35 protein-coding genes, 3 tRNA genes and 12 pseudogenes (1 of these 50 only partly in view) are annotated in these 50656 nt (G+C 51.0%); 17 read left to right on the top strand and 33 right to left on the bottom strand.

The genetic code is table 11. The features are described from left to right. From glrR to purL, 4 genes are all read right to left on the bottom strand, one after another. A protein-coding gene (glrR, locus tag CS369_RS00560; protein WP_196905590.1) for a two-component system response regulator GlrR crosses the window boundary here: on the bottom strand, window positions 1–866 show its 5' portion. The gene continues 490 nt to the left of window position 1, outside the view; the window shows 866 of its 1356 coding nt (coding positions 1–866); its start codon is at window positions 864–866; its stop codon lies off the left edge, out of view. 14 nt (window positions 867–880) lie between these two features. Then, window positions 881–1588, bottom strand: coding sequence for a two-component system QseEF-associated lipoprotein QseG (gene qseG / locus CS369_RS00565; protein ID WP_196905591.1), 708 nt, complete (start codon window positions 1586–1588; stop codon window positions 881–883). A 3-nt stretch (window positions 1589–1591) separates the two neighbouring features. Further along, the gene (locus CS369_RS00570; RefSeq protein WP_196905625.1) at window positions 1592–3028 is read right to left on the bottom strand and encodes a HAMP domain-containing sensor histidine kinase; all 1437 of its coding nucleotides are present in this window, start codon (window positions 3026–3028) and stop codon (window positions 1592–1594) included. 749 nt (window positions 3029–3777) lie between these two features. Beyond that, complete coding sequence (gene purL, locus CS369_RS00575; RefSeq protein WP_196905626.1) at window positions 3778–7653, bottom strand: phosphoribosylformylglycinamidine synthase; 3876 nt, start codon at window positions 7651–7653, stop codon at window positions 3778–3780. 296 nt (window positions 7654–7949) lie between these two features. On the opposite strand from purL, the pseudogene mltF reads away from it, so the two are divergent. Next, window positions 7950–9395 (top strand): annotated as a pseudogene (mltF, locus tag CS369_RS00580) (membrane-bound lytic murein transglycosylase MltF). Window positions 9396–9399: 4 nt separating this feature from the next. Here mltF and tadA read toward each other — a convergent pair. The 3 genes and pseudogenes from tadA to murQ form a co-directional block, all read right to left on the bottom strand. Then, on the bottom strand, window positions 9400–9921 hold the full coding sequence (gene tadA / locus CS369_RS00585; protein WP_196905592.1) for a tRNA adenosine(34) deaminase TadA: 522 nt from the start codon (window positions 9919–9921) through the stop codon (window positions 9400–9402). 93 nt (window positions 9922–10014) lie between these two features. Continuing rightward, complete coding sequence (yfhb, locus tag CS369_RS00590; RefSeq protein WP_196905627.1) at window positions 10015–10629, bottom strand: phosphatidylglycerophosphatase C; 615 nt, start codon at window positions 10627–10629, stop codon at window positions 10015–10017. Between the two features lie 115 nt (window positions 10630–10744). Next, window positions 10745–11628 (bottom strand): annotated as a pseudogene (murQ, locus tag CS369_RS00595) (N-acetylmuramic acid 6-phosphate etherase). A gap of 384 nt (window positions 11629–12012) precedes the next feature. On the opposite strand from murQ, the pseudogene lapG reads away from it, so the two are divergent. Continuing rightward, a pseudogene (gene lapG, locus CS369_RS00600) lies at window positions 12013–12692 on the top strand (cysteine protease LapG). A gap of 30 nt (window positions 12693–12722) precedes the next feature. After that, window positions 12723–14679, top strand: a pseudogene (locus CS369_RS00605) (EAL domain-containing protein). Window positions 14680–14762: 83 nt separating this feature from the next. Here the strand turns inward: CS369_RS00605 and CS369_RS00610 are convergent. From CS369_RS00610 to CS369_RS00645, 8 genes are all read right to left on the bottom strand, one after another. After that, on the bottom strand, window positions 14763–15107 hold the full coding sequence (locus tag CS369_RS00610) for a tryptophan synthase subunit beta (RefSeq protein ID WP_196905593.1): 345 nt from the start codon (window positions 15105–15107) through the stop codon (window positions 14763–14765). An 82-nt stretch (window positions 15108–15189) separates the two neighbouring features. Beyond that, window positions 15190–16029, bottom strand: coding sequence for a calcium-binding protein (locus CS369_RS24345; protein ID WP_196905594.1), 840 nt, complete (start codon window positions 16027–16029; stop codon window positions 15190–15192). 270 nt (window positions 16030–16299) lie between these two features. Continuing rightward, a complete protein-coding gene (locus CS369_RS00620) occupies window positions 16300–16767 on the bottom strand; it encodes a vWA domain-containing protein (RefSeq protein ID WP_244664679.1) in 468 nt (155 codons plus the stop codon). Window positions 16768–16827: 60 nt separating this feature from the next. Next, window positions 16828–17826 (bottom strand): hypothetical protein, encoded by a 999-nt coding sequence (locus CS369_RS00625; RefSeq protein WP_196905596.1) that lies wholly within the window; start codon window positions 17824–17826, stop codon window positions 16828–16830. 6 nt (window positions 17827–17832) lie between these two features. After that, window positions 17833–18315 (bottom strand): Ig-like domain-containing protein, encoded by a 483-nt coding sequence (locus tag CS369_RS00630; protein ID WP_196905597.1) that lies wholly within the window; start codon window positions 18313–18315, stop codon window positions 17833–17835. Continuing rightward, the gene (locus CS369_RS00635) at window positions 18316–18888 is read right to left on the bottom strand and encodes an Ig-like domain-containing protein (RefSeq protein WP_196905598.1); all 573 of its coding nucleotides are present in this window, start codon (window positions 18886–18888) and stop codon (window positions 18316–18318) included. A 15-nt stretch (window positions 18889–18903) separates the two neighbouring features. Then, the gene (locus CS369_RS00640; protein WP_196905599.1) at window positions 18904–19857 is read right to left on the bottom strand and encodes an Ig-like domain-containing protein; all 954 of its coding nucleotides are present in this window, start codon (window positions 19855–19857) and stop codon (window positions 18904–18906) included. An 11-nt stretch (window positions 19858–19868) separates the two neighbouring features. Then, window positions 19869–20663: a retention module-containing protein gene (locus CS369_RS00645; RefSeq protein WP_196905600.1), complete on the bottom strand. Its 795-nt coding sequence runs from the start codon at window positions 20661–20663 to the stop codon at window positions 19869–19871. Window positions 20664–21231: 568 nt separating this feature from the next. Here CS369_RS00645 and CS369_RS00650 point away from each other — a divergent pair. The 3 genes and pseudogenes from CS369_RS00650 to CS369_RS00660 all read left to right on the top strand — a co-directional run bounded on the left by CS369_RS00650 (window position 21232) and on the right by CS369_RS00660 (window position 26168). Next, entirely contained in the window at window positions 21232–22539 is a 1308-nt protein-coding gene (locus CS369_RS00650; protein WP_374191013.1) for a TolC family outer membrane protein, read from the top strand. Window positions 22540–22664: 125 nt separating this feature from the next. Then, window positions 22665–24849: pseudogene (locus CS369_RS00655) on the top strand (type I secretion system permease/ATPase). After that, window positions 24836–26168 (top strand): annotated as a pseudogene (locus CS369_RS00660) (HlyD family type I secretion periplasmic adaptor subunit). The pseudogenes CS369_RS00655 and CS369_RS00660 overlap by 14 nt, the downstream one beginning before the upstream one ends. 94 nt (window positions 26169–26262) lie before the next feature. Here CS369_RS00660 and CS369_RS24775 read toward each other — a convergent pair. Both CS369_RS24775 and pdeH read right to left on the bottom strand, forming a co-directional pair. After that, window positions 26263–27779: pseudogene (locus CS369_RS24775) on the bottom strand (diguanylate cyclase domain-containing protein). Between the two features lie 785 nt (window positions 27780–28564). After that, complete coding sequence (gene pdeH, locus CS369_RS00670) at window positions 28565–29314, bottom strand: cyclic-guanylate-specific phosphodiesterase (RefSeq protein ID WP_196905628.1); 750 nt, start codon at window positions 29312–29314, stop codon at window positions 28565–28567. A 225-nt stretch (window positions 29315–29539) separates the two neighbouring features. On the opposite strand from pdeH, the gene CS369_RS00675 reads away from it, so the two are divergent. After that, complete coding sequence (locus CS369_RS00675; protein ID WP_196905602.1) at window positions 29540–29800, top strand: YfhL family 4Fe-4S dicluster ferredoxin; 261 nt, start codon at window positions 29540–29542, stop codon at window positions 29798–29800. On the opposite strand, the gene acpS is transcribed toward CS369_RS00675, so the two are convergent. The 12 genes and pseudogenes from acpS to CS369_RS00735 form a co-directional block, all read right to left on the bottom strand. Beyond that, window positions 29775–30194 (bottom strand): holo-ACP synthase, encoded by a 420-nt coding sequence (gene acpS / locus CS369_RS00680; RefSeq protein WP_196905603.1) that lies wholly within the window; start codon window positions 30192–30194, stop codon window positions 29775–29777. The genes CS369_RS00675 and acpS overlap by 26 nt on opposite strands. Further along, window positions 30194–30925 carry a pyridoxine 5'-phosphate synthase gene (gene pdxJ, locus CS369_RS00685; protein WP_196905604.1) on the bottom strand — a complete coding sequence of 244 codons (732 nt, stop codon included), beginning with the start codon at window positions 30923–30925 and terminating at the stop codon, window positions 30194–30196. Before pdxJ ends, acpS begins: the two co-directional genes overlap by 1 nt. Window positions 30926–31042: 117 nt before the next feature. Beyond that, on the bottom strand, window positions 31043–31777 hold the full coding sequence (recO, locus tag CS369_RS00690; RefSeq protein WP_196905605.1) for a DNA repair protein RecO: 735 nt from the start codon (window positions 31775–31777) through the stop codon (window positions 31043–31045). Between the two features lie 11 nt (window positions 31778–31788). Further along, window positions 31789–32694: a GTPase Era gene (gene era, locus CS369_RS00695; RefSeq protein ID WP_196905606.1), complete on the bottom strand. Its 906-nt coding sequence runs from the start codon at window positions 32692–32694 to the stop codon at window positions 31789–31791. After that, a complete protein-coding gene (gene rnc, locus CS369_RS00700) occupies window positions 32691–33371 on the bottom strand; it encodes a ribonuclease III (protein ID WP_196905607.1) in 681 nt (226 codons plus the stop codon). Before rnc ends, era begins: the two co-directional genes overlap by 4 nt. A gap of 245 nt (window positions 33372–33616) precedes the next feature. Beyond that, entirely contained in the window at window positions 33617–34576 is a 960-nt protein-coding gene (lepB, locus tag CS369_RS00705; protein ID WP_196905608.1) for a signal peptidase I, read from the bottom strand. Window positions 34577–34592: 16 nt separating this feature from the next. Next, the gene (gene lepA / locus CS369_RS00710) at window positions 34593–36392 is read right to left on the bottom strand and encodes a translation elongation factor 4 (protein ID WP_196905609.1); all 1800 of its coding nucleotides are present in this window, start codon (window positions 36390–36392) and stop codon (window positions 34593–34595) included. A gap of 292 nt (window positions 36393–36684) precedes the next feature. Beyond that, window positions 36685–37143, bottom strand: a complete 459-nt coding sequence (gene rseC, locus CS369_RS00715) for a SoxR-reducing system protein RseC (protein ID WP_196905610.1) — start codon at window positions 37141–37143, stop codon at window positions 36685–36687. 24 nt (window positions 37144–37167) lie between these two features. Further along, the gene (rseB, locus tag CS369_RS00720) at window positions 37168–38145 is read right to left on the bottom strand and encodes a sigma-E factor regulatory protein RseB (RefSeq protein WP_196905611.1); all 978 of its coding nucleotides are present in this window, start codon (window positions 38143–38145) and stop codon (window positions 37168–37170) included. After that, window positions 38145–38801 (bottom strand): anti-sigma-E factor RseA, encoded by a 657-nt coding sequence (rseA, locus tag CS369_RS00725; RefSeq protein WP_196905612.1) that lies wholly within the window; start codon window positions 38799–38801, stop codon window positions 38145–38147. Before rseA ends, rseB begins: the two co-directional genes overlap by 1 nt. A 50-nt stretch (window positions 38802–38851) precedes the next feature. Then, window positions 38852–39427, bottom strand: a complete 576-nt coding sequence (rpoE, locus tag CS369_RS00730) for an RNA polymerase sigma factor RpoE (protein WP_196905613.1) — start codon at window positions 39425–39427, stop codon at window positions 38852–38854. Window positions 39428–39799: 372 nt separating this feature from the next. Beyond that, a pseudogene (locus CS369_RS00735) lies at window positions 39800–40485 on the bottom strand (tRNA1(Val) (adenine(37)-N6)-methyltransferase). A gap of 154 nt (window positions 40486–40639) precedes the next feature. Here CS369_RS00735 and srmB point away from each other — a divergent pair. Beyond that, a complete protein-coding gene (gene srmB / locus CS369_RS00740) occupies window positions 40640–41977 on the top strand; it encodes an ATP-dependent RNA helicase SrmB (RefSeq protein WP_196905614.1) in 1338 nt (445 codons plus the stop codon). Window positions 41978–42076: 99 nt separating this feature from the next. Here srmB and grcA read toward each other — a convergent pair. Beyond that, window positions 42077–42441 (bottom strand): annotated as a pseudogene (grcA, locus tag CS369_RS00745) (autonomous glycyl radical cofactor GrcA); the annotation flags it as partial. Window positions 42442–42590: 149 nt separating this feature from the next. Then, window positions 42591–42779 carry a hypothetical protein gene (locus CS369_RS00750; RefSeq protein WP_196905615.1) on the bottom strand — a complete coding sequence of 63 codons (189 nt, stop codon included), beginning with the start codon at window positions 42777–42779 and terminating at the stop codon, window positions 42591–42593. Window positions 42780–42800: 21 nt separating this feature from the next. Between CS369_RS00750 and ung the strand changes: the two genes are divergently transcribed. Beyond that, window positions 42801–43493 carry a uracil-DNA glycosylase gene (gene ung, locus CS369_RS00755; RefSeq protein WP_196905616.1) on the top strand — a complete coding sequence of 231 codons (693 nt, stop codon included), beginning with the start codon at window positions 42801–42803 and terminating at the stop codon, window positions 43491–43493. Between the two features lie 125 nt (window positions 43494–43618). Here ung and CS369_RS00760 read toward each other — a convergent pair. Continuing rightward, window positions 43619–43694, bottom strand: a tRNA-Ala gene (locus CS369_RS00760). Window positions 43695–44193: 499 nt separating this feature from the next. On the opposite strand from CS369_RS00760, the gene CS369_RS00765 reads away from it, so the two are divergent. Next, the gene (locus CS369_RS00765; protein WP_244664677.1) at window positions 44194–44952 is read left to right on the top strand and encodes an alpha/beta hydrolase; all 759 of its coding nucleotides are present in this window, start codon (window positions 44194–44196) and stop codon (window positions 44950–44952) included. 101 nt (window positions 44953–45053) lie between these two features. Here the strand turns inward: CS369_RS00765 and gltX are convergent, their stop codons facing one another. Further along, a complete protein-coding gene (gene gltX, locus CS369_RS00770) occupies window positions 45054–46469 on the bottom strand; it encodes a glutamate--tRNA ligase (RefSeq protein WP_196905617.1) in 1416 nt (471 codons plus the stop codon). Between the two features lie 268 nt (window positions 46470–46737). Between gltX and CS369_RS00775 the strand changes: the two genes are divergently transcribed. The 7 genes and pseudogenes from CS369_RS00775 to CS369_RS00800 all read left to right on the top strand — a co-directional run. Next, window positions 46738–46813: transfer RNA gene (locus CS369_RS00775), tRNA-Val, on the top strand. Window positions 46814–46820: 7 nt separating this feature from the next. Continuing rightward, window positions 46821–46896, top strand: a tRNA-Lys gene (locus CS369_RS00780). Window positions 46897–47192: 296 nt separating this feature from the next. After that, window positions 47193–47504, top strand: a pseudogene (locus tag CS369_RS00785) (GtrA family protein); the annotation flags it as partial. Between the two features lie 24 nt (window positions 47505–47528). Next, window positions 47529–48453, top strand: a pseudogene (locus CS369_RS00790) (glycosyltransferase family 2 protein). Window positions 48454–48467: 14 nt separating this feature from the next. Continuing rightward, window positions 48468–48764 (top strand): DUF6056 family protein, encoded by a 297-nt coding sequence (locus CS369_RS24350; RefSeq protein ID WP_280514691.1) that lies wholly within the window; start codon window positions 48468–48470, stop codon window positions 48762–48764. Window positions 48765–48807: 43 nt separating this feature from the next. After that, entirely contained in the window at window positions 48808–49950 is a 1143-nt protein-coding gene (locus CS369_RS00795; RefSeq protein ID WP_280514694.1) for a DUF6056 family protein, read from the top strand. A 434-nt stretch (window positions 49951–50384) separates the two neighbouring features. Further along, window positions 50385–50591 (top strand): annotated as a pseudogene (locus CS369_RS00800) (DoxX family protein); the annotation flags it as partial. Window positions 50592–50656 lie beyond the last annotated feature (65 nt).

Here is a 50656-nt window from a genome sequence, read left to right on the forward strand (position 1 = left end):
ACCGGCAAATCGCGGTGCGTGGCGGAGAGAATGCGCACATTGATATCGATATCCCGATTGCTGCCCAATGGGCGCACCTTGCGTTCCTGCAATACACGCAGCAGTTTGACCTGTAAAGACAGCGGCATATCGCCGATTTCGTCAAGGAACAGCGTACCCCCTTCCGCCGCCTGAAACAGCCCCTCGCGGCTGCTGACCGCACCGGTAAACGCGCCTTTGGCATGACCAAACAGTTCAGACTCCAACAACGGTTCTGGCAGTGCACCGCAGTTGATAGCGATAAAGGCGTTTTTTGCACGCGGACTGGCACTGTGGATTGCCCGCGCCAGCACCTCTTTCCCGGTTCCGCTCTGGCCATTAATCAGCACGCTCACGTCAGATTGCGCCACCAGTTTAGCTTGTTCCAGCAGTTTAGCTTGTTCCAGCAGACGCAGTATCACCGGGCTGCGCGTCACGATGGTTTCTCGCCAGTGAGATTCTCCGGCTGGGGCGCTGAGCGCCAGCGCATCATCGATCGCCTTATAGAGCGCATCGCGATCCACCGGTTTGGTCAAAAAGCCAAACACCCCTTGCTGCGTCGCGGCCACAGCGTCTGGAATCGATCCGTGGGCGGTAAGAATAATCACCGGCAGCCCTGGCTGCTGCTTCTGTATTTCAGAAAACAGCGCCAGGCCATCCATTTCATCCATGCGCAAATCGCTGATGACCAAATCAATGCTATCGCGTGCCAGCACGCGCAGCGCTTCCGCGCCGCTTTCAGCCGTCACGACATGAAACCCTTCGCTGGTCAAACGCATACCCAGCAGTTTTAGCAAACTGGGATCGTCATCGACCAGCAGCAAATCAGCCGTTTTTCGAATTGTCATGGGCGTCTAGGCTCCTATTTTGACGCCGCAGGCGCACCGTGGCGTTCCGCCGCGCCAGACTCATGCGAAGCCGCGGGCTCCGGAAGTTCACTGCTCATCGGCTTGCGGGTGGAAAGCTGACGCTCAATATCCGTCAGGTTTTCCAGCTTGCGCGTTGTCACATCCAGTTGATATTGCAAATTGTTCTGTTGAACCCGCATCGCTTCGAGCTGTTTGTCGTTGGCCTCCTGCAAACGCTGAGTGCGTATGCGCTCATCCGTCAACGCCAGCCAGAACGTTTGCTTGTCCTGCCAGGTTTGCAGCAGCGGACGCAGCGCCGCGGGAAAGTCCGTTTGAAAACCATTCAGCCGATCGAGCGCCTGACGCCGTTCTGCCGGGGTGATTTTGACTTGATCGAGTAAAATGCTCTGCTTGAATGCCTGATCCCAGGTCGTGCTCCCCAGCGTTTGCGCCGCCTCACGCGCCTGTTGCGGGGTTAATCGCTCAGCACAATCCATCGCGCGCAACCAATAAAGGGCGTTATTCACCGCGTCACGATCGTCAATGTGCCACAGGCTATCGCACTGCGTCAGACGGTAATCGCTCACTTGTTCCCTCGGCGTGACATTTTCAACATCACGTATCGCAATACGGTGATGGGTGGTGTCAACGCAGCCCGCGAGCAGCGCCAGGAGCGCCAACACCGAACCGCGAACCCTGCCGTCAGAGCACCTTGCTTTCATTTGTTATTCATTCTCAACGGTTAAGGGCAATTCAATACTAAAACAGACGTCAGCATAATCCACCGGAATCAGACTCAGTTCCCCCCGCATGCGACGAATACAATCGCGCGCAATGCTCAGCCCAAGACCGCTGCCTTTCACCGCGCCTTTGCGTTGGTGACTTCCCTGATAAAAGGGTTCAAAAATCATGCCTTGTTCTGCTTCAGGGATCGGCGCGCTATCGTTGGCAACGTCAATCTGAACCCGGTGTCCGTGCTGGCGACTCCGAATCCAAATGTTACCGGATTCCTTGCCATAGTGCACCGCATTGGAATAGAGATTATCGATAACGCGCATCAGTAATGTGGTCTCGGCCCAGCACTGTGTAATATCAAGTCGCGTTTCGGTGTGGATCGCCTTGGTACGCGCAGGCAAACTGTGCGAAGACATCACGATATCCACCACCTCATCAATGTCGAAAGGCTCCATCTCCGTTGGGGTATCCGCCAGCTTGCGGTTGTAATCCAGCAACTGATCGATAAGTTCCAACAGGTGCCGACTGCTGTTATCCAGAATAGCCACCACGTCTTTTTGATCCGATGTCAATGGCCCGACAACTTCGTCGGCCAATAGCGAGGTGCCTTCGCGCAGTCTCGCCAGCGGGGTTTTCAGTTCATGGGAGATATGACGCAGAAATTCGTGCCGCTGCGATTCCAACCAGGAAAGTCGCTCACTCAGCCAGATAATACGTTGTGCCAGCGTGCGAATCTCTCTTGGCCCCTTAAAGGTGCTGGTATTACCGAGCGATCGCCCTTCTCCCAGGCGTTTTATCATGCGCTCCACGCCGTTAACCGGTCCGATAATCATACGGGTAAACAGCACCACTAACAGCAAACTGACCATAAACAGTACCAGCGACTGCCAACCGAAAAACTTGCCACGCTCGGCGATGCCCTGTTGCAATTGCTGCCCGCGAGAAAACACCACTTCACGCGTCATTTGCAGCAGTTGCGCATTGGCCTGCGCAAACTGCGTCCGTTGTTCCTGCGCCGCGTTGGTCGGCGTGCTATTGGTACAATCAAGAGTCGCCAGCGCGGCAAGGTGTTGGCTTAGCTGTTGGTAAGTACGCGGGTCAGGCAGGACATTTCTGTGCGCTTCCAGCATCTGCGCATATTGCTTGTGTTGGCTTTGGTAGAGGGTGGCCAGCGTGCTGTCATCCAGCACGCAGTATTGACGATAGCTACGCTCCATCGCCAATGCAGTGCCACTCATGGCTTCACTGCGGCGCGCGTCCACCAGAATGGATTTGTTAATGTCCGCCGCTTGTTCGCTCAGGGTATCCAGGCTGTCATACGCCTGATAGGCCAGCACCAGCAGCGGCAGGAGCACCAGCAGGAACGCCATAATCACTAATTGGCGCAGAGAGTGCGGAAACAGACGCCAGCGTTTCAAGGAAATTATCTCGTTATTTATTCATCCGTCATGATGCTAACGAAGTGGCACAAAAGCGCAATGTTTTTCCCTTGGGCAAGCAGGGTAATGAAATCAATCAAGAGGTGAAGAGCAGAGAGTCAGTCGCTGCCCGGTTGCATCGCTGCTAACTGGGCAACTGAATAGGCGGTGCCTCACTCAACGTGTCGCCCGATGTTTGATAAAGCTGCATGGCAGACTGTTATCGGTGTAGTGGACGATAGGCACCCTTTCTTGTGGCGTCATTCGGAGTGTTATGAGCGCAAAGCGACATCATCAACAGCGCAATCATAACGAGGTGAATTAGCAACGCGGGACATTATCCACTATTCATGCTAGTTTGCAATATCGATTTTAACTAACTGATAAAAATAACTTAAATTTACATCAGTCAGGTAAAGGAGGGGGACATGCCTTTAGTAACGTCATTCTACGCCGCCGATCGCCAAAATCTGTCGTCAAAAAAAGACTATTTATATCAATCAGCGTATCTATTCAATGAAATCAATCAATTAAATGTCTCCAAACAGAGACATCAATAAAGCCAATTGTCGCTGTATCGCGACACACCTACCTAATACTGTCATTCCCGCGAAGGCGGGAATCTCTTGCAGAAGAGACGCGTTTCTCCTTACAGAAATCCCCGGCTTTCTCCGAGGATGACCAGCAGGTAACGTGGCGTTGTCATCAGATGAAAAAGGGGCTATTCGCCCCTTTTATAGTCAATGTCCAGCTAACCCTTAGCCAAGCTGACGACGCGCGTTGCGGAACATGCGCATCCACGGACTGTCTTCACCCCAGGTTTCCGGATGCCAGGAATTGCTCACGGTACGGAAAACGCGTTCCGGGTGCGGCATCATCACTGTAGCGCGACCACTGGCGCTGGTGACTGCCGTGATACCGTTCGGAGAACCGTTCGGGTTCGCCGGATAGTTCTCGGTTACCTGCCCAAAGTTGTTCACGAAGCGCAGTGCGACCAGATGCTCATGCTCCAACGCCGCCAAGTGGGCAGCATCGCGCACTTCAACGTGCCCTTCACCGTGAGAAACAGCGATTGGCATGCGCGATCCCACCATGTCATTCATAAACAATGACGGACTTTTGGTGACTTCAACCAGGCTGAAGCGCGCTTCAAAGCGGTCAGACAGGTTGCGCACAAAGCGCGGCCAGTGGTCTGCGCCCGGGATCAGTTCGCGCAGATTGGACATCATCTGGCAACCGTTGCACACGCCGAGTGCCAGCGTTTGCGGACGTTGAAAGAAAGCTGCAAACTCATCGCGCACCCGCGGGTTAAACAGAATGGATTTTGCCCAGCCCTCACCCGCACCCAATACATCGCCGTAAGAGAAGCCACCGCAAGCGACCAACGCCTGGATGTCTTGCAGGTTGCGACGGCCTGTCAGCAAATCACTCATGTGCACATCAATGGCGTCAAAACCGGCGCGATGGAACACGGCCGCCATTTCAACGTGAGAGTTTACGCCCTGCTCACGCAACACCGCCACTTTAGGACGAACCCCTTTGGCGATAAAGGGGGCAGCAATATCCTGCGCAGAATCGAACGTCAGTGAGACATTCAGGCCCGGATCGGTCTCATCCTGTTTAGCAGCATGTTCCTGATCGGCACAGTGCGGGTTGTCACGCAGGCGCTGCATCTGCCAGGTGGTTTCCGCCCACCAGGTGCGCAGCGTGGTGCGGCTCTCCTGATACAACACATCGTTGCCATGCGTAATCACAAAGCGGTTGCCCTGAGCGGCATGGCCTAAACAGTGAACAATATCAGCCAAACCTTGATCGGCCAGTACCTGTTCAACGTGCGCCAGGCGATCGGCGGACACTTGAATCACCGCACCCAGTTCTTCGGTAAACAGCGAGGCCAGTGGATCGTTACCCAATGCCGCGATATCAACCTCGATACCACAGTGACCGGTAAACGCCATTTCTGCCAGCGTCACTACCAGACCACCGTCAGAACGGTCGTGATAGGCCAGCAACGCATCATCCTCCACTAGCGTTTGGATAGCGTTAAAGAAACCAGCCAACTGTTGCGGATTACGCACATCCGCAGTATGGCAGCCCAACTGACGATAGACCTGTGCCAGCGCTGTCGCACCCAGAGTATGGTGTCCGGCACCCAAGTCGATAAGCAGCAGCACGTTATCACGATCGGCTCGCAGCTGCGGCGTGACAGTTTTACGCACATCTTCCACGCGGGCAAATGCCGTGATCACCAGTGAAAGTGGAGAGGTGACGCTGCGCTCTTGATCGCCGTCTTGCCAGCGGGTTTTCATCGACATGGAGTCTTTACCCACCGGAATGGTCAACCCCAATGCCGGGCAGAGTTCTTCGCCGATGGCTTTTACCGCTTCGTAAAGTCCGGCGTCTTCACCGGGGTGTCCTGCTGCCGACATCCAATTTGCGGAGAGCTTCACGCGCGTTAACGCGCCAATCTGGGTCGCGGCAATGTTGGTTAATGCTTCCCCCACCGCCAGACGCGCGGAGGCACCAAAGTTACGCAACGCCACAGGTGCACGTTCGCCAATCGACATCGCTTCACCGTGGTAGCTGTCGAGGCTTGCAGCAGTGACGGCACAGTTTGCCACCGGGATCTGCCACGGGCCGACCATCTGATCGCGTGCCACCATACCGGTCACGGAACGGTCACCAATGGTGATCAGGAAAGTTTTCTCTGCCACCACCGGCAGGTGCATCACACGCTCTACCGCTTCGGCCAGGAAGATACCTTCGCGGTTCAGCAAGGAGTCCTCGCTAGCCAAGCGTTTAACATCACGCAGCATTTTCGGCGTTTTGCCCAGCAGCACGTCGAGCGGCAGATCGATCGGCTGATTATTGAAGTGGCGATCGTTCAGAGTTAAATGCTGCTCTTCCGTCGCTTCACCAATTACAGCGTAAGGGGCGCGCTCGCGGCGGCACAGCTCATCAAACAGCGCCAGTTTTTCCGGCGCAACCGCCAGTACATAGCGCTCTTGCGATTCGTTACACCACACTTCCAGCGGGCTCATGCCTGGCTCATCGTTGAGAATGTCGCGCAGCTCAAAGCGCCCGCCGCGCCCGCCATCACTCACCAGCTCCGGCATGGCGTTGGACAGACCGCCCGCCCCCACGTCGTGGATAAACAGGATCGGGTTCTCTTCACCCAGTTGCCAGCAGCGGTCGATCACTTCCTGACAACGGCGTTCCATTTCCGGGTTATCGCGCTGTACGGAGGCGAAATCCAGATCGGCGTTCGATTGGCCGGAGGCCATGGAGGAGGCTGCGCCGCCGCCCAGACCGATATTCATGGAGGGGCCACCCAGCACAATCAGCTTGGCGCCTACCGTGATCTCGCCTTTTTTAACGTGATCGTCACGGATGTTACCAATACCGCCCGCCAGCATCACCGGCTTGTGATAACCGCGCAGTTCGCTGCCGTTATGGCTGTCAACCTGCTCTTCATAGGTACGGAAGTAACCGGTCAGCGCAGGGCGACCAAACTCGTTATTAAAGGCCGCGCCGCCCAGCGGGCCATCAATCATAATGTCCAATGCGCTGACGATACGATCCGGCTTACCGAAATCTTCTTCCCACGGCTGTTCAAAGTTAGGAATACGCAGGTTAGAGACCGAGAACCCGACCAGACCCGCTTTGGGTTTGGCACCGCGCCCCGTCGCCCCTTCATCGCGAATTTCGCCACCGGAACCGGTCGCCGCACCCGGCCAGGGAGAAATGGCCGTCGGGTGGTTATGGGTTTCCACTTTCATCAGAATGTGTGTCGGTTCCTGATGGTAGGCATAGTGCCCTTGCGGATCGGCAAAGAAACGCCCTGCTTCGGAGCCTTCCATCACCGCCGCGTTATCTTTATAAGCTGACAACACGTGTTCTGGCGTGTGCTCGAAGGTGTTCTTGATCATTTTGAACAGCGACTTGGGCTGTGCTTCACCGTCAATCACCCAATCGGCGTTAAAAATTTTGTGGCGGCAGTGCTCAGAGTTGGCCTGAGCAAACATATAGAGTTCAATGTCGGTCGGATTGCGGCCCAAACGGGTAAAAGCATCCAACAGGTAGTCGATTTCATCTTCTGCCAGCGCCAGTCCCAGACGCACGTTGGCCTGTTCCAACGCCTTACGCCCTTCCAGCAGAGCGTCTACCCGGGCAGGCTGATGCTGGGCAAACAGCTGTTCCGCCTGCGCCATCTCGGTGAATACCGTTTCCATCATGCGGTCATGCAGCAGCGCGCCCAGTTGCTGCCACTGTTCTTCGCTCAGCGTCGGTGAATGAATATAGAAGGCTAATCCGCGCTCCAGACGAATCACCTTTTCCAGGCCGCAGTTGCGCGCAATATCGGTAGCTTTGGAAGACCAGGGAGAAATGGTGCCGGGACGCGGTGTGACCAACAGTAAGCGCCCACTTGGCTCATGCTCCGCGAGAGAGGGGCCATATTTTAACAGTCGAGTCAGTTTGACCTGCTCATCGCTGTTCAGTGGTGCACGCAAGGCGGCGAAGTGAACGTACTCCGCATAGATGTCACTAATTGGCAAAAAGTGCTCTTTGCAACGCGTCAGCAACTTATTTACACGGAAGGCCGATAGGGCAGGTGAACCACGCAGTATTTCCATCATCTAAAAAATCTCTCGTCTTCGATGTACTGAGTTTCAGTACGTCAGTGGGCGCTACTTTGTCGCGCAGCCAAGGGGGGAAACGCGCGTCATTATAGAGAATTGTGACGCCCGAAGAAACCGTTTGCGCAGAGTTTGTTGCACATCTTATTTTTGTCATGGTCAAACTTTAACCTGATGGATAACTGTTGCACACTGGCGGTTTGTTAAGCAAAATGCCCCCACTCTGGGAGAGTGTAGACAAAAAAACTGCCGTTACAGACAGAAAGGCCACACGGCCACCGAGAGATAACTATTTGAAGCGTTTAACATTAAATTATTTTTTCATCGGGGTTATTACGTTACTGCTGATGTTGGCGCTCTGGCCCAACATCCCCTGGCGCAGCGGCCAGGATACACAGCTTAATTAGATCCTTTCTCGGGGCGAGCTGCGTATCAGTACGCTCAATTCGCCGCTGACCTATACCCTCAGTAACGGAACTCCCTCAGGGCTCGATTATGAACTGGCTAAACGATTCGCCGATTACCTTGGCGTGAAGCTGGTGGTATCGGCACCCCCAAATCTTGACACCTTGTTCTATGATCTAGACAACGATAATGCCGATCTGCTTGCCGCCGGGCTGATCTACAACCATGAGCGATTGGATCGTTTTCGCCCTGGGCCAACCTACTATTCCGTCTCGCAGCAACTGGTTTACCGCATGGGTGCCACGCGCCCTAAAAATCTAGAGAAACTGAGTGGTCGGTTAGCGGTCACATCGGGCTCAGCCCATATCGCCACGTTACGCGATTTGAAAAACAATAAATATCCAGCGTTAAGCTGGGAAACCACTTCAGACCTGAGCACGCAGGATTTGCTCAAACAGGTGGCGCAAGGCGCGTTGGATTACACGCTGGCAGATTCCGTCACCATCGGTTTGATGCAGCGCATTCACCCGCAGCTTTCCGTGGCATTCGATCTGAGCGACGAAGAACCGGTCACCTGGTATATGCGCCGTACCCAGGACGACAGCCTGTACGCCGCCCTGTTGGACTTTTTCAGCCAAACTGTGGAAGACGGCACGTTGGCGCGCCTGGAATAGAAATACCTCGGCCATGTGGGCGAATTTGATTATGTCGATACCCGCACCTTCCTAAGCGCCATCGATAACACCTTGCCCGATCTGCAACCGTTGTTTGCCAAATATGCCAGCGACATTGACTGGAAATTGCTGGCGGCTATTTCTTATCAGGAATCACACTGGAACCCATTGGCGACCTCACCGACCGGCGTGCGCGGGTTGATGATGCTGACGCGCAATACCGCAGAGAGCCTGAATGTGACCGACAGACTCGATCCGGAACAGAGCATTCGCGGTGGTGCACGCTATCTGGCGCACATGATGGAAAAAATGCCGGAAAGCATCCCTGAAGATGAGAAGATTTGGTTTGCACTGGCCTCCTACAATATGGGCTATGCCCATCTGCTGGATGCGCGCAAACTGACGGAAAAATAGAAGGGTAATCCCGATAGCTGGGCGGATGTGAAGGTTCGCCTGCCGATGCTCAGCCAGAAACTCTACTATACCCAGACCACCTACGGCTATGCACGCGGCCACGAAGCTTACAACTACGTTGAAAATATCCGCCGCTATATGCTGAGTCTGGAAGGGTATCTGACCGAGAAAGCCAATAAAATTCAGCAACAGGAACTGTTAGCAAGCGCTTACCCTGCCGTACCGCCAGAAAAATTCGGCAAATAAGGTATCAGGCTACCCCGTCAGCCTTTTCCTGAGCACGTCGTGCTTTATGCTGCGCGCGGCGTATACGGAAAAAATCGCTGAGGGTATGAGCGCATTCGGCAGCCAGCACGCCAGACGTGATCGCTATCTGATGATTCATGCCGGGATGGCGCAGGATGTCGACCAATGATCCTGCTGCCCCGGTTTTTTCATCGTTGGCACCATACACCAGTCGACCAATACGGCTGTGTACCATCGCCCCGGCGCACATCACGCAAGGCTCAAGCGTCACATACAGCGTCGCATTGATTAAGCGGTAGTTCTGCAAGACTTTTCCCCCTTGACGCAGCGCCATGATTTCGGCGTGCGCCGTCGGATCGTGATGGCCGATGGGGAGATTCCAGCCCTCACCAATCACCTGATCATCCAGAACCAGAACGGCACCGACGGGCACCTCACCCGCCTCTTGCGCCCGTTGGGTCAAAGTCAGGGCATGACGCATCCAATATTCATCAGGCGTGTCATGGCCATCAAGGGTGTCATTCATGGTGCCTCCCGGTTATTCATCACGCTTTTTTGGTCGCGCGCATTATACAGGGTGTGAAGAAAAAGCAGAGTGCTTATTGCCTTGCTGACACCATTACTCCAACTGTTGCAACGTGCCTGCTCGCGTCACGCGCCAGCGGTGTTCGCAAAAAAACAGCAGCGGATTATCTTGCTTGCTGTCGCTATACCCGCTGTGCAATTGAAGTGGCACACCAAGCTGTTTTTCCATCTGTACCACCTTCTCCCGCCTCAGACAGCGCAACGGCAACACCCAGCCGCCATAACAGCGAACCATCTGGCTGCCCATCAATTTGACGCTGGGCAGAAATGTGGAATCATGGTAAACCTGCTCAACCAGACGCTGCGGCGAACCGGTTACCAACCACACTTGCGCATCTGAAGCGGCGAGATATTCGGTCAAGCGCTGCTGCACCAAGGGAAATAGCGTCACCCAGCGACGAAAGCGGGCCACAAACCCCTGCTCCAGCGCCTGTAAATGCGCTTCACGGCGACCAAAGGTGATGGCCCAAAGCAGAGCGCTCATTGGCCAGTGCGCAGCCCTGCCGCGCGCCAACAATACCAGCCCGGCCACCGGCAGAACCGGAATAACCAGCAGCAAATTTAACGGGAGGCGTTTTAGCAAGTAACGCAAAAAACAGCCAAACATGTCCTGACGATGTAGCGTACCGTCCAAATCAAAAAACACGATACGTGTCGGTGATGTTCACCCAAACCGTTTTCCCCTTGCCAATGTATTAACCGCTTTTGTGTAAGGTGTTAAGACACGCTCTGCCTCTATTGCCGCGTTATACCCTACAGGTATATCAGGGTAACAGCGCATCGCGTAGATAACCGTGGTGCCTTTCCAACCGCTGCTCGGCCTCTGCGGCACTGATACCGCTGAGGATCATCAGTATAGCGGGTTTGGCCGCATAGCCGGTTTCTTGTAACGCTCGTTGCGCCTCGTCACGTGCGGCCCCAGTGGCTTCCATCACGATGCGACAGGCCCGGTCTACCAGTTTTTCATTGGTGGCTTTTACATCAACCATCAGGTTTTGGTACACCTTTCCCAGCTTAACCATGACACCCGTGGAGAGCATGTTAAGCACCAGCTTTTGTGCCGTACCTGATTTCAGACCCGTCGAACCGGTCAACGCCTCCGGCCCCACGACGGGAGAAATCGCCACCTCAGCCAGCGCGGCAATCGGGGAGGTGGGGTTGCAAGAGATGGCGACCGTACCACAGCCTTGACGCCGGGCATATTTCAGCGCGCCAATGACATAAGGCGTGCGACCCGATGCAACCAGCCCCACCACGGTGTCCTGTGGCGTCAGCGACAGGGCAACCAGATCGGCCTCACCGAGGACAGGATCGTCCTCCGCACCTTCAACAACGCGCCGGGTCCACCGGCTATCAACCCGATAACCAGCCCGTGAGACACACCAAAGGTAGGTGGACATTCAGACGCATCAAGCACTCCTAATCTCCCGCTGGTACTCGCCCCGAGATAGATCAATCGCCCACCCGCTTTCATTCTGGCTGCCGCCATATCCACCGCGCGCGCAATCTCCGGCAACACAAGACCTATCGCCTCGGGCACTTTACGGTCTTCCTGATTGAACAGCGTCATCATCGCAAGCGTTGTTTGACTGTGCAGCTCCATCGTTGCCGGATTGCGGGTTTCTGATACCAAGGTTGCTAAATTCATTTTTCTCTCCCTGACACACGGTGTGCGCTGCTGACCCAGCTCGCTACTATACCCTAAAAAACTCGCGTTGCAGGAAGAGGGCTAAAGAGGTGATTCGAGTGACAGCGCGGCGACGTAAAACATGGCGGGTATAATTACTTTTGGCTGCCATAAAAGTAGGTTATTCTGCCATAATAGTTAACGACAATTCGTCTGTATCGACAGCGTTTCCGCCCTCAGCGCCTATTCTATTCTTCACGCCAGGAAGGTGTGTATGTCTGCCTTGTGTTCAACAGGGCCACATGGCGTATTTTCACGCAATAAGGCCTGCACACCGCAATGAGGATGAGAGGCTTACTCTGGTTCAGTCAATAGCGAAGAGAAACACCAGTGAATGGCCGCTGGATAACGACATGGCGTAATAAAAGGGTTCTGCTTCTGCTGTTCAGCAGTCTGTTGCTGCTGACGGCAACGCTGCGCGCGGATTGGGATTTCGTCACCATTAATCAGTGCACAGAACAACTTTACGGCCCCGCAACACCGGAAGCGCGTAAGCGAATTAATGAGTGGCAGGCATTATTAAGCTCATTGCCCAGCAGCGATGAAAAAAATTATTGGAATCGGTAAACCGTTTTTTTAATGAACGGCTGCTATTTCGCGACGATCATGTCATCTGGCAGCAGGAAGATTATTGGGCAACGCCCATCGAAGCGCTGCGCAAAGGAATGGCTGACTGCGAAGATTATTCTATTGCAAAATATTTTACGCTACGTCGGCTCGGTATTCCGAATGAAAAGTTGCGAATTACTTACGTTAAAGCATTACGCCTCAATCAGGCACATATGATCGTTGCTTATTATCCAACACCAACCTCTATTCCGCTGGTGTTGGATAATCTAACGGATAAAATATTACCCGCGACGCAGCGCACCGACCTCATCCCCGTTTATTCCTTTAACGCAGAGGGATTGTGACTACCCGGCAGTGGCGGCAGCAATAAACGGGTCGGCGACAGTAAACGGCTTTCGCGTTGGCAAGATGTATTGACCAAAATGCGGGCCGAAGGTTTTTCTCTTGAAGAGTAGGATTAGGCTATGTCTCTATACAAATAACTTTTGATAGCCATCTGCTTATTCGTGCTGGTGATTTTTAGCGGCAGTTTTTTTGTCAGTCTGGAAAATTCACGCGAGCAGTCGAATAACCAATTGCAATTCCATGCGCAGGATGCCGCCATAGCACTCGGATTATTGCTAACGCCCAATATCGACGATCCGGCCATGGTGGAATTAATGGTCAGCTTGATTTTTGATAGCGGCTATTTTTCCAGCATTCGGGTGCGTGATATTAAAACCAGCAATATCACGCTGGAACGCATCGCCTCGCCAGAAATTCCTAATGTTCCGGCCTGGTTTGTGCGGCTGGTCAATCTGACGCCGGGCAATGGCGAGGCTATCGTGATGCGCGGGTGGGAGCAGGCAGCAAAAGTAGAAGTGGTCAGCCACCCGATGTTCGCCATTACCCGTCTGTGGCAGAGCACCTCTGCGGGCGCCCTATGGCTGTTGGGCTGCGCAGCGTTCGGCTTACTGATTGGCGCGCTGCTGCTGCGCCGCCAGTTGCCCCCCTTGAACTACATGGTGAAACAGTCGTTGGCGATCACCCGCCGTGAGTACCTCACTCAGCCGGATCTGCCCAGCACGCCCGAATTCCGCTGCGTGGAGCAGGCCATGAACCTGATGGTCAGCAGGCTGAAGATGCTGTTTGAGAAAGAGGCCGAGCGAAGTGAACGCTTACGTCAAGAAGCTTATCAGGATCCACAAACCGGTCTGCCTAACCGTCGTGCCTTTGAGATGCAGTTCAATGACAAAAGCAGCGATGAAGAGACACCGCCAGGTTATCTCATCATGATTCGCATACAGGATCTTGCAGGTCTCAACCAACGGCTCGGTGGCCAACGCACCGATTCTCTGCTGGAAACCATGGCGAAAATGATGCGTACCGCGCAAAAGCTCTATACCGAACAGGAGAGTGTACTGGCACGTTTGCGCGGCGGTGAATTTGCCTTGTTGTGCCCCGGCATGGCAGAAAAAGAAGCGCACACTCTGGTCGTCGCACTCTCACACAACCTGGAGTCACTCGCGTTAACGGGCGAGATCGACAGTTCACCCGTTGCCGCATTGGGCATGGTGCTGTTCAAGCATGGCGATAGCCTGAAATCGCTGTTGATACAGGGTGACCATGCGCTCACGCGGGCAGAAAGCTCCCCGCTGCATCATGCGCCGCTGGCGGAAAATGAAGCCAATTCACCGGCAGAAGCCGATCGCCACCTGTGGTTTAATCGCCTGGATACCCTGCTGAATGAGGAATGCCTGCAACTGTTCTTTCAGCCGGTTTGCCGCTGCGCCCCTCCCGGTGATATTCTTCATCATAAGGTACTGGCGCGTATCAACGATGAGCAGGGAAACAGCATCGCTGCGGGATTTTTCCTCCCCTGGATCCAGCGCTTCGGCTGGAATGCCCGGTTAGATCAGGTGATGGTAAAACACAAGCATTGGATTATCTGTCGCGCAACTCCGGCACGCTGGCGCTGAGTCTGTCGGGCAGTACCGTGCTGGATTTAAACCTGCTGACGCAAATGCTGGCACCGCTTAAGGGCCATCCCGAGCGGGCGCGCAGAGTGATCCTTGAGCTGGATGAAAACCAGTTGCCGGAAACCCATCATCTTGAAGCGCTGATCGCATTACTCGGCGAATACTCGGCGAATACGGTTGCCAACTGGGACTACAGCACTTCGGCGGGCGCTTTAACCTGATAGGTAATCTGGCGCAATGGGGGCTTGCTTACCTGAAAATTGATGACAGCTACATTCGTAATATCGATCGGGAAAACGATAAAAAGGTGTTTATTGAAGCCTTTTATCGCACCGCCAACAGCATCGATTTGCCGCTGATCGCTGAGCGTGTAGAAACCGAGGGTGAACTGGATACGCTGCGCGGCATGGGGTTACAGGGGGCTATGGGGCGCTTGCTAGGAGAACCGTTTCCCGCGCCAGATAACACACTGTTGCTGAAATAGTGTTTAAGGGCGTTAATAGTAATAGTGCGTGCAGACAAGCTTGCCTGCACGCACCTGAGAGAGAAAAGCGCAGCGACTGAGACTTAAAACATCGTCTCATCTTCGTCATTAATCAGCTTGCTGAGCCCGCTGTTGAGCGCTTCACGTGCATGGGCCCGGTTAATCAGCTTCAACTGTGCCGCCGCAGGGAAATCGGTAATATTGATGACACCTTTCTGCGTCAGCACCTGAATTAAATCCTCAAGTACACGCACCATTTCCAAATCGCTTTGGCGTAGCTGTTGCAAGCTATTGAGCATCACTTCCTGATTTTTCCGCCACAGGATCGCTTCCGGAGAATCTTTTGCCAGTTTACCGGTCATCTCGTCGAAGGGCACATACGCCACTCTGAATAAAAACCCTTGGCTATCACGCTGGATATAATACATGCACCACCTCTTCTCTCCGGTACGGTATGGCTGCCTCACCCCGGAGAAGACCGATGCCTTCTCCGGGCGCAAGTAATGCAACTCAGTTTACCGTCTGTTCGGGCTTGCTGACCAGACTTTCCAGCGAAGTCATTGATCCACTGTAATGCTCAAGTGTGATAGACACATTCACCGTCCCGCCTGCGTTGCCCGAGAAGTCACCCTGGGTGCTGACTTCAATGGTGGGAGAACCGTTATGATCGGTAAAGCGGATATAGCGGCTAAAATCGGCACCTTTATCCAGATCGCCGAGCAGATCGTGCTGGTTGATCTTGTCCCCTTCGCCTGGGTTGAAATCTTTAATGACATCAAAGCCAGTATCGCCTTTTTGCCACATAAAGGTATTCGCCCCTGAACCACCAATCAGCGTGTCATTGCCCTTACCACCAATCAAGATATCGTTGCCACTGCCGCCGTACAGGATGTCGTTTCCCTCACCGACGTTAAGTAGGTCATTGCCACCCTGACCAAACAGAATGTCATTGCCCGATCCGCCGTACAGTTTGTCATCACAATCGTTGCTGGAAGAGAGATCAAACGCCTGATGGTGATCGGTAATGTAATGATGCATATCCTGCACCGTAACGCTGGAGACCTTCATCTGCTGCGCGATATAGGTTTGCAGTGCCGACAAGCCGTTAACTTCGATGCCGTCAAAGCGCACCACGTCACCAAACAGGATGTCATTACCAATCCCCTCGTTCAGCGTATCATCACCGCTGGGCAACGGTTTGTTACTGCCCAGGATCGCTTCACTCAGCTTGGTAGGATCGATCTGGCTTTGAACAACACCGTCGGAGTCGTAACGCGTCAGGCTGCTGGCATCGAGCGATTTGCCTACGCCAATCGCTTCAATGGTGTTATGCGATACCGATTGCAACAACTTGAATGCAGCGTCTGCGTTTTGCTGACTGTAGTAACGATTGTAGTAACCGTAGTCACCATCGTTGTTGCCCCAACCGCCTAAGGTAGAGATTTCATAAGTGCCGTCGCCCTGCGCATGTACGTGGCCAACAAGTTAGCGAGAATTGGGGCTGCTGGAGGTGTATTTATAAACATCACCACTGGCACCGATGATTTCACGCGTTTTTCCATAAACACTCATTGAATAGGACTGACCAACCTGAATATTGATATTATCAATATTCAACACTTAGGATGTTCGACCAACTTGTACCTGGTTTGTTTCGTTACTCTGATAGTAGGTCGGTTCGCCGTCGGTAATAAAATAGGTCAGGTTGGTACCAACATTATTTTTCACCGCCGTGCTTTGGAACCAGTTGGCCGTGGTTTTAAACACGTCCTCATAGTTGGCACCGCCACCGTTCTCGCCACCGACCATGGAATTCAGCACGCTGGTGAGCTGAGTCAGCGCCGTTGAATCTTTCAGATCCACTGATACCGTACGACCAACCTGCGTGTCGAAGTCAGCAAGGAACACGTTCACTTTCCCTGCATGCGCACCGTTGGCACTGTTGATCAGGCTGTTAAACACGTTTTTCAGAGAAGCAACCGTGTTGGCGATATCGGTAGTGGTCATACTGCCCGAGCTGTCTACCATAAACGCGATGTTATAGTTGGTGCCTTCTACCAGTTGCAGACCGGAAACATCCGCGATCATCACATCATTACTGTTGGTCCCCTGAACGGTGTCATCACCGGTAGTCCCAATGGCGGCACCCTACTGCTCAACGCCTTCCGTCGAATAACCGGTCGCGGTGTCATGGTTGAGTTTTTCGGTTGACGTTGCCTGAGCAACCACCTCAAACTTGACTGCCGCCACTGGCACGTACAATGTGACCGTTCCCGACAACGCGTTGGCAATGGTGTAAGTGCCATCTTTACCCACGGTATAGGTCGCATCGTTGTTGATATGATCAACCACTTTGGTGCCTTCCGGCAGGCCGGTCAGCGTAATGCCCGGCAGCGTTTCACTGCCGTCGAGATCGGTCAGTGAGGCCGAGACGTCCAGCGTATGTTCCTGCTTACCAGAGTAGGTTTCTTTCGTTACCGTAGCGTTGCTGCCCGGAGCCATAGTGGTGCCATCGCTGTAAATCACCCCACCCAAATTGTTACTTACCTGACTGGTAAACGAATGGGATTGCCCGTTGCTGTCAGTGTAGTTAACTTTGACACCATCAAGGGTATTGACGCTCGTTGGCTGATTATTATTCGTGTTGTAAGTAGAATTGTAGGTATAGCCATCCTCTTTCATCACAAACACATAATCTTTATGAGCGCTAGCGTCATTCGTTTCACGGTTTCCACCGAACGAATCCAAGGACCTTAGTTCTTTCTTATCCGCTGGCCAATCGCTTTGACGATAGAAATATCCACTGTTCGAGTGGACAACAAAAATATCGCTGTAGCCGTCGCTGCCGTTGGTATTGCTCTGCGTATAGTACGAATAGCTGCCGGTACCCACCAATGTTGGGATCGGATCCCCCTCGGTTAACCAGACCCGCACGCCATTGCCGACGGCAACAATTTTCCCATCCTGAATATCAAAGCCACCGTTAGCACTGCCACCATTAATGTGAATCACTTCACCACTCGGCGTACTGTTTCCACAGGTAATATCCAGCATCACCGTCGGTGCATCCGCTACTGGCGTAATATCGATATTGAGCGCCGTTTCTACGCCAACGTTACCGGCTTTATCCACCGGCGTGTAATTCACAATACTTTAAGGAGAGCCGGAAGCATTTGCCGCAGGATCAAAACGCAAATCTGTATTGGCCGAGTTAAACGACTGTCCTTCCGTGACGGGTTTCCAGGTACCATTATCGTTGTAATACAGCGTACCAGGGCTGGCCGGTGGCAATGAGGAAATCACCACGCTGGACGTATCGCCAGAAACGCCCAGACTATCCCTGCCGATGTGTACCGGCGTATCTTCCAGTCCAGTCACCGTCTCGTCGTGCGCGACAGGCGGTTTGGTGTCCAATATGGCTTGATCGTTATCGTGAGCCTGATTACCCGCTGGATCCGTTGCCGTTGCAACCACCTTAATTTTACCTTCTGCCAATGTGCTCAGATCGGCTGAAGTACTCCATTTACCATCAACAACAGGCACATTAGTCAGTGTGACCTCTTTACCCTTACTGTCTGTAAAGACCAATGTCACATGATCTTCTGTGCTGGTGCCCTGAATAAATTTTCCGGCCAACTAGCTCGCATTGAGATAGCCATCATTACCTGCAAAATCGGTGATATCAATTTCAGGTAAGGTTTTATCCATTATGGCATTGGCGCTATCTTGCGCGGTGTTCCCTGCCGCATCCGTTGCCGTCGCCACCACGGTGATTTTACCTTCCGCCAGCGCCCCCAAATTAACCGTGTTATGCCATTTCCCGTCAAAGACCGGCACACTGCTGACAGTGACTGATTTGCCATTGCTATCCGTAAAGGTAAGGTTGACGAAACGCTCGTTGCTCGTCCCCTCAATAAAGGTTCTACCCAACTCTTGCTGATTGATATAGCCGTCGTTACCCGCAAATCCAGTGATATCTATCTCAGGGGCGGTGACATCCAGCGTCGAACTGGCGGTATCGTGTGCCTGGTTGCCCGCCGGGTCAGTGGCGGTGGCCTTGACGTCCACCTTGCCCTCGGCCAGACCGCTCAGGTCCGCGGTGGTACTCCACTTGCCGTCCACCACGGAAACACCCTTCACCTCTACCGTCTTGCCGTTGGCATCGGTAAACAGCTGGTCCACCGTTTTCTCGCTGCTGGTGCCGCTCACCGGCGTGGCTTTGGACTAGGCGGTATTGATATAGCCATCATCACCGGCAAAGTGCTCGATATCCACGCTCGGACCGGTCACGTCCAGCGTCGAGGACGCGGTGTCGTGTGCCTGGTTGCCCTCCGGGTCAGTGGCGGTGGCTTTGACGTCCACCTTGCCTTCCACCAGACCGCTCAGGTCCGCGGTGGTATTCCACTTGCCGTCCACCACCGTGACGTTTTTGACTTCCACGGTTTTGCCATTGGCGTCGGTAAACACCAGATCCAACGTTTTTTCGCTGCTGGTGCCGCTCACCGGCGTGGCTTTCGACTCCGCGGTATTAATATAGCCGTCATCACTGGCAAAGTGCTCGATATCTACCGACGGACCAGTGACATCCAGCGTCGAACTGGCGGTGTCGTGTGCCTGGTTACCCGCCGGGTCAGTGGCGGTGGCCTTGACGTCCACCTTGCCTTCCGCCACGGCGGTGGTGCTCCATTTTCCGTCCACCACGGAAACACCCTTCACTTCCACGGTTTTGCCGTTAGCATCGGTAAAGATCAGATCAACCGTCTTCTCGCTGCTGGTGCCGCTCACCGGCGTGGCTTTCGACTCCGCAGTATTGATATAGCCGTCGTCGTCGGCAAAGTGGGTAATCGCAACGTCAGGCGCAGTAGTATCAACACCGTATGGGCGCGTAGCATTGGCGGTAGTCTGGTTACCCGCCTCATCCGACGTGGTCACAGAGGCGTTGACAACACTGTTGCTTGCCAACACACTACCAGGCACGCCGTCCACACTCCACGTTTTACCGTCCGCATTCACCGTGGTGGTGTAACGTTCATTACCAATCGCCACAGTGACGGTATCACCCGCCTTCACGTCACCCGATACCGTCCCGCTAATGCTATGACTCTGTCCGGCCTCTTCTGCGTTAACAACATCGTCATTGGCAATAAGGTCGATCGTAATGCTTGCATCAGGGGGCAACGTATCTACGGTTACCTAATCCTGCCCCCCGTACCTGGAATGCCGTTTTCATCGCTATATGAACCATCAGGAACGGTGACAGTGACCGTCCCTTCAAAATTGGGATTTGGTGTAAGCGTACCCGTCCAGCGGGTAGGATCGGTAGGATCCTGAACCAAGTTGGTTAACGTACCGTTGCTCACGCTCACATCACTGGCATCAAAACCTACTGGCGGCTTGGTAAACGTGAAGGTCACCGAGCCATCAGGATTGATAACAATGGTCAATGCAGGAGCTGTAGTATCAGGTGTCGTTTCGCTGATTGTTGCGGCGGCGAGAGTTACGGCGTCAGCGCCGGTCAGATCGTCGGTAGATGTCGCTGCAAATGCCAACCCTTGGGTGTCATAACCTGCGGTTGCCTCTACCACTTGCCCCGTCAGGGAAAAGACCATATCAGCGGCACTAACGTGGCTGCCACCACCGTCGCCCGCTTCACCAATGCCAGTATTACCTGCCGCTGACGCTTCCAGCACTTGAGTCGGGTCTGCGCCTTGTGCGATAGCATCCTGTAACGCTGCCACATCCTGAGCGTATTGCGCTGTGGCCTGCGGCACTACGTTGGTGTTGTCACTCCACTGGCTGTTTCTCCCAACATCCAGGGTTTTTCCGTCTGGCAACGTGATAGACACGGAGCCGTCGCCACCCGTGACGATTTCTTTGCCACGATAAATTTTGTCACCTGCTGTTAATAACCACTGTGTGCCATCAAGAGAAATGACGAAGACTTGCTCGATAACGAATTTAATGATACCGATTACGCTATTCACTACGGCTTCTCCTTGATATATATAATTATTTTTATACAGATATTGAGTTGTTGTAAGGGGATATCAACATAATCCTGATGGGTAAATCTGCGATTAGCTCTCCTGGCCTTGAAACTGTGCAGTCATCAATCAGCGCGCGTCGATCGTACACTTGCTTAAGCAAAAAAAAAGCGCTCCAGAAATGTTAACCAATTAGCACGCTAATGAGTTAACCATGATGGAGAAAACCGGTTTACCAGAGCAAAAAATGACGGTATAGGCGTCAATCACTTGACTCGCTAAGCATAATCATAAAAAATTCGGAATATTCTTGCTACAAACTTTAATACAAAAGAGCATCAAATATTTCTCAAACATCGAATCAGAATGAGATAACAACACAATAAACTGATCATAAAGGATTTTAAAAACTCTCACGGCGTTCTATTGAGAAAAAATCGCCGGATGGGAAATTAAGAATAATCACAAAAAAACCAAGCATTCAAATTAATCACAGCGTTTACATGCCATAAAGGAAAACAGCATTATGCTACCTGTATTTCGATACACTTTTTTACCTTTAGGGATTATGGTCGCACAGCCTTCCAGCGCTGCGACTTTACAGGATGTAATCAAACAAACTCTTGCCACGCATCCCGAAGTCAGTGGGTCGGTGAACAGTCGGCTTTCCGCCGATCATGATTTACGCTCTGTCAAGGGCGGGTATTTGCCGTCAATCAACTTGAACGCAGGAACCGGTCGTGAGGAGACAGATACCGTTTCTACACGCGCGAGTGGCGGTAAAACAGAACTGCAACGCAGTGAATCCAGTATCAGCTTACAACAAACGCTGTTTGACGGATTTGCTACGTCGAGCGAAGTCGGTCGGCAGAGAGCAACAGTCAATTCACGAGCCTACAAGGTACTTAATACGTCTGAGAACGTGGCCTTGAATGCGGTTCAGGTGTATCTCGATGTGCTGCAACGGGCAGAATTCGTCAAACTGGCGCAAAATAATCTCGCCAACCACGAGCGTATCTACGATCAAATCCGGCTGCGCAGCCAGCAAGGCGTTGCGCGTCTGGCAGATCTCGAGCAGGCCGAGGCGCGTTTGGCACAGGCAAGGAACAATCTGCTTACCGAGCAGACCAATCTTGATGACGCGAAGACCAACTACTTTAGCGTTACGGGTGTCGAGCCCGACAACCTGATACTACCAGATACCGCATTGTTGACGATTCCCGCCTCGCTGGCCGAAGCCCGGCGCTTCATGCTGGCCAATAGTCCAATACTCAAGTCCTCCGAATCAGACATCACTGCGACACAACAACAATATGAGGCCGCAAAGTCCTCCTATTATCCTCGTGTCAACATCGAACTCGACCCCAATATGAATAACAACGTGGATGGCGTTCGCGGGCAAAGCAACGAGTGGCAGGCAATGGTCAGAATGCGTTACAACCTCTATCAAGGGGAAAGCAACAAGGCCAACGCGGATGCAAAAGCGTATCAAATTAAAGAGGCACAGGATATTCGCAACAACACGCTGCGTCAGTTGAACGAAGAGCTGCGTCTTGCCTGGACCGCGCTGAATAACGCCCGCCAGCAAATCCCCATCGCCGCTGAGTATGCCGATCGCAGTATGAAAGTTCGCACGGCCTACCAAAAGCAATTCAGCATTGGCGAACGCACACTGCTGGATTTGCTGGACAGTGAGAATGAGCTTCTCACCGCACAGCGTCGTCTGGTAGAGATTCAATTCATTGAGAGGTTTACCGAATATCGTATCAAGGCCAGAATGGGAGACCTGCTGCGCAACCTTTCTATTCAGAGCCCAACAGCAGGACAAAGTTTGGATAACGTCACGGCAGATGTGGATTTGCCTTCGTTAAACTAGCGTCTGCGTCGGAAACGACAGTGGGTTGCACGAGGCTGTGACTCGTTTGTCTGCCGTGTTTTACCTCACGTATCACGCGTGTGGTAAGCACGGCAGACTGTGTTATGTAAGGGAAGATCTGTGATATGAAGTTACATTCCGTCGAGGATATCGATACTCCGGAAGCGTCCGTTGTGCATGAACACAACGATCCTCGCACCCGTCATGACGATCCGTTACTGGATGGTTTGTTGATTTTGTGTGCGCTACAGGGCAAGCCTGCGAGTCGCGCTACGCTCACCGCGGGTCTTCCTTTGGCAAAACAGCGCCTGACAGTGTCATTGCTGCCACGCGCAGCCAGCCGCGCAGGGCTGCAAGGTCGAGTACTAAAACGCCCTCTGGATGACATTCCCGGCATGTCACTGCCTGCCATGTTATTGCTGCGAGAAAGCCGTTCAGCGGTGCTGCTTGGCTGGAACGACGATGGTTCAGCGCGCATCATGCCGAGTGAGACGGAAGGTGGCGAGATACACGTTGATCGCAACACACTTCAGCAGAATTATCTTGGTCTGGTGCTGTTCGCGCAGCCGAGACATACCTTTGATATCCAAAACGAATCGCTTATTCCACACACCAAGTCCTGGTTCAAGGACACGCTGAGACTGTCGCGCTTCTTGTATGTCGATGCGGTGCTGGCCAGTTTTATTATCAATATCATCGCACTCGCCACGCCGCTGTTCGTGATGAATGTGTATGACAGGGTGGTACCCAATCAAGCAACGGCAACCCTTTGGGTGCTGGCGATCGGTGTTATTGGTGCGTTTATTTTCGATCTTATCCTGAAAACGCTGCGTGGCATTTGCCTCGATATGGCAGGAAAAAAGACCGATCTGATCATCTCCGCCTCACTGTTTGAACGCATTATTGGGATGTCGATGATTGCGCGACCAGCCCGCGTCGGCAGCTTCGCAAAAAATACTCTTTAATTTCAATAGGTAAAAGATTTTCTCTCATCGCTGACATTAACCACGCTGATCGATTTCCCGTTCACACTGCTGCTGTTGCTGGTGATTGGCCTGATTGGCGGTCCTCTGGTGTGGGTGCCGATACTCACCTACCCTATTGCCTTAGCCGTAAGCTGGGCGCTGCAAAAACCGCTGGTTGCAACCATCAGTAAAACGATGGAGCTGGCCAGCAAGCGTCAAGCCACCCTGATAGAAACGCTTAGCAGTCTGGATGCGCTGAAAGTGAATAATGCTCAGAGTAAGCGCCAGCACAGTTGGCAACAAACGCTGGGCAGTCTCAGTCGATTGTAAATGCGCGCCAAAGCGCTCTCTTCGCTGGCGGTCAACCTGACGCTCGGGTTCCAGCAAATCGCTGGTATGGTGATGATTATCGCGGGTGTCTATCTGTTGATTGATGGCAAACTCAGTATGGGGGGATTGATTGCCAGCTATATGCTCAGTGGCCGCGCACTGATGCCTCTTGGTCAGCTATCGGGCCTGGTCACGCGTTATCAGCAGGCCAAGATAGCCATGAAGACCACCGAAGAGATGATGCAATTGCCGCAAGAACGTCAAGAGAATGAGCGGCCGCTTAAACACGAACGTATTCAAGGCGGACTGGAATTCCGTGACGTTACCTTCAGTTATCCTGAGCAGAAGCATCGCTCTTTACACAACATCAATCTCTCTATCACCGCAGGTGAAAAAGTTGGCATCATTGGTCGCAGCGGTTCAGGCAAAAGTTCGCTGGAAAAACTGATCGTCAATCTTTATCCCACAAGCGAAGGGAATATTTTGATCGACGGCGTGGACACACGTCAGTTGGATGTCAGCGATTTGCGCCACAACATTGGCTATGTACCGCAAGATATTCAACTGATCAACGGCACTCTGAGCGATAACCTGATCAGAGGTGCTCGCTATATTGATGATGAATCCATGCTGCGCGCCGCCGAAATCGCCGGTGTCAACGAATTCGCGCGCCTGCATGCGGATGGTTACAACTTGCAGGTGGGGGAACGCGGATTGCAACTCTCTGGCGGTCAGCGTCAGGCCGTTGCCATCGCGCGCGCTGTTGCTCGATCCGCCCATCATGGTGTTAGATGAACCTACAAGTTCGATGGATAACACCAGTGAAGATCGCTTAAAACAGGCATTACAGACGGTGTTGCAAAACAAAACGCTGCTGTTGGTGACGCATCGCGTTTCCATGCTGGCCCTGGTAGATCGTTTAATCATTATCGATAAAGGCCGCATTATTGCCGATGTTCCAAAGGCTATCGTGATGGATGCGTTAAAGAAAGGACAGATCAATGCATCTCGCTAAACACACCGCGGATATCCTTCGCTATTTCTCCTACCGGGATTGGGAAACGCTTCAGACGATTCCTGAAGTCAGCCGCGCGATGCTGGAAGATTCCCCCAAAGCGATTCGTATTACGCTGTGGGCAATTTTCTTTTTTTTCCTGTTTTTCATCTTGTGGGCCGCTTTTGCCAGTATTGATGAAGTCACGCGCGGTGACGGCAAGGCCATTCCATCATCCCGTCTGCAAAAAATTCAGAACCTGGAAGGCGGTATCGTCACTGAGGTTTACGTTCACGAGGGGCAAGCTCGATGACACGCGTTTCGCTTCAAACGTTGGCGAAACGGAGGCTGACAGGTTAGGACTGCTCTCGCGTATCGAGCGGTTAACGGCTGAAATCAACGATCGCGAATTAGACTTCTCACCAGAAATCAAAGAAAAAGCCCCTGCTATTGCTAAGGGTGAGATGGATCTGTACACCAGCAGACGCCAACAATTTCGTAATGAGATCTCGGGTTTGGAAGAACAACTGGTGCAGAAAAAACAGGAGCAGCGCAATTATGTAGCCAAGCAGGCACAATTTCGTAATAGCCTCAATTTACTGCAACAAGAAATAAGAATGTCAGAGCCACTGATTGCCGAGGGTGCAATATCCAAAGTCGAAGTGTTGCGGTTAAAACGGGCTGAAGTGGAAACACAAGGGCAGTTGGAATCCATGACGCTGTCTATCCCTCGTGCTGACTCTGCCATCAAGGAAATTGAAAACAAGATTCAGAAAACGCGCGGACGCTATAAAAGTGATGCGCTGACGCAGTTGACTGAAGCACAAACCAATCTGAACAAGATAGCTGCCACGGGTAAAGCACTGGAAGATCGCGTAAACCGTACGCTGCTGGTCTCACCGGTGAAAGGCATTGTGCAGCAGATGATGGTCACCACCATTGGTGGTGTTATCAAACCCGGGAACGACATCGTGGAAATTGTTCCGTTTGATGAAAATTTATTGGTTGAAGCAAAAATCTCGCCGCGAGATATTGCCTTTCTGCATCCGGGTCAGCCTGCAATTATTAAGCTGACGGCTTACGATTATACCATCTATGGCGGATTAAAAGGGAAAGTTGAGCAAATTAGTCCTGACACCATGACCGATAAAGAAGGCAACAGTTTTTATATCGTTAGGTTGCGCACGGATAAGAATTATTTGGGCACTGAGGATAAGCCCCTAGTGATTATTCCCGGCATGGTAGCGTCCGTGGATATTATTACCGGAAAGAAAACGATTCTAAGTTATTTACTTAAACCCATCATCCGCGCAAATGCAGAAGCACTGCGGGAACGCTAATTATCACACTGTACTATTCAAGACTTTCATTGAACACACAAACTGCCCAATTAATGGCAGTTTGTGTTGTTTGTTTCCCTAATGTACCCAATTATTACTGATGACCGTTTTGTACGACGTAGATTTGCGTTTGGCTGCGCCCCATGGCTTTTGCCTGGTACATGGCAGAGTCTGCGTTGATGGCTAACGTCAGTGAATCAGTACCGTGCTCAGGATAGAGCGCAATACCGATACTGCATTACACCTCAAGTTTTTTCCCTTCAATATCAAAAGGTTTATTCATAGCATTATGAATCTTGTCTGCAACATAGAGAGTGTTAGCTTCTTCTTTAATGCCTTGCAGCAAGATAATAAATTCATCGCCACTACGGCGATAAACAGTGTCAGTATCTCATACTGAACTCCGCATTCGTGCAGCGGCTTCTTTTAACAACAAGTCGCCAATGGCATGACCAAAGGTGTCATTGATCTGTTTGAATTTATCCAAATCAAGAAACATCAAAGAGATACGACGCCCTGTCTGTTTTGATAACAAAATGGCCTGTTCCATCTGTTCCGCAAACGTTAGGCCGTTTGCCAGTGATGTCAGCGAATCATAGTGTGCCAGTTGGCGGTAATGCTCTTCACTGCGTCGAAGCATATCAATCGCACTGTACCGTTCGATAGCAATCGCCACCAACTGCGCAGATTTTTCAATGGAAAAGGTTTCCTCTTCATTGGGCACATAGGGCTTACGGTGATAAACGCTGAGCACACCGAGGATCTCTTTATTCTGGCCGATAACTGGCTCAGACCAGCAAGAGCGTAACCCGGCATAGAGCGCGAGCCCTTTATACAATGACCAATCAGGATGAACGGAGATATCTTCCGCAATCACGCGCTTACCGGTATACGCTGCGGTACCAAAAGAGGCGGCACCGTCAGCGATTTTTACGTTATGAATGGCATTTTTATAAAACCGGGCAAGCTGGGCGCAGAAGCCAACGTCAGGCACTTCTTCTCTTTATCCACCAACAATACGGAGCAGACGATGCGGCCCGGATTTTTTTCCTCCACACTAAACACGATGGCATCAAGGATATCTTTCAACGGAGCACCGCTGGAGAGAAGTTCTAACGCGCAATTATAGGAGTTATCGTGATGTTTCTTTGCTTTACGCTCCGTAATGTCTAGCTTCACCCCAACATAATTCGTTGAATCTTTGACTTTATTATAGATTTTAGAAATATTGGCCTTTTCCCAGTAAAGCTGCCCATCTTTACGACGGTTAATAAATTCACCGCTCCAGGTTTCACCACGATCGAGCGTTGACCAGAGATCTTCATAGACGCTGGGGTTGGTCATTCCCGAATTCATTATATTGGTTTTTTTACCGATCACTTCATCGGGCATATAACCGGACATGGTTACAAACTGACGATTTACATAAAGAATTTCACAATTCTCATTCGCAATAATGATCGAAGCTGGGCTATATTCTGTGGCATAAAAAATCGTATCGAGGAAGTCTTGTTTTTCGCGATCCTGCTTAAACTTTTGCTTGCTTCCCCTGTTTCTGATAACAGAAACTAACAACAGTATTATAAGTATGGTTATTATTATCTCATACACAATAACACGCCCCTCAGTCCTCGGAAGGACTGGTCATACAAACCACATCACGGATAGTGAAACACACAGACAAAGCGCCGCTATCCCATACAGATTCGGGATCAGCAGTTTTCCGGAGAGCGGGAGGGAGGGATGAAAAAACGCTCCCGTGTTCAGATGAATTCAAAAACATAGGAACATCAGCATAAAGCCCCTATCTATCACTGTGTGTAAATAAAAATAACAAGTCCAAACAGAGTATCTTTAATTAGCGTTAAGGTGATGAATAATAACTCGTGTTATAAGTTTATCTAGTGAAATAAAAAACTTACGAATTTCAATGTTACGTATTTTGAACATCAAAATTCTGTAAGCAAATCAATTATACCAATAGGTATCACCGCTTTAATCAATAAAATATATCATCGTACAATAATTGATCGTTATCATTAAATAAAAAACCAATTTTCTCATTATATTCATAAAGTTACCATCAATGCAAAATCGTTTCACTTATCATGTGCACCTGTTGAGCCCCCATCAAGATCAGGAGCGGCAAGGTTCATTCCACTAATCATTAACAATATAAAACACCATTGCTGAAAAAATTACAAGAATCAAACAATGAAAAGAGCCTGTCTAACAAAATGAATCACCATTTTTAACGTTTAGATGTCAGGTAGGACAGCAAACGGCGAAAAAGCAGCGCACGAAGAAAGGGAGAAATAAAATGTAAATTATCGTGTCAAGTAACCAACGCGCCAACGGTGATACTAGTCCAACAGGTTTAACTGACTCTGCTCAGATTACAACGTAGATTTCAACTCACTAAAATTCTCAAAAGGCTGAGGGCGAGAGAGGAAATACCCTTGCACCGCGTCAGCCCGAGTTTGCATTACCATTCCCCACTCTTCCTGCGTTTCGACCCCTTCAACCACCACGTGATTACAAAAGCGGGACAGCAGCGCCACCAAGGATGGGAACAGCTGACGGCCCTCATCACTTTTTTGCAGCAAAATAAACAGCTCGCGCGCCACTTTGATACAGTCATAGTGCGCTTGCATCAGCGAAGAAAAATTGGCGACGCCCGCCCCGAAATCATCCAGCCACAGGCGGCGCATTTCGGGAAACATGGTCAAGACTTCTTGCGAGAGCGTCCCCTGATTTTCCACAATCTCAAATCGCAGCCAAGGCATGGATGCGATCAACTGCTTCGCTTCATGGCTCTGTTGTAACGCATCCAACGTTTGCCCGTCCACATTGACTGACGCCAGAATGCCATCCTGAATAAAGCGAGGATGCCAACGCGACAGAAGCTGCATTTGCTCAATCACTACCTGTAACCGCTCAGCCACATTGATACTGGCAAAATAGGTTTCAGGTGAAACAAAACGCTGCGGAAATGCTGGCGAAAACACAGCAGTAAGCAGCTCTATCGCTAACAGTTTGCCGCTGGTGCGGTAAATAGGCTGAAAGTTATAGCGTCTTTGACAGTGATGCCAATACTGGCGTTCAAAAGCTGCCGCATCCCCAAGTTCAGAAGGCAGTGCCTGTATAACCCCTAAATTCCCCTACTGCCCGATACATTTTGTCATAAGACCTGATGTGATACGTTGTTAGCCTGCTTATACTTAGAAAAATGGATATAGGCAAAGCCACAGAAAACTTTATTCATTATTTGGCTTACTACGCTATTTTATGCTAGAGATATCGGGGAAAGAGAGTGCTTCACTACGCCGTTACGAGTATAACCCGCTGCTGGTTTTGCAAGGTATAAAGAAATGGCATTACTGATCACCCCTAAATGCATTAACTGCGACATGTGCGAGCCTGAATGTCCCAATCAGGCAATTTCCATGGGGTTAGATACCTATGAAATAGACCCGCTGCGTTGCACAGAGTGTGTGGGCCACTACGATGTGCCTACCTGCCAAAAGGTATGCCCGATTGACAATACAATCATTCGTGACCCGCAACAAGTGGAAACGCAAGAGCAATTATGGGAAAAGTTTGTTGTTATGCATCACGCCGATCGTCTGTGAGCGGGCGTTTTCGCTCCCCCTCAAGGATCACCGTGGCGCAGGCATACTGCCGCTCATCGGCAATGGTCACGTGTATTTCCTCCACCCCTAAGTTTTCCGCCATCGATTGCGCGCGTCCCCAAAGTCGCAGGCAAGGTTTACCCAACGCATCGTTGAAGACGTCGAATTGATCGAAAGCCAGCCCCTGGCTAATGCCGGTGCCTAAGGCTTTCGCCGCCGCTTCTTTGACAGCAAAGCGCTTGGCAAGATAGCAGGCAGACTGCGGGTGCTTTTCATAGTGCACCCACTCTTGTGCGGATAACACTCTGCGCGCCAGGCGATCGCCGGATCGCGCGATAATCGCCTCAATACGGGCGATCTCCACAATGTCCGAGCCAAGTCCCAGAATAGCCATTAACGACGGGCTTCCCGCAGCAATGCCTTCATTTCCGCGACGGCCTCTGCCAAGCCACTCATGACGGCGCGACCGATAATCGCATGCCCGATATTAAGCTCATGGATTTCAGGCAGGGCCGCAATAGCTTGCACGTTGTGGTAGGTCAGGCCATGTCCGGCATTTACCTTAAGCCCTTTGCTGGCGGCATAAACCGCTGCATCGCGAATACGCGCCCACTCTTGCTGGCGCAGCGTATCGTTCTGAGCATCGGCATAAGCACCGGTATGGATTTCGATATAAGGGGCGCCAACGGCTACAGCGGCATCAATTTGTGCCCGTTCGGGGTCGATAAACAGAGATACCAGAATCCCCGCATCGTGCAAACGAGCCACGGCTGATGTCATGCGCGGTAGTTGACCCGCAACGTCCAACCCACCTTCCGTTGTCACTTCCTGGCGTTTCTCAGGCACCAGACAACAAAAGTGAGAACGAAGCTCGCAGGCAATCGCCAGCATCTCTTCCGTCACCGCCATTTCAAGGTTCATGCGCGTCTGCAACGTTTGGCGTAACAAACGCACATCGCGATCGGTGATATGACGACGATCTTCACGCAGATGAACCGTAATACCATCCGCCCCGGCTTGCTCGGCAACAAACGCAGCCTGCACCGGATCGGGGTACGCTGTGCCGCGCGCATTGCGCAGGGTCGCCACATGATCGATATTTACACCTAGAAAAAGCTCTGCCATGAAATCAGTCCTCAAAAGAATCACCGTTAGACGACCAGTGTACACTGGCCTTTCGGTTCGTTACCACTGCGGCTATCTTTAGATAGCGAGAGGTTGACAGGTTTACCGCTCAGGTCATTATTCTTTTGCCACAGGTGGCGTGTGGGGACGTAAAACGGCAGATTTTTGAAACAGTTCACGGCTCTTTAATGGCTTGCTGCCCAGATAAGGTTTGAGCGCCATACGCGTAAAGCGTTTCGCAGCCCGCAGGGTTTGCACATCAGGAAATTCCCGCGCAGCCAGCACACGCAACTCATAGCCGGTAAAGCTACGCTGATCCACAATCATACTGGCGATAAACCCTTTTTCTTCGCGGTAGCGATAGGTCATGGTGTCTGCAACGGGCTCCCCACTGCCTGCACAGTGCAGAAAATCAACGCCGTAACCGAGATAGCCCAACAACGCCAGCTCAAAACGGCGCAGTGCCGGTTCCGGTGAAGAGCTCAACGCCGCCAGTTGCTGCAAGCAATGCAGGTAATCGAAGAAGAGTGCGGAAAAATTGGTTTCGTGCTCCAACACGCGAGCAAGCAATTCATTGACGTAGAGGCCGCTGTACAACATGACGCCGGTGAGCGGTAGTGCCAGTGATACCGGTTCAGCGTTACGCAAGGTTTTTACTTCACCACGTCCGCCCCAGCGCACCAGCAATGGCGTGAACGGTTGCAAACATCCTTTTAGCGGAGAGCGGCGCGCACGCGCGCCTTTGGCTAACACGCGCACACGCCCTTCGTCTTCCGTGAAAAGATCCAGCAACAGGCTGGTTTCACTGTAAGGTCGCCCATGCAAGACAAATGCGCGCTGCCAGCCTTCCATCGGCGTTAACCTTATAAGTCGTCGATGTAACCCAGGCTGCGCAATGCGCGTTCGTCATCCGCCCAGCCGGATTTCACCTTCACCCACAGTTCCAGATGCACCTTGGCTTCGAACATGGCTTCCATATCCTGACGCGCTTCAATGCCGATCGTCTTGATTTTGGCGCCTTTGTTACCGATCACCATTTTCTTCTGACCATCGCGTTCAACCAGAATTAACCCATTGATGTCATAACCGCCGCGGTCGTTGGTCACGAAACGCTCGATCTCAACGGTCACCGAATAGGGCAATTCTTCACCGAGAAAGCGCATCAGCTTTTCACGAATAATCTCAGCCGCCATAAAGCGCTGCGAACGATCGGTGATGTAATCTTCCGGGAAGTGATACTCAGCCACAGGCAGGTGTTTGCGCACAATGCTGGCAATGGTGTCAACGTTAGTGCCTTTTTCCGCAGAAAGAGGAACCACGTCGAGAAAGTTCATTTTTTTACTTAAAAACTGGATATGCGGCAGCAGCTTGGTTTTGTCCGTCACATTGTCAATCTTGTTGATTGCCAGCAATACCGGACGTTTTTGATCGCGCAACTTGCCCACGACCATTTCATCGTCGTCGGTCCAGTGAGTCCCTTCCACCACAAAAATGATCAACTCAACATCGCCGATGGAGCTGCTGGCAGCACGGTTCATCAGACGGTTGATTTCCCGTTTTTCTTCAATATGCAGCCCTGGCGTATCCACATAAATAGCCTGATAAGGACCTTCGGTATGGATACCCATAATGCGGTGACGCGTGGTTTGCGGCTTACGCGAAGTAATGGAGACTTTTTGCCCCAGCAATTCGTTCAGCAACGTGGATTTGCCCACGTTGGGTCGCCCAACAATCGCGACGAAACCGCAGTAGGTTTGCTCTTCGCTCATTCAATCTCCAGTATTTTCAACGCTTGTTCCGCTGCCGCCTGCTCCGCCTTACGCCGACTGGAGCCCGTACCAATCAACGGTTCGTTAAAACCGCTGATCATACAATGGATGGTAAATTCCTGATCATGTGCCTCACCGCACACCTGCACCACCAGATAGGCAGGCAATGGCAAATGGCGCCCTTGCAGAAACTCTTGCAACCGGGTTTTGGGATCTTTCTGCTTATCCCCTGAACTGATTTCATCCAATCGAGTCTGATACCAATTCAGAATCAGTCTTTCGATATTCTGGATATCACTGTCCAGAAAAATACCGCCAATCAGCGCTTCGACCGTGTCAGCCAAAATAGACTCACGGCGGAAGCCACCGCTTTTCAATTCACCTGGACCAAGGCGCAGGAATTCACCTAATTCGAATTCACGCGCAATTTCCGCCAGCGTATTGCCGCGCACCAGCGTGGCGCGCATACGGCTCATATCCCCTTCATCGACGCGAGGAAAGCGATGATAAAGTGCATTGGCAATCACAAAACTCAGGATGGAGTCACCAAGAAACTCCAGACGCTCATTGTGTTTGCTGTTGGCACTGCGGTGCGTTAACGCCTGCAATAACAGGTCGTACTGCTGGAAAGTATAGCCCAGTTTTCTTTGTAACCGATTTATTAGGATGGGGTTCATGTGTTACCAATAGATCAACAATACCTATTTACCGCAGCATACGGAACAGCGCTGTCTGGATCACTCTTACGGGCGATAGGGGAACAAAGCTGTTTCGTTTGCATTGGCTCCGAACGGAGCCTGCGTTTTTCGTTTATTCTCATCACATTCTCCGTTGCAAGAAGCTACCTGCAACGGGAATGTGGTGCGAGATACAACAATTCTACAACGTAACCGAAAATAATGCTGCGGGTTTATCACGGTGATTAATGAATTCGACCAATTCGGCTCAGACGCACGCCCGTTGGCCATTCACCTTCTTTTTTCTCAAAGCTCATCCAGATTGCCGTTGCGCGGCCGACCAGATTTTTTTCCGGCACAACCCCCCAAAAACGGCTATCGTCGCTGTTATCACGGTTATCACCCATCATGAAATAGTGCCCGTTTGGCACTACCCAGGTGGCCAGCGGCTGGCGCGACTGCTGGTAGTACATCCCCAGTTGATCCTGGCTACCCGGCACCACCAGAATACGGTGCGAGACATCACCCAGCGTCTCCTGACGAACTCCCATCCGCACACCGCCCTGTTTTTCCTCACCGAGTGGCAGCGCGTAGAAACCGCTGCCCGATTCTGAACCAGGACGACCGAACGTTTGCACGAAATCACTGGCTTCAAGGTTGCTGTAGGTCACCGCAACGGCGCTGTCACACGCCGAGCCTTCACACGCGGGACGCACCGTCACCTGCTTGCTGAGCGGATCGTAAGAAACCCTGTCACCCGGCAGACCAATCACACGTTTGATATAATCCAGACGCGGATTTTCAGGATATTTGAATACCGCTACATCCCCGCGTCGCGGATGCCCGGTCGGGATCAACGTCGTCTGCGTGATGGGATCCTTGATGCCGTAGGCAAATTTCTCCACCAGAATAAAATCACCAATCAGCAGCGTCGGCATCATGGAGCCCGAAGGTATCTGGAACGGTTCGTAAACAAAGGAGCGCACAAAAAACACCAGCGCCAATACCGGAAACACCGAAGCGCAGGTTTCAATCCAACCGGGCTGTTTGATCGTCACAACGCCCGCGCCGCCATCCTGCTGCGCACTCAGCGCCGCCTCGGCTCTCGCCTTGCGTGCCGGTGCCCATTTAAAGCGTTCAAAACACCAGACGATGCCGGTGACAAGCGTCGCCAGCGCTAAAACCAAGGCAAACATATTGGCCATGCCAACTCCTTAGGGTTTACTTGCTCTCTTTGCCGACGTGCAGAATGACCAAGAAGGCTTCTTGCGGCAATTCAACGTTGCCGACCTGTTTCATGCGCTTCTTACCGTCTTTCTGTTTCTGCAACAGCTTTTTCTTACGGCTCACGTCGCCGCCATAACATTTTGCCAATACGTTTTTACGCAGTTGTTTCACGGTTGAACGCGCGATAATGTGGTTACCAATGGCTGCCTGAATGGCAATATCAAATTGCTGACGCGGAATCAGCTCTTTCATTTTTTCCACCAGCTCACGGCCACGATACTGTGAGTTATCGCGGTGGGTAATCAGCGCCAACGCATCAACACGTTCTGCGTTAATCATCACGTCAACCCGCACCATGTCAGAGACCTGGAAACGTTTGAAACTGTAATCCAGCGATGCGTAACCGCGCGAGGTCGATTTCAGTCGATCGAAGAAATCGAGCACCACTTCCGCCATCGGAATTTCATAGGTCAACGACACCTGATTACCGTGGTAAACCATGTTGGTCTGCACACCACGCTTCTCAATACACAAGGTGATGACGTTGCCCAGGTACTCCTGCGGCAGCAGCATATGGCATTCCGCGATAGGTTCACGCAGTTCTTCAATGTTGTTGAGCGGCGGCAGCTTGGAAGGGCTGTCAACGTAGACAATTTCCTGACGCGTGGTCTTCACTTCATAAATTACGGTCGGTGCCGTGGTGATCAGATCCAGATCGTATTCACGCTCCAGACGTTCCTGAATGATCTCCATGTGCAGGAGGCCCAGGAAGCCGCAGCGAAAACCGAAGCCCAACGCGGTTGAGGTTTCCGGTTCGTAGAACAGCGAGGCGTCATTGACACTCAGTTTGCCCAAAGCGTCGCGGAAGTTCTCATAATCATCAGAACTGACCGGGAATAAGCCTGCATAAACCTGTGGTTTAACCTTTTTGAAGCCCGGTAGCGCTTTGTCAGCCGGTTGGCGAGCCAATGTCAGGGTATCCCCCACCGGAGCACCAAGAATGTCTTTGATGGCGCACACCAGCCAACCCACTTCACCGCAATTAAGCACATCGCGATCGATCTGCTTCGGCGTGAAAATCCCCAGACGATCGGCGTTATACACCTGACCGGTACTGATGACCTTCACTTTGTCGCCCTTGCGCAACGAACCATTTTTGATGCGGATCAGAGAGACCACACCAAGGTAGTTGTCGAACCAGGAGTCGATGATCAACGCCTGAAGCGGCGCATTTGGATCGCCCTCCGGCGGCGGAATTTCTTTCACCAGACGTTCAAGCACATCAGGAACGCCAACGCCGGTTTTCGCCGAGCAGCGCACGGCATCGGTGGCATCGATGCCGACGATATCTTCAATCTCTTCTGCCACACGCTCGGGATCGGCGGCCGGCAGATCAATCTTGTTAAGTACCGGGACCACTTCCAGGTCCATTTCCATCGCGATGTAGCAGTTGGCGAGCGTTTGTGCCTCTACGCCTTGCCCTGCATCCACTACCAGCAACGCACCTTCGCACGCCGCCAGAGAACGTGAAACTTCATAGGAGAAGTCAACGTGCCCCGGTGTGTCGATAAAATTCAGTTGGTAGGTCTCGCCATCTTTGGCATGGTAATCCAGCGTTACACTTTGCGCTTTAATGGTGATGCCGCGTTCACGTTCCAGATCCATGGAGTCCAACACCTGCGCCGCCATTTCACGGTCAGATAAACCGCCGCAAAGTTGAATAATGCGGTCAGAAAGCGTCGACTTACCGTGGTCGATATGGGCAATAATGGAGAAATTTCGTATATGCTTCATTATGAAAGTTTTTCTACCTTGGTATTTCTGAAATTCTTGCCGTCTGGCATGCGCATGCGATGAAAATGGCGGCAATGCCCTCCCCTTTCACCAGAACCGATGCATTCTACACGTCAGACGCCGGAAAACCTAGTCATCAACCCGTATTCCCTTTGATTATGGCGCTTTTATTCCATCATGGCAGATAACCGGGAAAAAGATGACGTTTAAGGACAAGCAAGCGCGCGTTGGACGGAAAATATCTCGGTGAGAAAGACCGAGTAGCCCAGCGGCTCGCCCGGTTAAATGAGGTTCAGGATTCAATTTTCAGCGGCTGCCCCGGCAAGGCTATCTGCAAAATAACCGGGCGATAGTGACGTTTCTCGCCTAATTTAAGCGAACAGCCGCGTACCAGGATAAACGCCAACGCGGCACCCAGCAGCGCGCCCAGCACCGCAGCCAGATCGTTGGCGAACAGCGACTGCAACAATCCCGCCCCTACGAACAACCCTAACAGCGGCACCAGATAGACCAGCATGGCGGAACGCAGCAGGCTACTTTCGGAAATACCCAATTTAACGCGTTGACCAGGCAGCAAGGGTTGCTCGCACGGAACGTGCAGCGCCTGCTCGGCGGACCGACCCAATTCACTCAAAAGCCCGGTGCCGCAGGTTTTACGCGACTGACAACCGCTGCACCCAGAACGCTGCTCACAGTGCAGCACGGCCATGCCATTGTGCCAGGAAACCACAGTCGCCCACTCTTTGATCATACCTGCGCCCTACATCTTGCAAATTTACGGCGATTGAAAAATGACATTATCCGCAATGCGTTTGGCCGTGGTAGGGGGTAATTCGCCCACTACGGTTATTTCATACCCATTGCGGATTTCTGTGTGTACGCTTCGCCGTCCCGTCGTGACATATTGCTCGGCACGAGATTCTGACGATGGCGTGATATTAACAGAAAAGCTGAATAAACCATCACTGAACAGGCGCGATTCAATCGGGATGCTGATTCCAGGCAACGTTCTGCGGGTACGCGAGATCTCTTTCATACCCTGTGGCAGCCATCCAGGAGTCCAGGTCAGGTCAACCGTTTCAACCGACGGTGTCGTCAGCAATGGCGGTAACCCTTCGCTTAATAATGGGCGTAACGTCTCACGGATATCATCACTGACCACCAGCGATGCCACCAGAAATTGCTCCATCCGTTCCCCATTGCGATCTTGCAAGTCAATACGCAACGGCAGTTTGGTCGCAACATCAAACCATACGCTGTAGCTATACTGTGTCCCATCCCGGGAAATAATACGCATGCCCTCACACTGGCGATCGGCGATCCGTACTCTTCCTGCCGCCGGAATGAAATCATAGAACGCGGACAGCGATTGATGATCGGCATAAACCAGGCTGGGGAACGAATCGATGATGTGATCGCCGGAAAGCGAGAAAGGTTCCAGATCGGTATCAAAGTAACTGATATTCCGGTCTCGCTGCGCGATTTCTCTGCGAGGCCCATCCATAAACAGCAACTGTGCCAATGGACGGTTATCTATACGGGCATGCCGATAGCGCAGAGATTCGATGCCCTGACGGGAGATATTGATGAAATGTATTTCATAATTCAATGCCCGAATAGCGTTGCCCATCTGTTGCAGCGAGGACGAGGGCTTAGGCTGCAACACCGTACCTGACGCAGGCCGCGCCAGGACTGTTGTTGAATAGGGTAAGCAACCGAACAGAATGCAAAAAGCAAACCCAACACGCTTCATTAACGAGACTGCGTTCCTAAAGATTGAGTGCCAGGCACCTGAATAGCGGCCTGCTGTTCTTCATCTTGCTGACCTTGCAAAGGCTTCGAATGGAGGCGGCGCTGCAACTCATAGTCCTGCAACATGACATTGATGCGGTTGCGTTCTGCTTCAACCTGACGTTGACCACCATGCGACACCACGTTTTCAGACGGTACACCCAGACTTACCGGAGAGGCGGTGCCCATGGCGGGAAGCGTACTAAACGCTGGCATGTCGTTTTGCGCTTCCGGCGTTTGATCCGGGGAACGTTGCATTTGCACGCCGACGATCACCGCCAATGAGACACAGGCGGCCACACCAACCTGAGTCAGTTGGCTTGCCCAAGGACGCACTTTGTCCCAGAACGACAAGCGCGACCAGGTATCGGGATGAGGCTGTGCTTCGGGAATAGCTTGAGGCGCAATGCGCACCGGCTCTTCGGCAATCGCCTGCGCAACGCGTGCGGCAATGTCGATTTCAATGATGCTCTGCGCCACATCACAACGCAGCGTATCGCGAATCAAATGGTAGCTTTGCCAACTTTTTTGCAGTTCAGCATCCCGCCCCAATGTGTTAAGCAGTTCGGTATCCGCAGCCTCGCCGTCCATTAAAGCGGAAAGTTTCTCTTTCTGCATACCCATACCCTTACCTTGTCAAATCCATCATGGTTAACGCGAAAACCGGGTTAACGTTGAATTAGCGGTTGTATTTTGTTATCGATCGCTTCTCGCGCACGGAATATGCGAGAACGAACAGTGCCGACCGGGCAATCCATAATGGCGGCTATCTCTTCATAACTCAGGCAATCAAGTTCGCGTAGCGTAATAGCCATCCGTAAATCTTCTGGCAACGCTTCAATGGTTCGAAAAACTATACTTCTCAATTCCTCTGACAACATTAAGTTCTCAGGGTTCGATATTTCTTTTAATGCGCTGGCGGTTTCATAATTTTCAGCGTCATTGGCATCAACGTCGCTCGACGGTGGTCGCCGCCCCTGAGCAACCAGATAATTTTTGGACGTATTGACCGCAATACGATACAGCCAAGTGTAGAAGGCACTATCGCCGCGAAAAGACTCCAACGCACGATAGGCTTTGATAAACGACTCCTGCACCACATCCGGCACATCCCCAGGAGGAACGTACCGTGACACCAGGTTCGCTACTTTGTGCTGGTAGCGCACCACCAGCAAATTAAAAGATTTCTGGTCGCCTTTCTGGGCACGTTCAACCAGAATGCGATCCGCTAGCTGCTCGCTCATCCGAGGTAATGTCTCCTCAAACCGTTCTCCACACGTAAAATAGTACTGCCAGCCATATCGTTATTGAATAATCTGAGCAAGCTGTAAGTCGGACACTACCGGTTAACAAAAGTTCCCGATAACGTTTGCTCCTTCTTCTTTATGTGCTCAGCCTGCCCCATATATCTTCGCGCGTCGGCGTTTACATCCGTACACGTCGCGCAGTTTTCTGTTCTTTAGCTGGGACAGTCAGGGGATCATACGCGAAAAAACGTTCAATAGCACCGTTAGCCTCTGAGAGTGCCCGAGCCATCGTTAACGACAAGGAATATCCTACATAAATAAATAGAAATCCTTGGTCAATGCGCGAAAATCATAAGAGTAGCTGCCATCTTATGCGCGAACAATCAGCGTTCGCCTCTCACAGGGGCCCGCTTGCTTCGCCAGGGTCAACAGTTCCCGATGCGGTTGGCCTTCTGTCCTCTCACGTACGGCCAGTCGCTGACGTATCGACAACCCTTGTTGGCATGCCGTGATGCAAAAATCACTGGCAACCTGGCTCGGTAGTACCACACAAAAGCGCCCTTCCGGCTCCAGCAGCCTGGCAGCACAGTGGAGTAAGGTTTCATGGGACAAACTCTCTGTATAACGGGCCGTGCTGCGCGCCTCGGTCCGACACGCACTGCCCGGTGCAAAATAAGGAGGGTTACTGACAATCAACGCGTAGCGTGATGTTGTTTGTGTCGTAAACGTCTCAATATCACGGTTTAGCACGGTAATACGTGATGCCCACGGTGAGGCCTGCCGATTCTCTTGTGCCTGCTTGCTGGCTTCAGGTTCTACCTCAACCGCATCGATCGTCACTGTGTCTGGGCTACGCTGTGCCAACATTAGGGTGATAATGCCGGAACCACAGCCAATACCAGCACACAGCCGGTTTGCGGCACCGGAGCCCAGGCACCGAGCAGGATGGCATCCGTACCCACTTTCATCGCACAACGATCGTGCGCGACAAAAAATTGTTTAAACGTGAACCCGTTGCGCCGCGATGTTTGTGATCGCGCTGCGTGCTGATGCATGATGTGCTGCTCCTACGAAAAACCGCCGTAGCATAAGGGAATCCCTGCAACAGGGAAAGCATCCCGCCGACAGGACACCGAGGCGGTGTAAACAGATGATGAAGTGCACGCGTAATGCCTCTATAATCAGCGCCCCAAATAATAGAGGTAGACCATGACTGCAACCCAATTTTCCGATCTTGATCTTGATGAAAGCCTGCTAGATGCCTTGCGCGATATGGGCTACGAGCGCCCCACCGCCATTCAACTCGCGGCGATCCCACCCGCCATGGACGGGAGAGATGTCCTTGGATCCGCGCCAACAGGAACAGGAAAAACAGCAGCCTATCTGCTGCCGGTGTTGCAGCATCTGATTGACTTTCGACGTAAAAAATCAGGGCCGCCGCGCATTCTGATCGTAACGCCCACACGTGAACTGGCGATGCAGGTGGCTGAACAGGCTAAAGCGTTGGCGGCGCACACCCATCTGGACGTGGCAACCATCACTGGCGGTGTGGCCTACATGAACCACGCTGAAGTCTTCAGAGAGAATCAGGATATTGTAGTGGCGACAACGGGGCGCCTGCTGCAATACATCAAAGAAGAAAACTTTGACTGCCGCGCAGTGGAAACGCTGATTCTGGACGAAGCGGATCGTATGCTCGACATGGGATTTGCTCAGGATATCGAACATATTGCCGGTGAAACCCGCTGGCGCACACAAACCTTGCTGTTTTCCGCCACGCTGGAAGGCAATGCCGTCAAAGATTTCGCAGAGCGACTGCTGAAAGAGCCGGTTGAGATTGAAGCCGACCCTTCACGGCGTGAACGTAAAAAGATTCTGCAATGGTTTTACCGCGCTGATGATACTGAGCACAAAACCGCGCTGCTGGCACATTTGCTGAAACAGCCGGAAACCACCCGAGCAATTGTGTTTGTGCGTAAGCGCGAGCGCGTGCGTGAACTTGCGGCCTGGCTACGCGAAGCGGGTATCAACAGTTGCCATCTGGAAGGCGAAATGGTGCAGGCTAAACGCAATCAGGCCATCACACGTCTGAGCGAGGGGCTGGTCAATGTATTGATTGCCACAGACGTTGCCGCACGCGGGTTGGACATCAACGATGTTAGTCATGTCTTCAACTTTGACTTGCCACTTACGGCCGATATCTACTTGCACCGTATCGGGCGTACCGGACGCGCTGGCAAAAAAGGGTGTGCCATCTCACTGGTGGAAGCCCACGATCATTTGCTGCTTGGCAAGATCAGCCGCTACTTAAATGAGCCGCTAAAAGCACGCGTCATTGATGAGTTGCGTCCGAAAACCAAAGCACCAAGCGAAAAAACCAACGGTAAGCCGTCGAAAAAAGTACTGGCTAAGCGTGCTGAAGAGAAGAAAAAGAAGAAAGAAAAAGAAAAAGCCAAGGTGAAAGTACGCCACCGCGACAGCAAGAACGTAGGGAAGCGCCGCCAGCCTACGCAGAAAACGGACGATACGCCTTCAGGCGCAGAGTAATTCTGTTTCGATACCGTCTCCCAGCACTAACGCCGGGAACAAACCAGAGCACAAAAAAAGGAGCTTTCGCTCCTTTTTTATTACCGCCGCCGCACGAGTACTTTCGGTGAAAGTACTCGTAATCACGTCACGTTGCTGTTCCGGGGTCAGTGAGTTGAAACGCACTGCATAACCAGAAACACGGATGGTCATTCCGGATGTTTTACCGCATCTTCCAGCGTTTCACGGCGCAGAACGTTCACGTTAAGGTGTTGACTACCTTCCACGCGCACTTCCAGTTTGATTTCCAACGGAACTTCACAATATTCAAACTGCCCCAGATCGCTCACCGGAACGATTTGATCTTCTCTGTAATCCGCTTTTGCGCAAACGCAGCGTGCTTCTGATTTTTCTTCATCAAGCAACCAGAAAGAGTTAACCAGAGCGTTGTTGTTAGCTTTAGTGATTTGAATGCCAGTAACCATAATTGCCTCCGTAAAACAGCAGAATCGTGTCTGAACCTGGGAAGGATTGCAGTACTTACCAACACGAGGTTTTAACCACAAAATGAAATTCACTTACCTTGTGTAGTTATATACCAGTACCTTAGCCGCCAATCTTTGATTTAAATCAATTAATGCAGGGAGTGGAAAACAGCGCCAGCAGCAATTAATTGTTTTACATCAATTTTAGCCAAAAGGCGTAATGCAATTTTTTTGTAAATTTTCAACTTTTTTATAATTTTCACTTCATTACCATCAACTTTCCCGCCACAGTGTTTTACCTTGAGAGCAGAGATCGGTAAGCTACAGCCCTTTTTCACAACACCCGCATCGAGGACAGGATGACAACCGAACTAACGTGGCATGACGTTTTGGCACAGGAAAAAGAGCAGCCTTATTTTGTGCAAACATTGACGTTTGTCGGCAATGCCCGCGCCGAAGGAAAGGTAATTTATCCCCCGCAGAAAGATGTGTTTAACGCCTTTCGCTATACGGAGTTCAATCAGGTCAAGGTGGTTATCCTGGGACAAGACCCCTATCACGGGCCTAATCAAGCGCACGGCCTGTCATTCTCCGTCCGTCCGGGCATTCCCACACCGCCGTCATTAATGAACATGTACAAAGAGCTGGCGAACGATATTTCCGGCTTTACGATCCCTCAGCATGGTTGCCTACAAAGCTGGGCGGAGCAAGGTGTGCTACTGTTAAATACCGTGTTAACGGTGGAGGCAGGTCAGGCGCATTCCCACGCCAACCTCGGCTGGGAAACCTTTACCGATCGCGTGATTAGCGCATTGAATGAAAAGCGTGATGGCATCGTGTTTCTGCTGTGGGGCGCACACGCACAGAGAAAAGGCAGCATTATCGACACGCAGCGCCATCATGTGCTGAAATCCCCGCACCCGTCACCGTTGTCTGCACACCGTGGCTTTCTGGGCTGTCGCCACTTTTCCAAAACGAATCAATTTCTGATACAGCAGGGGCAGTCGCCAATTGATTGGATGCCACAGCTACCGAGTTCAGCAGATCAGTAATGTCATCGGTTCGCAAGCCGCGCCACAGCAATGCAAATAGCTTGCGAACTGAGCCCGATGCGAAAATTGACTACGCCACAGCGATGGTCTTGGGGAAAAAACAAGGAAATAAAAACAAGAAGGAGTGGTGGAGCTAAGCGGGATCGAACCGCTGACCTCTTGCATGCCATGCAAGCGCTCTCCCAGCTGAGCTATAGCCCCACAATGCTGGATATGTTTACTGCATCTGTTTACCACAGCCATCCCAACACACTTGGGATGGTGGAGCTAAGCGGGATCGAACCGCTGACCTCTTTCATGCTATGCAAGCGCTCTCCCAGCTGAGCTATAGCCTTATTACATCAGACAGTGACACCGATTGTCTGTGTGAACGGCCCGAATAATATGCAACCCGCTCAGGTGTGTCAACGGCTAAATCTATTTCTGCCGTCAACCGCTGAAAAAGCCGCCAGCACTCCGATTTTATCAACGCTTGTGGCGAAATACCGCGCATAAGAACAGAAAAAGCGCTGGTAATGATAACGGGTTTTATTATCATCTTTTTACTCGTTCATCAGAACCTTAACAGGTCGTTATGCGCTATTTGCCCGTTGTGCTTATTACTCTGATCACCTCCAGCCTTTTGCCCGCACGGGCATAGCCCCTTGTCGCCACACTCTCTGAAAACGCTAAGCGCTACTTCAGCATTGAGCAACACGATATGGAAAGTACCCGCCAGCTTCAGTACCGTGTCTTCATCGCTACGCCGCGTGATATCGCCGCACAGGAGAAACGTCCAGTGCTCTATGTACTGGACGCCAATGCCCAGTTCCCGCTGGCGGTCAACAGTTATACCCCCGCACAGGGGCCTGCACCTGTGATTGTTGGCATCGGCTATCGCATTGATCAAGGTTATGACATCCCTGCCCGCACCCGCGACTACACGCCACCGGCCCCGACAATCGATCCGGATTTTGGGGAGGGAGGGGAAGCAGAGCAGTTTTATCAGTTTATCCAACACAGTGTGAAACCGTGGGTAGAAGCGCGAGTCCCGGTTAATCCACAGCAGCAGACACTCGCCGGTCACTCCTTTGGCGGGTTATTCGTACTGTTTACCCTGTTTAATCATGGGGAATCCTTCCAGCGCTATCTGGCTGCCAGCCCGTCTATCTGGTGGGGAGACGGAGTAGTCATCCCCAAACGTTCACCACTGCTTACTGCACAACCTACGTCAATCACGATAAGCGTAGGCGAATATGAAGAGAAGCCCCCCAAGGCCGATCCCAACCAACCGGTCGATCCGAAACGTGCCAAGCGTCAGGCACAGCGCACCATGGCGACCAAAGCGCGCGATCTGTCAGCGCAATTGCACAGCGAAAACCCCGCAGCCAGCTTTATCCTGTTCGAAGGTAAACACCATGGCAGCGTGATCCCCGATGAGATGTCAAAGGCGATAGAAGTGGCCATTCAGCCACAATGAGCTCAGGATTGATCTGCGTTCGTGAATAAAAAAACGCCCCGGCGGCGAACTCCCGAAAAGGAGGGGCACACGGGGCGTTAACCGATCGCTGGGTTACGCGATTATTGCTGCGCTTCACGCTCAGCGATAAAGGTCAATGCTTTATCGATGCGTGCCAATGCACGCTGCTGACCCACCTCCTGTACCGTAACATCAACGCCCGGTGATTGGCCCGCGCCAGTTACCGCCACACGCAGCGGCATACCGACTTTACCCATGCCTTGTTGCAGTTCGTCCGCCGTGCCCTGAATGGCGTGATGAATGTTTTCCGCAGTCCAGTCGCTGATAGCAGCAAGTTTCTCACGCACCAGTTCCAGTGGCTGGCGAGCGACCGGGCGCAAGTGTTTCTTGGCAGCATCGGCATCAAACTCGGCAAAATCTTCATAGAAATAACGGCAGGACGCCGCAATCTCTTTCAGAGTTTTGCAGCGCTCGCCCAACAGCGTCACCAGTTCGCACAGTTGCGGCCCGGTGCGAGTGTCGATCCCTGCCTGCTCAATGTGCCACGACAGATGCGTTGCCAAATATTCAGCCGGCAGATGATTGATATAGTGATGATTGAGCCACTGCAACTTCTCGGTATTGAAGGCGCTGGCCGATTTGCTTACGGCATCCAACGTAAACAGTTGCGTCATCTCATCAATGGAAAAAATTTCCTGATCGCCATGTGACCACCCCAAGCGAACCAGATAGTTGAGCAGCGCTTCTGGCAGATAACCATCATCGCGATACTGCATCACGCCCACGGCACCATGGCGTTTGGACAGTTTTTTGCCATCATCGCCCAGAATCATAGACACATGGGCGTATTCCGGCACCGGCGCACCCAACGCTTTCAGGATGTTGATTTGGCGCGGGGTGTTGTTGATATGGTCTTCACCGCGAATAACGTGCGTGATTTCCATATCCCAATCGTCGATCACTACACAGAAGTTGTAGGTTGGCGAACCATCGGTACGGCGAATGATCAGATCGTCTAGTTCCTGATTGCTGAATTCGATCGGGCCACGAATACGGTCGTTGAAAATCACAGAACCGTCTTGCGGGTTACGAAAACGCACCACGTGAGGCTCATCATCGGCATGATGCGCATGAGAATCGCGGCAGCAGCCGTCATAGCGTGGTTTTTCACCCTTCGCCATTTGATCTTCACGCAGCGCTTCCAGACGTTCACGGCTGCAATAGCATTTGTAGGCGGTGCCCTGCACCAGCATTTCATCAATCACCGCGTTGTAACGATCAAAGCGCTTGGTCTGGTAGTACGGACCCTCATCCCAATCCAGGTTCAGCCAGTTCATGCCATCCATAATGGCATCAATGGCATCCTGCGTTGAACGCTCCAGGTCAGTGTCTTCGATACGCAAAACAAACTCACCCTGATGGTGACGGGCAAACAGCCAGGAGTAAAGCGCAGTACGAGCGCCGCCGACATGCAAATAGCCAGTGGGGCTTGGCGCGAAACGAGTTTTGATTTTCATTGGGATAATAAGCCTTGTTACTTAAGGGCGACTGGCAGACACCAGCGACGGTTCCAGCCAAAAGTTGGCGATATTCTATCACTCTGCCCTGATTCCTCAACGCTGTAACCGCATTGCGTGTTGAATAGGACTAACAATACGCCGAATTATTGACCACGAATGCTCAGAAAAACGACGTGTTGCCTAATTTTACAACGAACACGCATTTTGCATTTAAAAAACGTTGACTCACTTTCAACTATCCCTATAATGCGACTCCACACAGCGAGGGTGATTAGCTCAACTGGGAGAGCACCTCCCTTACAAGGAGAGGGTCGGCGGTTCGATCCCGTCATCACCCACCACTTCTGCGGGTCGTTAGCTCAGTCGGTAGAGCAGTTGACTTTTAATCAATTGGTCGCAGGTTCGAATCCTGCACGACCCACCATATCCGCAGATCGGTTTTTTTTCCTTTAATCCTTTCTCATATGTCTGAGACATCCAACAAACACCAATCAGTGCTTAGACTTGGGCGAAAGCGCCGTTAGCGTCGATCGCAAAAGATGATCTCATCCCGATTAACCTTTCCCACTACCATTTTAGTAGAACCTTTTTAAGTCGAAACATTACCCTTCGTTTAGGCCATAAGCGTTACTGTTGTGTAGATCATAGTCAGAATCAGTGATAAAACATCAAAAATTAATAAAAAATCATTATTGAATGCTTAAATTATTCACTAAATATATGACCGTAGGGATTATCAATACAATTATTCACTGGATTGTATTCGGTGCTCTGGTTTATCTTTCAGCATATGATCAATCGGTCGGAAACCTGATTGCATTTCTGGTTGCAGTTACATTTTCATTTTTTGCCAATGCGAAATTCACCTTTCAAGCCAGAGCTTCTGGAGGAAGATATTTTCTTTTCATTACTTTCATGGGGACACTGAGCTTTATTTCAGGTCAACTATCAGACCATTATAATATTTCCCCCTTGATCACAATGATTGAATTTTCTGCAATTAGCCTAGTTTGCGGTTTTTTCTACTCGAAGTTCATTGTCTTTAGGAAAAAAAAAATGAAAATCTCACTGGTAGTTCCTGCCTTTAATGAGGCAGATACAATACCTATCTTTTATAAAGCAGTTAGAGAGATGGAATCTCTCAGACAGCACCAAGTAGAAATTTTTTTCATTAACGATGGCAGCAGCGATGCTACAGAGTCAATCATTAATGCACTCGCCGTGTCGGATGAATTAGTTTTTCCGCTATCGTTCACTCGTAATTTTGGTAAAGAATCTGCTATTTTTGCAGGATTAGAGAATGCAACCGGGGATGTCATTATTCCCATTGACGTTGATCTTCAGGATCCTATTGAAATAATTCCTGCTCTTATTGAAAAATGGCAATGTGGAGCAGACATGGTGCTGGCTAAGCACTCGGATCGCTCTACGGATGGTCACTTAAAGCGAAAAACGGCAGAATGGTTCTATAAACTCCACAACAAAATTAGTACACCGAAGATCGAAGAAAATGTGGGTGACTTTCGTTTAATGTCTCGTGGCATTGTTGAAGATATTAAGCTTATGCCGGAACGCAATCTTTTCATGAAAGGGATACTCTCTTGGGCAGGGGGGTAAAACAGATATTGTTGAATACACCCGTGCTGAACGCGTTGCAGGAAACACAAAGTTTAATGGTTGGAAACTCTGGAACCTTGCTCTTGAAGGCATTACCAGTTTCTCAACGATTCCATTAAGAGTGTGGACCTATATTGGTCTATTTGCAGCAGGATTATCCTTCCTTTACGGCTCCTGGATGGTTTTTAATACCCTGGTTTTCGGAAATCCCGTGCGCGGTTATCCTTCCCTCTTAGTTTCTATTTTGTTTCTCGGTGGTATTCAGCTTATAGGAATTGGGGTTTTAGGAGAATACATCGGAAGGATTTATGTAGAAGTAAAACAAAGACCAAGATACATAATTAAAAAACAAGCACCAAAATGAGATATATCAAAAAGATGAAAAAGACACTGACAATATTAATATCGGTTGTTATTTTTTTAGCAATATTTTTGATTGAGTGGTATACGCCTATCCATTCAAATGATTATCACTATACACTGCTAGGCATATCTTTAGATACTCACTACAAACACTACATGACATGGAGTGGAAGAGTGGTCGCTGATTACATCAGCACATTGTTACTATATCTAAACTCTCGTATTATTTACTCGATTTCAATTGCAACAGCCGTATTGTCTTTTTGCCTTTTCATTGCAAAAAAAACCATCAGGTTGATTCAAATGGAATAAAAATGACAGTATAATTATTCCATTAGTTTTTCTTACCTATTGGATAGCTAATCCTAATATTGGAGAGACAATATTCTGGGTTGTTGGTAGCGTCAATTATCACTGGACAAATCTTTTTGTTGCTGCATGGATATATGGAATAAGCTACACACTTCAAAATAATGATAAAAAAATCCGCATACTGATGGTAATCATCAGCCTATTAGCCGGATGCTCTAATGAAAGCGTGGCTCCATTCGTTATTGGATCATCATTGTTAGCGATTTGTTATGATTTCTGGAAAAGAAAAAGTTTTGATATCAATAAGGTAATTTATACTTTCATTGCAGTAGTCGGGGCTTGCATACTCATTCTTGCACCCGGAAATTTTATCAGAGCAAAAGAAACCCCGATTTGGTTAGGGAAATCATTTTTAGAAAAAATTGTATTCCATTTTACAGAACGACTCTCTGGACATCTTGCTCTGATATGGATTAGCTATGTTGTTTTAGCATTACTTGCTTTGATTGCAGTTATAAGTGCTCGCAAAGGTACGCCAGTTTCTAGAAAAAGAATCTATGCAACTTATCTGATGATAGCGATTGCGGTGGGGACAAGCTTTATCATGTTCATCTCCCCCTCTTACCCAGATAGGGTAGTCAATGGAACATTGATGTTTCTTCTCTTTTCAATATCATTCCTTGGTCATGGTATCCTGGAAACGGCTGACAGAAGAAATATTTTGAATATCAATATTGTCACCTTTCTTTGTCTAGCAACCTTCTTGTGGTCTTATTCGCTAATGTATAGCGCTTACACACGTGTTTATGTGCAAGACAAAGTAAGAATGAAGATCATTGCGGATGAAATAGCCAAGAATCAAGAGAGTTTTTCCATTCCTGAGTTCTATTTCTCTAAACTCCAAAACAGCGGAGGGCATTTCGGCCTATTCCATGCTCCAAATCTTTATGGACGATATTTTGGTGCAAAAGAGATTTTTAAAACCATTGTCAAATTTGACTACTCGGTCATGTACAGTGGCCAAAAAGGGGTTTTGGATGACTACACCCGTTACTACACCAATGAGCCTGGTGATTTTATGTTAGTGAGCGCTAAGTCACTAGAGGGAGAGATGGCGATAACAGTCAACGGCAACAAAGTGAGTTATACACTGGAGACATTTACCAAAGCAACAGTCAATGATTAATACTGGTATTATAAAAAAATACCCACAGGCCTGTTCGACGCCGTCAACATCGTCAAATAACGGCTAAGATCAGTACAACAAATAGCGGACAATGGCTGAAAATTATTGTCGGTAGCAGCTTACCGACATCATCCATGCTCACCACGTTACTTGGTTCAATCCGCTGTATGATATTGATAAATAAAACAACACATCATATTCCATACAGCGGCCCATCACCCAGCTGCCATCCTTCCCGAAAAGGGGCCTTTGTTGATAGTGGCCTTGCTATGTTCATTTCAACATCGCGTTCACATAGCTACTCGCGCATACCACAGCAATTTTTTTGATTAGCTATGTCAAATAAATTTGTTTTCTCTGCATCACTAAAATGGCGACACTACGCCCTGTTGTCCTTCCCACAATTTTTGTGAACATGCATAGGGTTAATTATTATGATTGCTCAGCTCAATCGGTCATTCAATCGCCTCGCAGACCATCAGGATGCAGGTATTCTGCTACTGCGTCTGACCATTGGTATTTTGTTGCTGTTTCACGGCGTAGCCAAAATAGAGCACGGCGTGGGTTGGATTGTGCAGATGCTGCAAGCAGCGGGCCTGCCAGACTTTATCGCTTATGGCGTGTACATTGGTGAAGTGATTGTGTAAGTATCCCGGTAAACCGAACCATTCACTTTTAGAGATCTTCTGACATACTGATTATGTCC

Source organism: Candidatus Symbiopectobacterium sp. 'North America' (genome assembly GCF_015762685.1).
Taxonomy (GTDB): Bacteria; Pseudomonadota; Gammaproteobacteria; order Enterobacterales; family Enterobacteriaceae; genus Symbiopectobacterium.

Coding starts and splice junctions, on each gene's coding strand:
- qseG (WP_196905591.1), bottom strand. CDS start 1,588: ATGAAAGCAAGGTGCTCTGACGGCAGGGTTCGCGGTTCGGTGTTGGCG.
- purL (WP_196905626.1), bottom strand. CDS start 7,653: ATGGAAATACTGCGTGGTTCACCTGCCCTATCGGCCTTCCGTGTAAAT.
- tadA (WP_196905592.1), bottom strand. CDS start 9,921: ATGAATGACACCCTTGATGGCCATGACACGCCTGATGAATATTGGATG.
- CS369_RS00610 (WP_196905593.1), bottom strand. CDS start 15,107: ATGTATTATATCCAGCGTGATAGCCAAGGGTTTTTATTCAGAGTGGCG.
- CS369_RS00620 (WP_244664679.1), bottom strand. CDS start 16,767: ATGATCGCGGATGTTTCCGGTCTGCAACTGGTAGAAGGCACCAACTAT.
- CS369_RS00650 (WP_374191013.1), top strand. CDS start 21,232: ATGGTCGCACAGCCTTCCAGCGCTGCGACTTTACAGGATGTAATCAAA.
- CS369_RS00675 (WP_196905602.1), top strand. CDS start 29,540: ATGGCATTACTGATCACCCCTAAATGCATTAACTGCGACATGTGCGAG.
- acpS (WP_196905603.1), bottom strand. CDS start 30,194: ATGGCTATTCTGGGACTTGGCTCGGACATTGTGGAGATCGCCCGTATT.
- pdxJ (WP_196905604.1), bottom strand. CDS start 30,925: ATGGCAGAGCTTTTTCTAGGTGTAAATATCGATCATGTGGCGACCCTG.
- recO (WP_196905605.1), bottom strand. CDS start 31,777: ATGGAAGGCTGGCAGCGCGCATTTGTCTTGCATGGGCGACCTTACAGT.
- era (WP_196905606.1), bottom strand. CDS start 32,694: ATGAGCGAAGAGCAAACCTACTGCGGTTTCGTCGCGATTGTTGGGCGA.
- rnc (WP_196905607.1), bottom strand. CDS start 33,371: ATGAACCCCATCCTAATAAATCGGTTACAAAGAAAACTGGGCTATACT.
- lepB (WP_196905608.1), bottom strand. CDS start 34,576: ATGGCCAATATGTTTGCCTTGGTTTTAGCGCTGGCGACGCTTGTCACC.
- lepA (WP_196905609.1), bottom strand. CDS start 36,392: ATGAAGCATATACGAAATTTCTCCATTATTGCCCATATCGACCACGGT.
- rseC (WP_196905610.1), bottom strand. CDS start 37,143: ATGATCAAAGAGTGGGCGACTGTGGTTTCCTGGCACAATGGCATGGCC.
- rseB (WP_196905611.1), bottom strand. CDS start 38,145: ATGAAGCGTGTTGGGTTTGCTTTTTGCATTCTGTTCGGTTGCTTACCC.
- rseA (WP_196905612.1), bottom strand. CDS start 38,801: ATGCAGAAAGAGAAACTTTCCGCTTTAATGGACGGCGAGGCTGCGGAT.
- rpoE (WP_196905613.1), bottom strand. CDS start 39,427: ATGAGCGAGCAGCTAGCGGATCGCATTCTGGTTGAACGTGCCCAGAAA.
- srmB (WP_196905614.1), top strand. CDS start 40,640: ATGACTGCAACCCAATTTTCCGATCTTGATCTTGATGAAAGCCTGCTA.
- ung (WP_196905616.1), top strand. CDS start 42,801: ATGACAACCGAACTAACGTGGCATGACGTTTTGGCACAGGAAAAAGAG.
- CS369_RS00765 (WP_244664677.1), top strand. CDS start 44,194: ATGGAAAGTACCCGCCAGCTTCAGTACCGTGTCTTCATCGCTACGCCG.
- gltX (WP_196905617.1), bottom strand. CDS start 46,469: ATGAAAATCAAAACTCGTTTCGCGCCAAGCCCCACTGGCTATTTGCAT.
- CS369_RS24350 (WP_280514691.1), top strand. CDS start 48,468: ATGAAAAAGACACTGACAATATTAATATCGGTTGTTATTTTTTTAGCA.